This window comes from Haloferax sp. Atlit-12N, from assembly GCF_003383095.1.
In the GTDB taxonomy this organism is placed as follows: Archaea; Halobacteriota; Halobacteria; order Halobacteriales; family Haloferacaceae; genus Haloferax.
Genome location: NZ_PSYW01000001.1, coordinates 54,369 through 109,515, shown reverse-complemented (window position 1 = coordinate 109,515; position 55,147 = coordinate 54,369). Strand labels below are relative to the sequence as shown.

The following is a 55,147-nucleotide window of genomic DNA, read 5'->3' as shown; positions in this document are numbered from 1 at the left end:
GAGCGGGCATAACAGTTCAGGCAGTCAATATATGTCCGTCGGGCACTAGAGATACGCGTCGTTTCGGCCCGCACGGGGTCGCGACTGAAGCAATGTGAGCGGGGCCGACGCCGCGAAAACGGGGATCGAGCCGGGACGGCCGACTACTCGCCAGGGCCGACTTCCTCGAACGGCTGGACGATGACGAAGCCGCCCTCGCCCGCGAATTCGAGCTGGTAGGACTCGCCCGACGAGCGACCGAGCAGACCCTTGATGTTGATGTCACGGTTCGACGACGGCGAGACGTTCCCGCTCCACGCGACGGTCGCGTTGGGGTCGGTCTTGGCCGGCGTCTGGAGGACGATGGGTTCGCCGTGGGTCGTGATGGCGACGTGACCGGGACCTTCGAGGAAGACGTTGAACAGGCCGCCGGAGGACGCCCCGGCGATGCTCGTCAGCATCTTGATGTCCCAGTTCACGCTCGATTCGAACGCGAGCACGTCGTTGCCGTTGACGCTCAGTTCCTCGCCCGCGTCGAGTTCGAGAATCTGGACCTCCTTGGCCTGGTCTGCGAGATAGAGGTGGCCGGTGCCGGTCGCCTGCATCATGACGTCGCCCTCGCCCGTGGCCTTCTTCTTGAGCATCCCTTTCAGGCCGCCGGCGGACTTGCGCTCGAAGGAGATGTCACCGGTGTAGCCGACCATCGACCCGGCCTTGGCCATGACGCTCCCGTCGAGAGCCACGTCGAGCAGTTTCGAGTTTTCGAGTTCGAAGGCTTCGCCGCCTTCGGACGGTGCGTGCGTGCTGACGAATTCGTCTAAAGAAGACAGTGAGAGTTCCACGGGTCACCTGACCCGTGGGTGAATCGCGTACGCTTGCCTAATGTTCAGTTTCCTCGATGTACCGACGAACCACATCCTCGGACACCACACCAGTCGTCCCAACGTAGTATCCCTCCTTCCACAACCCACTCCCCCAGAAGTACCGCTGTTTGATTTCTGGGTGACGATTGAGAATTGTTCGCCCCGAGTATCCCTTGAATTGCTTGGCAATCTCGGCAGGACTCCATTTTGGGTCGGCCTCCACGAACAAGTGAACGTGGTCGGTAGCAATCTCCATCGACACAATCTCGTGACTGAACCGTTCGGCGGTTCCTCGGAACAATTCTGCAAGTTCGACTCGAACTAACTCCAACATCCCGTGTCGATACTTCGGACACCACACGAAATGACACTTACACAAACTAATTGAATGTCCATGACTTCTGTACTCTCCCATCCTAATCCCCAATTTTATTATCATTTGATTCGATAGTCAAGGTATGGGTATCGAAGAAGTCACGAAAACCGCACGCACTCGACTCTGCATAGAGTCTGGTGAGCGGTCGTGGCTCAAAGATGCCCGATTCACCGCACGAGACATCTCCAACGACACACTCCGTCTCAAACAAGACGGCTACAACAAAACCGAGATTCAACGCGAGGTTGACCGCGAGGACTTCCTCCGGAACAACAAGTGTGCGGTCGTCGCTAAGGCTCTGCAAGCGTGGAACTCTTACAAAGAACTCCTCAACTGGTGGTACGACCAAGATGACACTACCGTCGGGAAACCGTCGCCACCAGCCACGGACAAGAAAGGAGCCTACCCACTCGTTATGGCACACACCGAAGGTTACCGCCTCACCCACAACGACGAAGAAGGTAGGATTCGATTCCGTGTGAGTCCGAAGCCGTACAAGAAGGTGAAAGGACACCTTCGAGGGCGACCGGAAGACCTCAACCTCATCAAGTCAGCCTTGACTGAAGATGAGTGGTCGTTGGGACAGGCCGAACTTCTGTACCGAGATGGCGTGTATTACCTACACATCACGGTCAAAACAGAAGTCGAAGTGCCTGAACCCGAAGACGCTGACACACTCGTCGGCGTCGATATTAACGAGCGCAACATCGCTCTCACCGCTCTTAACCGTGAGACGATGGAAACGCTCGGAACACTCGTGCTTGACTACGGTTCGGTGAAAGCCGAACGCCAACGCTACCACACCATCACGAAACGCTGTCAAGAACACGGCCAACATTCTATCCACAACCAACTCGGAGACAAAGAAGAACGCTACACAGAGTGGGTTCTTCACAGAATGTCCCGAGTCGTGGTCGAGTTCGCCCAACAGTTCCCGAACCCCGTTATGGTGTTCGAGGACTTGAGTGGAATTCGAGACGCCATCAAGTACGGCACGTACATGAATCGGCGTCTGCACAAACTCCCGTTCCACAAGTTCGAGCAACAGGTTCGTTACAAAGCGACGTGGAACCAGATTCCGTGTGAGACGGTCGAGTCTCCGTACAACTCGAAGTCATGTTCGTGCTGTGGTCATCGGGGATACCGTCAAGGACGACGGTTCCGGTGTACAAATGATTCGTGTGCGGTTCATCAAGACCATGCTGACCGGAACGCGAGTGTGAATGTGGCGTGGCGAGTGTGGGCGAAACACGCTGGCGTAGATGTTGAATCGGTTAATTACCGGACTCGCAAAACCCACCCAAGTGTTCGGAAGGTGAGCCTGTCTGGGTCGGGGCGCTCTGTAAACCGCCCATCCTCATCCCGCGAAATCGCTTCGCGTGGAGTGCTTACAACGTAGGCTGAGGGAACAACAAAAGCCACGGGTCACCCGACCCGTGGTCGTTTACATCCATTGGAGTCACCGAGTCGCAGCGGAGACGACTCTACCGGAGAGGTGACTGTCAGGGATATAGTTCTATGTGCCGCGAGAACTCGAAACGCGGAGCGACGACCGAAAGGCGCCCAGCGCGCTCAGTCCCGTCGGCTTCGGTGGCCGGGGTTCCACTCGGCGTCGAGCGCCTCGTGGGTGAAGGGGACGGCGTCCTCGCCGGCGTAGGTGGCGACCAACTGGCCGTCGCCTTCGAGGTAGTACTTGTAGGTCGTCAGGCCTTCGAGGCCGACCGGGCCGCGGGCGTGAATCTTGCCCGTCGAGATGCCCACCTCGGCACCGAGGCCGTAGCGGTAGCCGTCGGCGAACCGGGTCGAGGCGTTGTGGAAGACGCTGGCGGCGTCGACGCCGGTCATGAACGTCTCGGCGCGCTCGGCGTCGTCGGTGACGATGGATTCGGTGTGCTTCGACCCGTGGGCGTTGATGTGGTCCACCGCGTCGTACAGGTCCGAGACGACCTTGACGGAGAGTTCGAGGTCGCCGTACTCGGTGTCCCAGTCGTCGTCGGTCGCGGGGTCGATATCGACGTGCTCGCGGGTCGCCTCATCGCCCCGGAGGACGACGCCCTCGTCGCGGTAGCGCTCGACGACCGCCGGCAGGAAGTCGGCCGCGACGGACTCGTCGACTAAGAGCGTCTCGACGGCGTTGCAGACCGCGGGGTACTGCACCTTCGCGTCGAGGGCGATGTCCGCGGCCATGTCGAGGTCGGCCGCCTCGTCGACGTAGACGTGGCAGATGCCTTCCGTGTGGCCGAGGACGGGAATCTGGGTGTTGTCCTGGATGTAGCTGACGAACTCCGAGGAGCCGCGGGGCATCACGAGGTCCACCATGTCGTCGAGTTCGAGCAGGCGGTCGACCTCCTCGTGAGCCTCGATGAGCGTCGCCCAGCCGTCGGGGAGCTCCTCGGTGGCGGACAGAATCGTCTCGTACAGCACGCGGTTCGACTCGCTCGCCTCGCTGCCGCCCTTGAGGATGACGGCGTTGCCGGACTTCAGCGCCAGCGCGGCGATTTGGACGAGCGCGTCGGGCCGCGACTCGAAGATGGTCGCGACGACGCCGATGGGGACAGAGAGCTTGTAGAGTTCGAGGTCCTCGTCCAGTTCTCTCGCCTCCAGCGTCTCGCCGAGCGGGTCGTCCTGTTCGGCGACGGACTCGACCATCCCGGCGATGTCGTCGAGTTTCGCCTCGTCGAGTTTGAGGCGGTCGACGAGCGCCTGCGTGTACTCGCCCGCCGCGAGCATCGCCTCGGCCTCCTCGACGTCCTCGCGGTTGGCCGCGAGAATCGCCTCGCTGTTGTCGCGGATGGCGTCCGCGATGGCTCCGAGCGCGGCGTCGCGGTCGGCCGCGTCGACGTTGGCGAGGCGGAGCGCCGCCGACTGTGCCTGTTCGACCTGCGCGGTCGTGTCTCGCTCAGTCATCGAGTTCACCATCGAGGGGGAGGAACATTGTTCCCACCGATTCGCGCTCGGCTATCTTCGCCAGCACGTCGGGTTCGGTGGACTGTGCGATGACGGCGGGGATGCCGTACTCGGCGGCGTCGCGCGCGCCGCGGACCTTCGTCTGGATGCCGCCGAAGCCGCCGGTCGAACTCGCGGTGACGATGTCCTCCACGTCGCTGTAGTTGTCGCCGACGACCTCGATTCGCTCGGCGTCGGGGTCCTCCTTCGGGTTCCCGGTGTAGACGCCGCCCACGTCGGTGAGCGTCACGAGCAGGTCGACGCCGATGCCGACCGCGATGTTGGACGAAATCATGTCGTTGTCGCCGATTTGGAGTTCCTCGGTGGCGACCGCGTCGTTCTCGTTGATGATGGGCACGACGCCCCACTCCAGAAGCGTCTCGACCGTGTTCCGGAAGTTGGTGAACCGTTCGGGGTTCTCCAGGTCGTGCTGGGTGATGAGAATCTGGGCGACCTTCCGGTCGTAGCGCTCGAAGCTCTCGGTGTAGCGGTGCATGAGCAGGCTCTGGCCGACTGTCGACAGCGCCTGCGACGCTTCGAGGGTGTCGCGGTCCGCCGTGGGGTGGTCGAGGCGGCCGATGCCGGCTCCGACCGCCCCCGAGGAGACGAGAAGCACTTCCTTGCCGCGCGAGAGGAGCGATTCGATGTCGTCGACGAGCTTGTCGAGTTTGTCGTCGTCGAGGTTGGAGTCGTCGTCGGTCAGCGAGTTGGTGCCGGCCTTGACGATGACGCGGTCCGCCTCGGCGGCGGCGTCGCGGGCGGCGGCGACCGCGTCGGCGTCGGGGGCGACAGCGTCGGCCGTCCCGGCCGTCCCGGTCGCCTCGCTCGTCTCGCTCGTCTCGCTCAGTTCACTCATCGGCGAACTCCTCCGCGAGCTCCTTCGACCGGCGCTCGGCCGCGACGACGGCCTCGGTGACGGCCTCGTCGGCGGTGCTGTCCCAGAGGACGTCCATCCCCTCGATGGTCGTCCCGTTCGGCGAGCAGACCGCGTCGATGAGCTCGTCGGCGGTGCGGTCGTCCTGCACGACGGTCTCGGCCGCCCCCTTGAACGTCTGGGCGGCGAGGATTTCGGCGTCTTCCTCGGAGAGTCCGCCCGCGACGCCGGCCTGCGTGACGGCCTCGATGAGATAGAAGACGAAGGCCGGGCCGCTGCCGTTGACCGCGGTGGCGATGTCCATCTGCGACTCCTCGACCTCGACGAACTCGCCCACGTCCGAGAGGAGTTCGCGGACCTCGTCGGTCAGGTCACCGGTCGCCGCCGCGGCCATGTCGCGGGTCTCGGCGGCGAGGTTCGGCATGATGCGGACGACGCGGGCGTCGGTGCGCGCCTCGACGAACGAGGTCGGGACGCCCGCGGCGATCGTGACGAGCGTCTGGTCGGGAGACAGGTCGAGTTCCGAGAGGACGGCCTCGACGATGTCGGGCTTGACCGCGACGAACACCACGTCGGCGTCGGCGGCGCGCGACACGTCGTCCGTCGTCTCTTCACAGTAGTCGGCGACCGCGGCGAGGGCGTCGGGGTCGAGGTCGCAGGCGACCACGGAGTGGCCGCCCGCCTTCCAGAGACCGGTGAGAAGGGCGCTCCCCATGTTTCCACAGCCGATAACACTCGTGCGTACCATTGGTGCTGACTCAAGGTACGACGCTCAGAAAGTAACTGCGTTCCGGTCAAGCCATGCCAAACCGGAAAACGAGTTGTCAGTTCCGGTAGCCGCGACGGGGGACTTACAGCGCGCCCTGCCGGTAGATGAGGTTGCGCTGAATCTCGTTCGCGCCCTCGTAGATGACCGGGATGCGCACGTCGCGGTAGACCCGCGAAATCTTGTACTCGTTGAGGACCGACCGGCCGCCGTGAAGTTGCATGCCGCGCTCGGCCACATCGACGGCCGTCTCGGTCGATTTCGTCTTGGCGGCGGCCGCCCAGAAGCCGGCGTCCTCGTTGTTTTCGACCTTTTCCGCGGCGCGCCAGTTGAGCGCGCGGGCCGCCTCGAACTCCATGCGCATGTCGGCGAGGATGTGCTGGACCGCCTGGAACTCCGAGACGTTGCGGCCGAACGCCTGTCGGTCGTGGACGAACTCCCACGCCTCCTCGATGGCGGCGGCCGCGAGGCCGAGGCTGTGGCCGCCGACGATGATGCGGCCGTGGTTGAAGAAGTCCGCGAGCATGTAGAAGCCGCCGCCCTCGGTGCCGATGAGGTTCTCCTCGGGCACCTCGCAGTCGTCGAAGACGATGTGGCCCTGCTTGGACGCGCGCATGCCCATCTTCTCGGGGATGTGCTCGGCCTCGTAGCCGGGCGTGTCCGTCGGCACGATGAACATCGAGTAGTTCGAGTAGCGGTCGTCGGTGTCGGCGGTCTTGGCGTACACCGTCAGCCAGTCGGCCTCGACGGCGTTGCCGACCCAGTACTTCTCGCCGTTGAGGACGTAGCCGTCGTCGGTCTTCTCCGCGGTCGTCTCCATGCCGGCCATGTCGGAGCCGGTCTGCGGTTCGGAGACCGCGAGTCCCGAAATCTGCTCGTTTTCGGCGACCGGTCGGAGCCACTTCTCCTTCTGTTCTTCGCTGCCGTAGTCCTCCATAATCTCGCAGCCGAACGAGGCGAGTTGGAGCGTCAGCGCGATGCCGGCGTCGGCGCGGTAGAACTCCTCGGAGATTGCCAGAATCTGCTGGAGGTCGAGTCCCTTCCCGCCGTACTCCTCGGAGATGTCCTGCGCGACGAGTCCCGCGTCCATCCCCGCCTGGAGAACCTCGTGGGGGTACTCGCCGGACTCGTAGTATTCCTCCGCGACCGGTTCGATGTGCTCCGCGGCGAACTCGCGGGCCTCCTGCTTGAGTTCACGGGCGTGTTCGGGCACGATGGAGTCGTCGAGAAGTTCCATGTCCCGACATAGGATTGTACAGTAAAAATAGTGTATGGAACCAGTCTAAACTTCAAACTGGTTCTTCGTTAGAACCCACGACCGTCCCGGCGCTCACTCGTCCGACGGGGCCTCCGCGTCGGGCGTCTTGCCCTCGATGAGCGAGGAGTCGTCGTACTGGTCTCTGAGTACCTTCTTGTCGAACTTGCCGGTCGCGGTCTTTGGCACCTCCTCGATGAAGACGACCTCGTCGGGGGCCCACCACTTCGGGAACTCGTCTTCGACGAGCGCGACGAGTTCGGTCTTGAGCGCGTCCTCGTCGACACCGCCTTTCGGAACGATGAACGCCACAGGGCGCTCCTGCCAGCGCTCGTGGGGCACGCCGATGACGGTCGCCTCGGCCACGTCGTCGTGGGCCATGATGCTGTTTTCCAGTTCGAGCGACGAAATCCACTCGCCGCCGGATTTGATGACGTCTTTCGCCCGGTCGACGATTTGGACGTAGCCGTCTCCGTCCACCGTGACCACGTCGCCGGTCTTCAGCCAGTTGCCCTCGTAGTCCTCCTCGTTCGCGTCGGGGCGCTCGAAGTACTCCGTCGTCACCCACGGCCCGCGTACCCACAGTTCGCCGAAGTCCTCGCCGTTCCACGGGACCTCGTTTCCGTCGTCGTCGACGACGCGCATCTCCAGTCCCGGCGCGAGCAGGCCCTGCTTAGCGCGCTTTTCGTACTGCTCTTCGGCGGGGAGGTCCTCCATCCCCGGCTTGAGATGGGCGACGGTACCGACCGGCGACATCTCCGTCATGCCCCACGCGTGGAGCACGTCCACGTCGTGTTCCTCGTCGAACCGGCGGATGACCGACTTGGGCGCGGCCGACCCGCCGATGATGATGCGTTCGAGCGAGGAGATGTCCGCGTCGTGTTCGTCGAGGTAGTCGAGCAGGCCGAGCCACACCGTCGGCACGCCCGCGGTCATCGTCACGCCCTCCTCCTCGATGAGCTTCGCGAGGTCCTCGGGCGTCGGCGACGGACCGGGATAGACGTGTTTCGCGCCCGCCGCGGTCGTCGAAAACGGCAGGCCCCACGCGTTGACGTGGAACATCGGCACGACCGGCATGATGACGTCCTCCGCGCCGATGTCGAGACCCGATTTGGGGAGCGTCGCCATCGTGTGCGCCCACAGCATCTGCTGGGAGTACTCGACGCCCTTCGGCTCGCCGGTCGTCCCCGAGGTGTAGCACATCCCCGCCGGCTGGTCCTCCGGGAGGTCCGGCCAGTCGTACTCGTCGGGGTAGTCGGCGACGAACGACTCGTAGTCCGTCACCGGGGACAGCCCCACGTCGTCCGGCACCTCGGAGGCCATCACGACGAACTGCTCGACGGAGGCGAAGGCATCCTCGTCGACCGCGCCGGCGAGTTTCGGCGCGAGCGACGGGTCCACGAAGATGATGCGGTCTTCCGCGTTCTCGACGATGTACTGGATGTGGTGGTCGGGAAGAAGCGGGTTGATGGTGTGCAACTGCGCGCCCATCGAGGGCACGCCGAAGTACGTCTCGAAGTGTCGGTTGTGGTTCCAGCAGAACGTCGCCACCCGGTCGCCGTCGCCGATGCCGGCGTCCGAAAGCGCCCCCGCGAGCTGTGCCACGCGCCCCTCGTACTCCGCGTACGTGTAGCGTTCCAGCCCTTCGGCGGTCCGAGAGACGATTTCGCGGTCCGGAAAGAGCTTGCCCGCGCGCCACAGGAACGGCCGAAGCGTCTGGTTGGTAGCACCTACCATACTGTCCTCTTGCAGTAAAACGTAATGATTGTTTGGACACAATCCGGCGAGACGCGGGCTGTGGGTTTGGCTTCACCCGCGGGCGCGTTCACTCCTCGTCGCGGTCGGGAACGAGCTCGCCGCCGCCATCGCCGTCGCCGTCGTCAGTTTCGCTCCCCAGACTCTCGACATCATCGTGCTCGCCGTCGTCGGCTATCGCCTCGGTGTCGTCGTCTCCGTCGCGTTCCGCGTCCGCGACGGTCGCGTCGCCCTCTGCGTCGTCGATGGCGGCCTCGTCGGTTCCGCTCTCGTCGCGCGCGGGCGTCGTCTCGTCGACTTCGGCCTCGGAGTCGTCGGACTCGTCGTCGTCGCTGTCGCCGTAATCGGCCGCGCGCTCCGGTTCGGCCTCCGCGACGGGCTTGGCCGCGACCAGTCGCTCGCAGACCGCCTCGCGGTCGATGGTCCCCGAGACGGTCCGCGGGAGTTCGTCCGCGGTCTCGACCAGTCGCGGGCATTTGAACCCGGCGAGCCGCTCGCGGCAGAAGGCGTCGAGGTCCTCGTCGTCCGGGGGGCTCTCCGGGTCGGCGGGGACAATGAGCGCGGCGACGCGCTCGCCCCACTCGGAGTCGGGGACGCCCAACACGACGACGTCGTCCACGTCGGGGTGGTCCCGCAGGACCGCCGCGACCTCGCCGGGGTCGACGTTCTCGCCGCCGGTGATGATGCGGTCATCCTTCCGATTCAGGACGTACAGGAGGCCGTCGCCGTCGCGGTAGCCGATGTCGCCGGTCCGGAGGCCGGCGTCGGTGAAGGCGTCCGCGGTCGCCTCGGGGTTCCGGTAGTAGCCGGGCGAGACGGTCGGTCCCGCGACGACGATTTCGCCCGGGGTGCCGGGTTCGACGGCGGTGCCGTCCTCGTCGACGACCCAGAGGTCGGTGAAAAAGAGCGGTCGCCCGACGGTCCCCACGTCGTCGAACGCCTCGTCGGGGGTCGCGGTGGCGACCTGCGAGGCCGTCTCGGTCATTCCGTACGTCGGGTAGACCGGCACCGAGTAGTTCCGACAGCGCTCGACGAGTTCGTCGGGGGCGGGCGCGCCGCCGAGGAGCACCACGCGGAGCGAATCGGAGAGCGTTCCCCTGCTGTCGAGCATCCGCTTGAGCATCGTCGGCACGAGTGAGACGCCCGTCACGTCGTACTTGCCGATGTCGTCGGCCGCGCCGCCGGCGTCGAACCCCTCGCGGAGGACGACGGTCGTCCCGTACAGCGGGCCGCGGAGAATCGGGCCGATGCCGCCCATGTGGTGCAGCGAGAGCGTGACGAGCCACCGGTCGTCGGGCGAGACACCGAGTCGGAACGCTCCGGCGACGGCGTTGGCGAGCAGGTTGCCCATGGTGAGTTTCACGGCCTTCGGCGTCCCGGTCGTCCCCGAGGTGAAAAGCAGGAGCATCGTCTCCGAGAGCGACCAGCCCGCGGGTTCGACCCGTTTCGGCGCGATAGACGAGAGGTTGATGACGCCCTCCCAGCGCGGGTCGTCCACGGAGACGACGGGCACGTCGGTCGTGGCCTCGACCGCCGTCGACTCGGTGGACTCGCCGCAGACGAGCGTCGTCACGTCCGCGAGTTCGACGTTGCGGCCGACCTCGTCGGGGGTGAGCCGGTCGCTGAGTGGGACGAGCACCGCACCGAGCCGCGTCGCGGCGTGGATGAGTCGGACGTAGTCGATACCGGGGTCCAAGACGACGCCGAGGTGGTCGCCGGCCTCGACACCGAGCGCGGCGAGTTGGCCGGCCGTCTCGTCCACGAGCGCGTCGAGTTCGCGGAAGGTCCACGAGTCGCCGGTCGCGGCGTGGATGAGCGCCTCTCGGTCGGGTGTCGCGGCGACCCGATGGGAGAGCCAGTCGCGCATCGGCCCGGCGAACCCGCGGCCTCCGGCGTCGGCGTCGTTCGTGGCGGCGTCGCCATCGTCGCCGGTCGAACCGTTACCTGCGGCTGTGTCGTCGGGAATCTCGTCCGCGAGCGCGTCGTCGTCGGCCGTGTCGTCGGGGGAGTCTCCCGTCATCGCTTAGTGCGAGACGAACTCGACGAGGACGCCGCCCGTGGATTTAGGATGGAGGAAGGCGACCTCGTGGCCCCACGCGCCGGGGCGCGGTTCCTCGTCGATGCGGTCGATACCGGCGGCCTCGGCGGTCCGGAGCGCGCCCTCGATGTCGTCGGCCTCGATGGCGACGTGGTGGATGCCGCCGCCGCGCTTGTCGAGGAACTTCGAGATGGCACCCTCCTCGTGGGGTTCGAGCAGTTCGAAGTAGCCTTTTTCGAGTTCGAGGAAGACGACCGACATGCCGTCGAACGTCTCCTCGTGAGCCACGGGCGCGTCGAACAGCTCCGCGAACAGCGCGGCCAGCCCGGCGGCGTCGGGGGTGGCGATTCCGACGTGGTCGAAGTGCATGCCTCCAGTTCGTCGGGCGCAACGGATAAACCCAGACGGTTCGATAGTCATGTCATGATAGTAACTACAACGGAGTCGGTCGTCGGCCGCGACATCGAGGAGACGCTGGGTGCCGTCCGCGGGAACACGATTCGCGCCCGAAACGTCGGCCGCGACATCACGCAGGGCCTCCGAAACATCGTCGGCGGCGAGCTCAAGTCCTACACCGGGCTGATGGCCGAGGCGAGAGACGAGGCGACAGAGCGGATGGTGGCCGAGGCGGAGGCGATGGGTGCCGACGCCGTCGTCGGCGTCCGGTACGTGACCGCCGAGGTGGCCCAGGGCGCGGCCGAGATTCTGGCCTACGGGACCGCCGTCACACTCGTCGGCGGCTCCGACACCGACGCGGAACCCGCGTCCGAGTCGAACGCCGACGTGGCGTGAGCCGACGGTGACGCCGACGTTCCGGCGCGTCGCCCGCGACCCGCGGCGGCTCGCACGCGGGTTCGTCCGACTCGCCACAACCCGAGCCACGGTCGCTGTCTTCGCCGGACTCGCGGCCGTGTGGGCAGTCGGCTTCTTCGGCGTGGTGCCGATAGAAATCTGGGTCGTCGATTACCCCGCGCTCGTGGCCGCTTTCTTCTTCGACACGCTCGCGGCCAACGAGTTCGGCGTCCGCGAGACGGCGATGTTCTACCCGGCGCTCGCCGTCTTCGGCTATCTCCAAGCGATGCTCGTCGTGGCGGTCGCTCGGGTGCTTCGGGGCCGGTTCGTCGGAGTCGGTGAGTGACGGGACAGCCGTGAAACGAGTCGGGAACGGGGAACGAAGATGAGCGCGGAAGCGCGCGTCAAGAGCGGGACGCGAGGGGCGAGCAAACCGTGAAAGACGTGCGGCGTGGGAGGCGCGCGGGAGTCGTGAGCGGGCGTGGGGATGGGTGCGGTGTGGGATTCACGGCGTCGGGTCGGGCCTCAGTCGCGGGCGGTCCGGGCGACCGTGACCTCGACGGGGACGCCGGGCACGTCGACCGTCAGCATCGAGCGGTCGGCCCGGGTGACGACGACGCGGGCGACGGCGACGATGGCGGCGACGGTGACGGCGACCGCGAGCGACGCCACGGGGTAGGTGACGACCGCGACGACCGCGGCCATCGAGGCAAGCAGGACGGCCTGCGTCGCCAGCGAGGGCGCGGGGCGGTGATGCGAGGGGCGATAGTCGGAGACGGTACGACTGTCTCTGGAGCGTCTTCGTGACATTCGTCTGGTGAGGTGGACAATCGGATGCGATACCGGGGGCTCTCGGGTCGAAGAGCCCCGCAACGCGACGGCCGCCGCTCGAACGTCGAGCGACTGGTGGCGCGAACCTCGCGCCGGCAGACGGCGACCGGGCGTGTGACGGGTTTAGAATGCGATAAGCGGCATCATAAGCCTCGATTGTCCCCACTCGGGGGGTGATAATAAAACCCGTTATCCGGGTGAAAGTATAGAATTAGTGACTCGTTGGCACGGGCCGAGACGGGGTGGGCAGTCGGACTGGAGGAGACGGAACGCGACCATCGGCACTGGTCGCCCCGACTCGCGGGGCCGGCTCAGGCCATACCGGGTTCGTACTCGCCGAACTCCTCGCGGAGGACGCCGCATATCTCGCCGACCGTCGCGTAGGCCTTGACCGCCGTGACGATGAGCGGGAGGAGGTTCTCGTCGCCGTTCGCGGCGGTGCGGATGTCTTCCAAGGCGGCCTCGACGGCCCCCTCGTCGCGGTCGTCTTTCCGGGCTTCGAGCGACTCGACCTGCTTGCTCTCGTCTTCCTCGGAGACCTCTTGGACCTCGACGGTCGGCTCTTCGTCCACCTGATACTCGTTGACGCCGACGATGACGCGCTCGCCCTCCTCTATCTCGCGTTGGCGCTCGTAGGCCACGTCCTGAATCTCCCGCTGGACCCACTGGTTTTTCACGGCGTCGAGCATGCCGCCGCGGTCGTCAACCTCGTCGAGCAGGTCGAACGCCTCGTCTTCGATGTCGTCGGTCAGCGCCTCGACGTAGTAACTGCCCGCCAGCGGGTCGATGGTGTCCGCCGCGCCCGACTCGTGGGCGAGAATCTGCTGGGTGCGAAGCGCCGTGCGGACCGACTTCTCGGTCGGCAGCGACAGCGCCTCGTCCTTCCCGTTGGTGTGGAGCGACTGCGTGCCGCCGAGGACGGCCGCCAGCGCCTGATAGGCGACCCGGACGACGTTGTTCTCGACCTGCTGGGCGGTGAGCGTCGACCCGCCGGTCTGGGTGTGGAACTTCAACTGCATCGACTTCGGGTTCTCCGCGCCGAAGCGCTCTTCCATGATTTTCGCCCACATCCGCCGGGCGGCGCGGAACTTCGCCACCTCTTCGAGGATGTTGTTGTGGGCGTTGAAGAAAAAGGACAACTGGGGGGCGAAGTCGTCCACGTCGAGGCCGGCGTCGACCGCGGCCTGCACGTACTGGATGCCGTTGCCAAGGGTGAACGCGACCTCTTGGGCGGCGGTCGAACCGGCCTCGCGGATGTGGTAGCCGGAGATGGAGATAGTGTTGAACTTCGGCGTCTCAGCCGCGCAGAACTCGAAGATGTCCGTGATGAGCCGCATCGACGGCTCCGGCGGGAAGATGTAGAGGTTCCGCGCGATGTACTCCTTCATGATGTCGTTCTGGATGGTGCCGCGAAGCTCCTCGCGGGGGACGCCCTGCTTGTCGCCGAGGGCGACGTACATCGCCAGCAGCACGGCCGCCGGGGCGTTGATGGTCATCGACGTGGAGACCTCGCCGAGGTCGATGCCGTCGAACACCGTCTCCATGTCGTGGAGGCTGTCGATGGCGACGCCCGACTTCCCGACCTCGCCGGCGGCCATCATCGCGTCGGAGTCGTAGCCCATCTGCGTCGGCAGGTCGAACGCGAGCGACAGCCCCGACGAGCCGTTGTCGATGAGGTAGCGGAACCGCTCGTTCGTCTCGGCGGCCGTCCCGAAGCCCGCGTACTGCCGCATCGTCCAGAGCCGCCCGCGGTGCATCGTCGGGTAGACACCGCGCGTGTAGGGCTTTTCGCCCGGGAATCCCACGTCCTCGTCGTAGTCCACGTCGGCGTCGTCGGGGGTGTAGAGCCGTTCAACGACGTTGCCACCCGTGTCGGTCGTGAACTCCTCTTTGCGCTCCCCGAAGCGGTCGAGCGTCGGCCCCAGCGTCTCCTCCTCCCACTCGGCTTTCGCCTCCCGAATCTCTTCGAGCTCGTCGGGATCAAACATGGTCGAAGATGTGGTTTGTCCCTACTTAAGCGTACGCGGGTCGGCGGATATCGGTCGCCGTCGCCGACTGTGAACGCGGCGACGACGAGCGCCCGCGGCAGCACCCGCGACAGTACCCGCGAACGCGGCCGCGGCGACCGATTTTATGTCGCTCGCGCGCCCTGCTTCGCCATGGACATCCTGACCGACGAGACGCGGCGGTTCCTCGCGGCGACCGCACCCGAACACGACGCGGTGCAGTCCGAGATGGCCGCCTACGCCGACGAGCACGGCTTTCCCATCATCGGTCCCGAGGCGGGCGGCGTGCTCCGCGTCCTCGCGCACCTCGCGGACGCGACGCGGCTGTTCGAGTTCGGCTCCGGCTTCGGCTACTCCGCGACGTGGTTCGCCGAGGGCATGGCCGACGACGCCGAACTCTACCTGACGGAACACGACGCCCACGAACTCGACATGGCGCGGGAGTTTCTCGACCGCGCCGGTTTCGCCGACCGGACGACCTTCCTCGAAGGCGACGCGCTCGACCTGTTCGAGGGCGTCGACGGCGAGTTCGACCTCGTCCTTCTGGACCACCAGAAACACCGCTACGCCGAGGCGTTCGACCTCGTCTCGGACCGCGTCACCGAAGGCGGGGTCGTCGTCGCCGACAACGTGATGCGCGGCCCGGTCGACTTCGGCGCGCTCACCGACTGGAGCGAAGGGCGGGCCGAAGCCCTCGACGGGGCCGACGCCGATACTCGCGGCATCGCGGCGTTCCTCGACGCGGTGCGGGCCGACCCGCGGTACGAGACCATCGTTCTCCCGGTCGGCAGCGGTCTCGCGGTCAGCACGCGGGTCGAATAGGCGCGCGAAGTCGGCTCGCGCGCCGGCCGCCGCGCACCGACGTTCGCCACGCTTTTGAGCGCCGACCCCGACCCTTCGGGTATGTTTGGAGGCGGCGGGATGAACCCGCGAAAGATGAAGCAGATGATGAAGCAGATGGGCATCGACGTGACGGAGCTCGAGGCCGAGGAAGTCGTCATCAAGACGGCCGACGAGGAACTCGTCTTCTCGGACGCCCAGGTCACGCGCATGGACGCGCAGGGCCAGGAGACCTACCAAATCGTCGGCGAGCCCGAGACGCGCGAACTCGGTGCCGGTGACGACGGCGGTGACGGCGACGAATCCGACGAGGCCGCCGACGCCATCCCGGCCGACGACGTGGCCATCGTGGCCCAGCGCGCCGGCGTCCCCGAGGACGAGGCCCGCGAAGCGCTGGAGGCCGAAGACGGCGACCTCGCCGCGGCCATCTCGCGACTGGAGTGATACTCCTCGTCCACGGCGACCGGGAGTACCTCCGGGCGCCCGGCGACGAGCTGCACACCGACCTCGGGATGCTCACCGTCCCCGAGGACGTGGAAGCCGGCCAGACGCTCGAAACCCACATCGGCGAGGAGTTCCTCGTCCGCGAGCCGCGTGGTCCGGACCTCTTCAACCACTTCGAGCGCACCGGCGCACCGATGATGCCGCGCGACATCGGCCTCATCGTCGGCCACACCGGCGTCGCGGCCGGCGAGCGCGTCCTCGACGCGGGCACCGGCACGGGCGTCCTCTCGGCGTACCTCGGTCGCCTCGGCGTCGACGTGACGACGTTCGAACGCGACGCCGAGTTCGCCGACGTCGCCCGCGAGAACATGCGACTCGCCGGCGTGGAAGACCGCGTCGACGTTCGCACCGGCGACATCACCGACGAGGTCGACGACCTTGCGGACTCGAAGTTCGACGTGCTCACCCTCGACACCGAGAACGCGCCCGAGGTCGTCCGCCACGCGCCCGATCTGCTCGTGACCGGCGGCTACGTCGCCGTCTACTCCCCGTTCGTTGAGGGCACGCGCGCGGCCGTCGAAGCCGCAAGAGAGGTTGGCCTCTCGGACGTGGAGACGTTCGAGACGATTCAGCGACACATGGACTTCAACGACCGCGGGTCGCGCCCCTCGACCGCTGGCGTCGGCCACACCGGCTACCTCGTCTTCGCCCGCAACGAGTGAGCGAGACCGACGCACTCGGGCCACGCTCTTCGGCCCGTTCGCGTCCCCTCACCCGACGCGGCGAATTACGCGAAATAGCTCTTCTCTGAACCGCTCCGGTTCGATTGCCTCGCGGAGCGCAGCAGCCGTCTCCGCGTCGCCGCCGCGGACCTCGCGGGGGTACGCGCCGCCGGTCAGGAGGAACTCGCCGTCGACCGGCGTCACCGCGAGGTAGGCGTCGGCCGCGAGTTCGACCCCGGCGAGTTCGACGGTCGCGGCGTAGCGAACCACGTCGGCCTCGGCTTCGGTCTCCGCGCCGGCGGAACCGGATTCGCCGTCGGTAGAAGCAGTCTCGTCGCTACCACCGACTCGCACCCGGAGCGTCCGCGACTCGACGCGCCGAACGTCCGAGAAGCCGCGGGCTTCGAGGCGCGATTCGAACCCGGCGCTCGCGCGTTTGCCGACGAGTTTCGTCAGCGCCTTCGACGGCGGCGTGTGCGGTCGGATTTCGAGGCGGCTGGCGAACAGAAAGCGCCACGGACCGTCGGCGGTCGCCGGCACGCGCTCGCGGATGTCGGCGTCCTCGTAGACGACGGTCCGGGCGACGACGCTGACGGGGCCGAGTTCGAACGGGCGGTCCGTCGCGTCGCTGACGCGGACCCACCCATCGAGCGGCGGGAGCGTCGGCGGGGCGAGCGCGTCGGACATACCCCGCGTTACGGACGGAGGGCTGAAAAAGGCGAGTCGCTCAGTGGTCGTCTTCGCGCCACTTGTGGTCGCACTCGACGCAGGTGAAGAAACGCGTCTCGGACTCGTCGGCGGAGCGAATCTGCTTCATCTCGTAGCGCGCCACGTCGTGGCCGCACTTCGGACAGATGGTCTTCGTCGTCGGGCCGATGTCGGCGTTGTCCACGTCCGACATGTCGACGACCTCGCTGGACTCCTGGCCCTCGGTCGTGACCATCGACTTCTCCTTTTCGCTGTCGCGCGCTTTCTCGTGGCCGTTCGGACAGACCCAGACGCCGTCTTGCGGCGTCATCAGGGACCCGCAGTCGTCGCAAAACTCCATGATAGTACGTCCTACCGCTTGAAGGACTTAAGCGTCAGGATTGCGACGCGCTCGCGGGGGTGAGCGCTGAAAAAAGCCGGTGCCGAACAGGCGACTCAGGCGTCGCCGTCGGACTGCCCCGGTTCGCCGAGCGCCTCGATGGGCATCGCGTTGTTCAGTTCGTAGTACAGGTCTTTTGCGTCGGCGAACTCGCTAGTGAGGCAGTTCCCGACTAACTCACCGAGGTCGACGTTCCCGTCGGCCATGAGCACCGTCACACCGTCGAGGGAGGCCGCGGCGTCTCGTCGGGAGACCGGGTACGACAGGTCTTCGAGGAGGGATTCGACGCGGCCGAGCGTGATGGAATCTTGCACAATTATTCATTATACATGCAGCGTCTTAGCAGTTGTAGGAGCCGTGCTAGCACGCCTATTCGGGAGAAACGGTGACGCGAATCAGCCGGATTCGCCGGAGAAGAGTGTTCTCTGTCGGTTCTATTCGAAGTCGGGGTCGCGCTTGTCGAGGAAGGCCTCCATCCCCTCGCGCTGGTCGTGGGTGCCGAACAGGCCGCTCCAGACGCGGGCCTCGAAATCGAGCGCGGCGTCTCGCGGCGCGTCGTGGGACATGTTGATGGCGGCCTTCGCGCCCGCGAGGGCGTGCCGCGGCTTCGACGCGAGTTCGGCGGCGAGTTCCTCGACGTGCGATTCGAGTTGGTCGTGGGCGACGACTTCGCCGACGATGCCGTACTCGTGAGCGTCGCTGGCGTCGATGCGCTCGCCGAAGAAGATGAGCCGCCGAGCGACTTCGTCGCCGACGAGCGCCGGCAGGCGGACGCTCCCACCCCAGCCGGGCATGATGCCGAGGTCGATTTCGGTCTGCCCGAGCAGCGCGCGCTCGGAGGCGACTCGGAGGTCGCACGCCAGCGCGAACTCCATGCCGCCGCCGAAGGCGTAGCCGTTGATAGCTGCGACGGTCGGCGCGGGGAACTCCTCTAAGCGCGTCGCGATGCGGTGGCCCTGTTCGGCGTACGCCTGCGCGGCGGGCGACCCGATGTCCTTCATGTAGCTGATGTCCGCGCCCGCGATGAACGCCTTCTCGCCCGCACCGGTGAGGACGACCACCCGCGCGCCGCCGTCTTCGGCCTCGTCGAGGGCGTCTTCGAGCGCATCGAGGGTGTCCGCGTTGAGCGCGTTCATCTGCTCGGGGCGGTCGATGGTGATGGTCGCCACGTCGCCGTCCCAGTCGAGTCGGAGGGTGTCCCAGCTCATAGTCGAGCCGACGCAAGGGACAGGGATAATAATTAACGTTCGGCGGTCGCGCTGAAGAATCCAGAACAACGTTATACCCCCTCCGTCGAATCCACCGATATGACGCTCTCCGACGAGGCGAAAGAACGCCTCGCCGACATCGTCCGGCTCCAGCCGACGAAGAACAAGGAGTTACAGAACCGCTGGGACCTCGAAAGCGGGAGCGAAGTCCACCGCTACCTCGAATCCGAGCTGAAAGACTACTACTACCGCGACGACAACAGCCTCATCCGCGCGACGGCCGAGGCGGCCGAACTCGTCGGCGTCGAACCCGGCGTCGAAGGCGACGACGAGGCCGAATCCGTCCCGAGCGTCATCCGCGTCCCCTCGCTCGAAGCCCGCGTCTTCGAAGTCGTCGCCGGCCCCGACGAGCGCTCCGAGAGCGTCGTCAGCGTCCTCAACAAACTCCGAGACGAGTTCGACATCGACCCCGACGTGGACGACGTGCGCCGGGCGCTCCAGAGCCTCCGCCGCAAGGGCGTCATCGAGGTCGTCTACCGGACCGTCCCCACGTTCCGCCTCGCCGTCGAGCGCGACGAGGTCGACGTGGAAGTCGTCTAATCCCCCGTCTCCGCGGCCGCTACGCTCGCCGCTCGAACACCAGCGCGTAGTGGTACGGCGGGATGTCGATTTCCGCCGTCACCGCGAGGTCGGTCGCCTCCTCGACGATTGACGCGGTCTCCTCGGGACCGAGGCGTAGGTCGGTCGGCGGGCCGCGGGGCTCGCCGGCGACTGTCGTCTCCGACCGGGAGAGCGGTCGCCAGTTGACGACGACGAACCGGCCGTCGTCGGCGAGGACCGACGCGACTTCCGTCAGGAACTCGTCGCGGTCGTCGACCCCGTGGAACGCGTTCGCGAAGAGCGCCACGTCGACGGGGTCCGAGAGGTGGGTCGATAGCTCGCGGGCGTCGCCGCGAACCGTCGCCACGTTGTCGATGCGCTGCTGGTCGGCGAGGTGTTCGAGTTCTGCGATCAGTCTGTCGTCAAGGTCAACCGCGTACACCGGGGCCGGCGCGACGATTCGCGCCGCTGGGAGCGCGAAGTAGCCGTTTCCACAGCCGATTTCGGCGACGGTGTCGCCCGATGACAGCCCGAGTTCCCGAAGCGTCTCGCCCGGCGTCGGCCAGAGCTTTCCCCACCAGTCCCAGTCCGGCAGGCTCGTGTTCTGGAATCGCTCCATACCGGTCGGTCAGAGAGGCTCGAATTTAGGCGTTCTCACTACCGTGTTCGGCGCGGTCTCTGGCGCGTTCGCGCCGCGCCTCCAGAATCCGGCGCACGCCCTTTCCGGGGCCGCCCTCGATAGGCCAGCCCATCATCCGCCACGACGGGGGTTCGGGCTCGAACGACGGACACGAGTGGGCGCACTCGCGCTGGCTCTGATAACAGTCTTTTGCGGCGCACCGCGGGACGAGCGCCCGGCCGCGCCGGTCGAGTTCGAAGTGCCGGCAGTCGGGCCGCATCGTGTCTACGTAGTTCCGCCAGCCGCGGTCGTAGGCGCGCTCGGCGAGGACGAGTCGCCGCCGGGCGTCCGCCGGGTCGGGCGAGAGCGAACTCGGGTGCCACAGCACCTCCGCCGAGTCGCCGTCGATGCCGAGGATGCCGACTTCCACCGGGAGGTCCTCAAGCAGGGCTGGTTCGACCCGTCGCCCTGTCACCTCGGTGGCGACCCAGACCTCGTCGGCGAGCGCCCGCGACACGTCGTGTTCGAGCTGGTCGGCGAGCGCGCGGGCGGCGCTGGCGTCGAGGTCAGGCTTGTTCTCGATGGCGACGACGCGCTCAACCCAGTCGGGGTACGGCGCGGTCCGGCGGTACTCGACGCGGTTCCGCGAGCCGCGGCGCTTCTCGACGAGCCCGAGTCCCGCGGCGCGGTGGACCGCCGGCACGACGTGTCGCCACGGGAAGTCGGGTTCGGGGATGGCGTCTCGGTACCACGCCCACTCGGCGGGCGCGTGGCGGACGACCCGGAGTAAGTCCGAGTCGAAGCCGTCAACCGAAAGGGCGCGCCGGGCGGCGAACGCCTCGGGGTCGACCTCGACGACGACGGTGTCCCAGCGGCGCTCTCGGGTGCCGAGCTGTCGGGCGACGAACGCGGGGCGCGGGCCGTCGGGGTGCCACGCGCGCTCGGCCCAGCGGCAGACCCGTAGCTCGAAGGCGAACTCGGGGTCGCGGTCGGCGGCGTCGCTCACGACCGGGAGTTGCGGCGGGGAGTCGAAGGCGTTTCGGTCGGGCGGCTTCGACGCTCGGCCCGACGACGACGCAGACGACGCCGCGGGTGTTGCCGTCCGCGATGCCTGCGCCCCCGCACCGACTCGCGGCGCTGTCGCTCGCGGGTGTCGCGTCTCGGGCGTCGGCCGAACCGACCGACGCTACTTCAGGTACTTGTGTTCGCCCTCGTTCCGCTCGGCGAGTTCGTCGAGGAACTCGTGGGCGCGCTCGAATATCTCGCGGGGGCCGTCCTGCGTGATGGTGTTGATGGCCTGCTCGTAGTCGCGCCACTGGAGGTCGCGGTGCTCCGTCGAGAGCTCCGCGGACGCCTCGAACGAGCGCGCGATAAAGAGGTGGACCGTCTTGTGAATCGTCGTACCGTTCGCCTCGAAGACGTAGCTGTAGTCCTCGCGGAAGCCGTCGATGAGGCGGAAATCTTGGATTCCCGCCTCCTCTTTGACCTCCCTGATTGCCGTTTGCTGAAGCTCCTCGTCCCCTTCGACCCCGCCTTTCGGGAACTCCCAGTCCCCGGGACGGCTCTTCAGGAGTAAGTACTCCCTCCGGCCGCGGGTGTCGCGGAAGAGAATGGCTCCAGCGCTAACCGCTTCGACTGCCATTACCCGAAATAAACGTGCCACCCTTTAAGAGGGTATCGGAGATTGTAGCGCGTTCGCACGGTCGTTCGTTCGGGATTCGGGTGGCGGAAGCCCGGAGTCCCCGGTTCGTGTAGATGCGCTTTTACCGTCGGAGCGTGCAACAAGGAGTAGTACCCAGCTATGGCCTTCGTCACAAAACTCACCTTTCAAAGCGGTGATAAGGCGGTCCTCGACCGAGTGGTCGACGACCTCAAGCAGTTCGTCGAGCGGAAGGGCGCGGAGTGCCGCGGCCCCCACTCCGACCAGCCGAAGCAGGTGAGCGTCCCGCAGTACCGGACGCTCCAGCCCGGCGACCAGTTCTCGTCGTGGTCCTACCCCGTGTACACCCGTCGGCTCGAAATCCACGGCGCGGACCAGATCGCCCGCGAGGTCGGTCTCAAGGAGTTCCCCGACAGCGTCCACCTCGAAATCGAAGTCGAACAGAAGAAACCGCTCGGTCACCGTCGCTGACGGCAGTCACGGAGCGCGAAAGAAGACGCGGGTCTGCGCTTTTTGTCGTTTTTTTCGACCGCTCAGGCGTCCGGTCCGAGGACTTCGACCACCTCGCCGGTACCGACGTGGTTGGTCGCGTCGAACGACGTGACCTCAAGCCGAATCTTGTCCTCGACGGCCGCGTCCTCGCCGTCTTCGACCCGGATGACCGAGTCGCCGATGCGGACGGTGAGCCCGTCGCCGTTGCGCTCGCTGACGTAGGCCGTGATGGCCTCGCCGGGTTCGAACGTCGGCGTCGCGGTACGGAACGTCCAGCCGGCCAAGAGCTTGCCGAGGCGGCTCATACGCGGCTCACCTCCTCACTCGTGCGGTCAGAGACGTACTCGCGGCCGTAGCCGGTCCACGCGGCGAACAGGAACACCGCCACGAGGAACCAGCCGTGGAACACGTAGGGGAAGACCGACGCGGGGTTCACGAGCATCTCGGCCGTGAACCACGGCGTCGCCTCGCCGCCGACGAGGCCCTGCATGGCCCCGTAGCCGGCGAGCAGGCCGCCGCCCCACGGGAAGATGTACCCGAGCGCCGAGGTGTTGGCGTCAAGGATGTTGGCACGGCGGTAGCCGTTGATGTTGAAGCGCTTGCCGAGCGTGGCGATGTAGGGCGCGATGGCGATTTCGGCCGCCGTGTTGATGGTGACCGTCGCGTTGACGAGCGCCGTCCCGACGACCATCGTGGTCTCCGCGCGGCGGACCGTCGTGGCGACGCGGTCGATAACGAGTTCCTGAATCGCGTCGAAGCCGCCGCCGGCGCGCATGATTTCCGCGCCAGCGACGAGCAAGAGCGTCAGGACGATAAGCGGGAAGAAGCCGGCCGCGCCGGAGTAGACGCTCCCGCCGACGCCGACCTGTCCCGCGGGGACGGTCTCGACGACGGCGCCGAGGAGCGGAAGCGCCTCGACCGCCTGCGTCAGGCCGTTCTGCGGCGCGCTGAACAGGAGCATGCTCCCGGCCGAAACGTCCACGAGGTTCGCCGCGCCGAGCGCGACGTTGAACGCCGCCGCGAGGAGCAGCCCCCACGAGACGGCTTCGATGATGTGTCGGCCGCGGACGGCGAGGACGATGACGAGGGCGATGTCGAGCAGGTGGACGAGCCCCCACGGCGACACCGACGCGGAGACCTCACCGGCCACGTCGATGTGCGGCATACCGCCCCAGACGCCGGGGATACCGAAGCCGGCGACGAGATACGCCGCGATTGCGAGCGCCGCCGCGACGACGGCGTACTTCACGCGGGACGCGACGACACCGCCGATGTCGGCGTCCTGCGTGACCGCGGAGACGATGGTGGTGTCGCTGACGGGCGCGAGGTTGTCCCCGAACACCGCGCCGGAGAGAATCGCGCCGAACAGCAACACGGGGTTCGCGCCGAGGAGCAGTCCCGCCGGGAAGACGAGACTCGTGAAGGCGATTGCGGTGCCGTAGCCGGTGCCGATACCGGTCGCCAACAGCGCCGCGAGCAGGAACGTCACGGCCGGAAACAGCCCCGGACCGACGTTCAGGACCGTGGCCGCCCAGACGAGGCCGTCCACGAAGCCACCGACCTGAATGGTCTCTGCGAACATGCCCGCCCAGAGCCACGCGACGACCGCCGTCGCGGCGACCCGACGGGTCATGCCGGCGAAGATGACGTCCGCGTAGTCCTTCCAGTCCCCCCGGACGAACAGAAGTCCCGCGATAAGTCCTGTCAGCATCCCCGCGACGAGGCCGGTCGTATCGCCGATACCGAGGATACCACTCTGGAAAATCGCCCACGCGATGAACAGGGCGATGGGCAGAGCGCTCACGAGGCGCCCGCCACGGAAACTGAGCTCGATGTCCGGTTCTTCTGGCATCGTTTGTCAGAGATTGACTGTGATATATAATAGGAACGAATTTCCTCCAACTATTTCTTCCAAACTTGAGTTTCTCGGCCACGAACCGTCGGGAGCGTTTATCATCGCCGGGAGAAAAGAGTCCGGACATGAGCCACCGAGCGACGATGGACGACCTCGTCTCGCTTCGCCGCGACCTGCACCGCCACCCCGAACCCGCGTGGCGCGAGTTCTACACCACCGCCCGCCTCGTCGACGAACTGGAGACGCGCGACCTCGACGCGCTCTACGTCGGCCCGGAGATACTCGACGCCGACGAGCGCATGGCCGTCCCCGACGACGCCGAACTCGACGCGTGGTTCGAGCGGGCCCGCGAGGCCGGTGCGCGCGAAGACGTCCTCGACCGCCTCGCCGGCGGCTACACCGGCGCGGTCGCGGTCGTCGAGCGCGGCGAGGGTCCGACCGTCGGGCTCCGCGTCGACATCGACGCGCTCCCCATCACCGAGTCCGAGGACGGCGACCACCTCCCGGCCGCCGAGGGCTTCCGCTCCGAGAACGAGGGCTTCATGCACGCCTGCGGCCACGACGCCCACGCGACAATCGGTATCGGCGTCCTCGACGCCGTCCTCGACTCCGACTTCGAGGGGACGTTCAAGGTGTTCTTCCAGCCGAGCGAAGAACAGGTCGCCGGCGGGAAGGCCGTCGCCGAGAGCGGCCACCTCGACGACGTTGACTACCTGCTCGCGCTTCACGTCGGTCTCGACCACCCGACCGGCGAGGTCGTCTGCGGCGTCGGCGGCTTCCTCGCGGTGTCGCACTTCCGCGCCGAGTTCACCGGCGCGCCGGCCCACGCGGGCGCGAAGCCCGAGGAGGGAAAGAACGCGAACCTCGCGGCCGCGGCGGCCACGCAGAGCCTCTACGGTATCTCCCGGCACTCCGACGGACCGACCCGCGTCAACGTCGGCCTGATGGGCGGCGGCACGGCCACGAACATCGTCGCCGAAGAGGCGTTCATCGAAGGCGAGGTGCGCGGCGCGACGACGGAACTCATGGAGTACATGGAAGACCGCGCCCACACCGTCATCGAGTCGGCCGCCGCGATGCACGACTGCGAGGTCGAAATCGGGGTCGAGGGGAAGGCCCCGAGCGCCCGGAGCGACGACGCGCTCGCGACCATCGTCGGCGGCGTGAGCGAAGGGGTCGAAGGCGTCACCTCGATTCTCGAAAGCGACGACCTCGGCGGCAGCGAGGACGCGACCTACCTCATGCAGTACGTCCAGGACCGCGGCGGCCTCGCGGCCTACGTCGGCGTCGGCACCGACCACCCCGGCGGCCACCACACCCGGATGTTCGACGTCGACGAGACGACCATCGGCATCGCCGTCGACGTACTCGCCGGCAGCGTCGAACGAATCGCGGCCGACCGACCCTGAGCCGACGAAGACGAACCTGAGACTCAGTGAGAGCGCAGTTTGGGCGGTTTGCAGCCGCCTCGACTCGTCTGAACCGACGCGCGCTCGACCGGGCCGTCCGCGACGAACCGCCAGCGGTTATTTGTCCCCCCCGTGCATAGCCGCCAGCGATGGGGCTCCTCGGAGGTGAATCGACCGAAGACACGGACCTACGTCCGGGTCTCGCAGTCGTCGGCATCGCCGTCGGCGTCGCGGTCGTTCAAGTCGCCGTCTTCCCCGACAGCCCCGAGATTCACTGGCTCCGGTTCGCCGTGGAACTCCTCTTGGTTCCGATTCCGCTCGCCGGTGCGTTCGTCGTCGGGAGCCTCCGCGACGTGCAGACGGTCTGGCGACCGCTGTACGTCGGAACCGCGCTGTTCACCGTCTACGCCGTCAGCGACGCGGTCGACGAGGTCGTCGTCCAGCCCGAAGCGTTCACGCTCGCCTTCGAGGACGGAGCGCTTCTCGTCGGGTCCGCCGCGCTCGCGGTCGGCGCGGTCCGGTGGTCGACTCTCCGCGACGCCCGCGAGACGGACCTCCGCCGCCGCAACGACCGGCTCGACCAGTTCGCGTCGGTCATCACGCACGACCTCAGAAACCCGCTGAACGTCGCCCAGATGCGGCTCGAACTCGCCCGTGACGGCCACGGGACCGAGCACCTCTCGACGGTCGCCGACGCCCACGACCGGATGGAGGCGCTCATCCAAGACGTGTTACAGCTCGCCCGAGCCGGCGAGTCGGTCGGCGAGGTCGAGCGCGTCAGCCTCGCCACCGTGGCAGCGGACGCGGTAACGAACACCAGTCTCGGCGCGTCGGGCCTGACCGTCGAGGCCGACGCGGAACTGCTCGCCGACAGAGGACGGCTCACCGCCGTCTTCGAGAACCTGTTTCGGAACGCTGTGGAACACGGTTCCACAGGCAACCAGACTACGTCTGGTGACGCCGTCGAGCATGGCTCGACGGGCAGTCGGATTTCATCCGACGACGCTGTGGAACACGGTTCCACAGGCAACCGGACTGTGTCCGGTGACGCCGTCGAGCATGGCTCGACGGGCAGTCGGATTTCATCCGACGACGCTGTAGAACGCAGTTCGAAAGGCAACCAGACCGCGTCTGACTCCGTCGAGCGCGGCACGGTCGGTGGTCGCCTGTCGCCCGACGAGGCACCGAACCCGGGAGTCAGACGACCGGTGCCGGACGCCACCGACGGGGGAACGCCCGGCGTCAACGTCCGGGTCGGCCCGCTGGATGACGGCTTCTTCGTCGAGGACGACGGCCCCGGTATCCCGCCGGAAGAACGCGAGCGCATCTTCGAGTCGGGCTACAGCACCGACTCGCGAGGGACCGGCCTCGGCCTCGCTATCGTCTCCGGCGTCGCCGACGCGCACGGCTGGGAGGTGTCGGCGACGGACGGCGAAAACGGTGGTGCCCGGTTCGAGTTCCGAAACGTCTCGTTCGCGGCGGAGACCGAGGTCAGTACTTCGGGTCCGCGCCCGTGAGTTCGTAGATGTCGTCCATGATGCGGTCCCGCTCGACTTTCCATCCTTCGAGGGCGCTCGGCCGACTCGGATAGCGGCCGTAGTGGGCCAGCAGTTCGTCGGCGAGGCGCTTGATTTTGAAGAACTCGTAAATCTGGCTCCAGTGGCCGTAGCTCGACGCCGCGGTCTGTGCGAGGAGGACGGGACCGAACGAGGTCGTCCCGGAGTAGAGCGCTTCTGCGAGCTTTTCGCCGGGGATGGAGGCGATGAGGCCCATCAGGTCGTCCACGTCGACGGCGGTCGAGAGGATGTTGTACACGTCGAGGCTGGCGTAGCGGCCGCCGAAGTGGTCCATGACGCGCTGGTTGTAGCGCCAGAGCATCTCCTCGCTCACGTCGCCGGCTTCGAGCGCGATTGCGGCCTGCTCGCCGGCGTACTTGCCGGCGTAGGCTGCGCCGGCGATGCCGCCGCCAGTCGTCGGGTTGACGTGGGCCGCGGCGTCGCCGACGGCCATGTACCCCGGCGCAGTCGCCGAGTCGTAGGGCCGGCGGGTCGGGAGGGCGGCACCGAGTTTGTCGATGACCTCCGCGCCCTCGAACTCGGGACGCTCCCGGAGGTCCTGCTTCAGGTCGTCGACGAGCTTCATCGGCTCCTCCGTCATCTGGAAGCCGAGGCCGGCGTTGATCTCGGTCTCGGTCCGCGGGAAGTACCAGACGTAGCCCGCGGCGACCTCGGCGGGCTTGAACACGAGCGCGTCAGACCACTCGACGGGTTCGGGAACCTCGACGACCTCGCGGTACGCCGACGAGAAGTGCTGGTAGGAGACGTTCGTGTCGAAGGTGGCGTCGGAGAAGTCCACCTTGTCCTGCAGGAGCGACAGCGAGCCAGCGCCGTCGATGACGATGTCGGCGTCGTACTCGACGACCTCGCCGTCGTGCTTGCCGACGATGCCGGTGACGGTACCGTCGTCGTCCTGTGTCACGTCTTGGACGACCGTGTCGTAGTGGAGTTCGACGCCGGTCTCCTCCGCGCCTTCGATGATGAGGCGGCCGTACTCCCAGCGGTCGATGACGGCGAGTTCGCCGGGGACCGGGATGTCGAGGACGGTGTCCTCCTGCGGAATCTCGAAGCGGCCGTGGTCGACCTCGGTGTTGGTGAACGCGGGCTCGATTTTCGACTTCGGAATCGCCTCGGGGAAGGCGTCAGCACCTTTCAGGGCGTCCCCGCAGGCGATGTGCCCCGCTTCCTCCGCGGACTTCCGCTCGACGATGGTCACGTCGTAGCCCGCGTTCGCGATGGTGGCGGCGGCGTAACAGCCGGAGGTTCCCGCGCCGACGACCACCACGTCCACGGACTGGGTCCGTGGGCTCGCCGAGGACTCCTCGGCGGTGTCGTTCTCGTCTGTGGACATGGTATCACCTCCATATCGCGGGCTGAAAACTCTTTACTCCCGCACCGACCGTGCGGGGTGGGTCCGACGGGTGCCGACCCGCCGAGACGCGGCACTCGAACGGGCGACAACGGAGAAACGGGAAAGAGAGAACGGAGAACCGAGAGTTCCGGGTCGCTCAGCGGTTGTCGTCGCCGGTGTCGTAGTGCTCGCCCGCCGCCTCCGGGATGCGGGTGCGGCCGACGAGCGCGAGGATGACGAGAACCGTCACGTACGGAATCGTCTGGATGAGCGAGTCGGGGATGGCGTAGCCGGGCACCTGCTGGAGGCGAATCTGGGCGGCCTCCAGCCCCGCAAAGAGGAACGACGCGCCGAACGCGCCGATGGGGTTGTAGTTCCCGAAGAGGTACGCCACGATGGCGATAAAGCCCTTCCCGTTGACCATCGTCTGGTTGTTCCCGACGAACTGGCCGAGACCGAGCGACAGCGCGGAGCCGCCGATACCGGCGAGGAAGCCCGAGAGGAGCACGCCCGCGTAGCGGACGCGGCTCACGTCGACGCCGACGGTGTCGAGCGCCTTGGGGTTCTCACCGGACGCGCGGACGTGGCGGCCGAACGCCGTGCGGTTCAGGACGTACCACGACGCCGGGACCGCGACGAGCATCATGTACACCGCGGGGTCGGCGTCGAAGAACGCGCCGAAAAACGGGATGTCCGAGAGGACGGGAATCGTCCACGTCCCGAGGGTCGTCCCGAGGTTGTCGGTGTTGACGCCGCCGTAGTAGACGGTCGCCGCGAACGGCGCGAGGCCGAGCGCGATGAGCCAGACGGCGAGGCCGGCGATGATCTGGTCGGCCTTGAAGCGGATGCAGACCACGGCGAACAGCGCCGAGAACAGTACCGACGAGAGGATGCCGGCGAAGAAGCCGATCCAGATGGCCGGGAGCCCGAGGACGGTCATCTCGGGGCCGACGACGGCGGTCGTGATGACCGCGGTGAACGCCGAGATGATGAGTAGGCCTTCCAGTCCGATGTTCACCACGCCGGCCTTCTCGGAGAAGATACCGCCGAGCGCGGCGAAGGTGATGGGCACCGAGAGTCGGAGCGCCGACGAGAGCGTGCTCCGACTCGTGAGGATGGTGAGGAAGTTGCCCCAGATGCTGCCCGGGAACGCGAGACCGAGGAGCGCGATGAGCAGGAAGACGCTCAGCGCCCCGCCGGCGAGGGTCGCTCTGTAAGACAGTTCGGTGTCGCGGAGTCGGTCGGTAGTGGTCGTACTCATTCGTCGTCACCTCCGAGGCGGCCGCCGTCCGTGGCCACGGTCTCGCGGTCCGGTTCGAGGTCGATGGTCGAGCCGAGCATGCGGAAGAACTCGGGCATCGCGACGAACAGGATGATGAGGCCGCGGAGGACGCCGACGAGTTGTTTCGGGACGCCGGTCCCGAACTGGACCGCGAGGGAGCCGGACTTGAGCGTCCCGAACAGGAGCGCCGCCGGGACGACTCCGAACGGGTTGTTCCCCGCGAGGATGGAGACGGTGATGCCGTCGAACCCGAGCGCGGGGACGCCGGCCTGCCACTTGCCCATGACCATGAGCACCCAGATAGCGCCGCCCATGCCGCCGAGCGCGCCGGAGAGGAACATGCTCGTGACGGTCGTGCGCTTGGCGTCGACGCCGCCGTACTCGGCGGCCTCGGGCTGTTCGCCGCTCGTCCGGAGGTCGTACCCGAACGAGGTCTGTTCGAGCAGGAACCAGACGGCGACGACGAGCGCGAGACCGAACGCGAGCGCGAGAATCGAGAAGTCGCCGCCCTGCGGGAACGCCACCGGGAGGAGCGTCGCCCAGTCGGGAATCGGCGTCGTCTCGACGACCTGCGAGTCGGGGTTGCCGAAGAACTCGCTGACGAGGACGAACGCGATCTGCGCCGCGATGAAGTTCAGCATGATGGTCGTGATGACCTCGTTGGCGTCGGCGTAGGCCTTGAGCGCGCCGGGAATCGCACCGTAGAGGCCGCCGACGAGCGCACCGACGACGATGGCGAGCGGAATCAGGATGAGGCCGCCGACGAGTCCCGACGGGAGCAGCGGCGCGACGAAGAACGAGAACAGCGCCGTCGCGAGGCCGCCGAGGACGAGCTGACCCTGCGTCCCGATGTTGAACAGGCCCGCGCGGAAGGAGACGGCGACCGAGAGGCCGGTGAAGATGAGGAGCGTCGTCTCCTTGAGCGTGAGCGCGAACCCGAAGTTCAGCGGGTTCCAGTTGGGGTTGAACAGCGCGGGGTCGTTCAGGAGGAACGGCTCGCCGAGCGCCCCGTTGAACAGCACGAGGTACACCTCGACGGGGTCGTAACAGAAGCCGGTACCGAACAGCGTCGTCGCCGCGGTCTGGCACGTCGTGATGCGGCCGGAGACGAGGATGATGACCGCGCCGACGAGTACGGCCATGACGAGCGCGGCGAAGCTGATGAGGATGCGCTCCGTCGCGGAGGCGGCCGTCAGCCGTCTGAGAACGGCCTTCGCGTTCTCGACCGCGCTCATTTGGCGTCACCCACGGGCGGTTCCGCGTCGGTCTCGACGGCGTTCGGGCGTTCGCCGGCCATGAGCAGGCCAATCTCTTCTTCGGTGGTGTTGCGTGGGTCTACGATGTCCATGAGTTCGCCGTCGTGCATGACGCCGAGGCGGTCCGAGAGTCCCTGAACCTCGTCGAGTTTCGAGGAGACGAGGAGGACCGCCTTCCCCTCCGCTCGGAGGGTCAACAGCCGCTCGTGAATGAACTCCATCGCGCCGATGTCCACGCCGCGGGTCGGGTGGGTGGCGACGACGAGGTCCGGTTCGCGTTCGAACTCGCGACCGACGATGAACTTCTGTTGGTTGCCGCCGGAGAAGGACTCCGCGTCGGCGTCGGCGTGCGGCGGTCGAACGTCGTATTCGTCGATGATTCGTTCCGCGTGGTCGCGCGCGTCGGACCAGTTTATCCGGCCGTCGGCGGCGAACGTCGGGCTGTGCTGGCTCCCGAGGATGCCGTTTTGGACGAGGTCGAAGTCCATCACGAGCCCGCGCTCGTGGCGGTCTTCGGGGATGTACGCCATCCCGTCGGCGATGCGGGAGCGGCGGGAGGCGTCGGTGATGTCTCCGCCCTTGTAGGAAATCGAGCCCTCGGTCGGCGACCGCAGGCCGGTAATGGCCTCGACCAACTGCGACTGGCCGTTGCCGTCGACGCCGGCGATGCCGAACACCTCGCCCTCGCGGATGTCGAACGACACGTCGGAGACCGCGGGGATGCCGCGGTTGTCCTTGGCCGAGAGGTGCTGCACTGAGAGCACCTCGTCGCCCGGTTCCTGCGGTTCGGCCTTCGGTTCGAGGAGGACCTCGCGGCCGACCATCAGCTCGGCGAGTTCCTCGTTGGAGGTCTCGTCGGCCTTCACGGTGCCGACGTTCTTCCCGTTTCGGAGGACGGTGATGTCGTCGGCGGCGTGCATGGCCTCCCCGAGCTTGTGGCTGATGAAGATAATCGTCTTGCCCTGTGCGGTCAGCTCCTCGAAGACGCGGAACAGCTCTTCGACCTCCTGCGGGGTGAGGACCGCGGTGGGCTCGTCCAGAATGAGGATGTCGGCTCCGCGGTAGAGTGCTTTCAGAATCTCGACGCGCTGTTGAACGCCGACGCTCACGTCCTCGATGGCGTCGTCGGGGTTCACGTCGAATCCGTATCGGTTCGAGAGGTCGATGACCTCTTGGCGCGCGCGCTCCCGGTCGATGGTCGTGCCGAACCACTTGCGCGGTTCGTTGCCGAGGACGATGTTCTCGGCGACCGTCATGGGGTCGACCAGCATGAAGTGCTGGTGAATCATACCGATTCCGGCGTCGATAGCGTCCGCGGGCGAGTCGAAGTCCCGCGGTTCCCCGTCCACGTGGACGGTCCCCTCAGTGGGTTCGTAGAGCCCGTAGAGGATGTTCATCAACGTCGTCTTTCCGGCCCCGTTTTCTCCCAGAAGTGCGTGCACCGTGCCGCGCTCGACGGTCAGGTCCACGTCGTCGTTCGCCACGACGCCGGGGAACCGTTTTGTGATTTCGTCGAGATGAACAGCGGTGCTCATCTTGACCCTTTTTTCGGGGGGGTTCGCTTAAACTCGTGGGATTCGAGTCGGCGCGGGAGTGGTCCACACGGAGCGTCGCGGCGATTCTCGGTGGTTTCGAACTGTTCAACCCACGGGCATGTTCGACGGTCCGCGGTGTGGAACCGGCAATATTGACTCCTTCGTCGGCGGCGGGTGCCGCCGCTCGGAACGCGGCGTCGAAAGAAATGCGAGTGTTCGAGTGCGGCGTTACTCGGTCGTCGTCGGGATCTCGATGTCGCCGGCGATGATGGCCTCGCGGGACTCCGAGAGCGAATCCTTCACGTCCTGCGGGATTTCGGAGCCGAGTTCCGCGCCGTAGACGGCGGCGACGCCGTCCTCTTCGAGGCCGAGCGTCGTGGTGGAACCACCGTTGAACTCGTCGTTGACGACGTTCTCGACGGAGGTGTACACCGCCGACTCGACGCGCTTGACCATCGACGCGAGGATGACGTCGGAGTAGTTCGGTTCGGTCTGCGACTGGTCGGAGTCGACGCCGATGGCGAACTTACCCTGCTCTTTCGCCGCCTGGAAGACGCCGAGGCCCGTGCCGCCCGCCGCGTGGTAGACGATGTCCGCGCCGTTGTCGTACATCGACGTGGCGATTTCCTTCCCCTTCGCGGAGTCGGAGAACGACCCGGCGTAGGCCGCGTCGACCGTGATTTCCTCGTCCGCGTGCGCCACACCGGCTTCGAAGCCGGCCTGGAACTTCCGGATGAGCGGGGCGTCGACGCCGCCGACGAAGCCGACGTTCTTCGAGTCGGGCGTCGTCGAACCGGAGCCGGCCGAGAACTCCTGCGTGGTGAGGAGACCGGCGAGGTAGCCGACCTGGAACGAGCCCTGCTCCTCGCGGAACAGGTAGCTCGCAACGTTGTCCTCGTCGACCGTGTCGTCGACGATCATGAAGTTCTGGTCCGGGAAGTTCGGTGCCGTCTCGGCGAGCGCGGACTTCTGCGCGTAGCCGATACACGACACGAGGTCGTAGTCCGGGTTCGACGACTGCGCGAACCGGCGCTGGAACTGCGGGAACTCCTCGGCCGCCGAGGGCTGAGCCTCGTCGTACTCGACGCCGAACTCCGAGGTCGCCTCCTCGATGCCGCGCTTCGCGGCGTCGTTGAACGACTTGTCACCGAGACCGCCGAGCGCGTAGACCATGCCGACGTAGGCCGAGGGACCGGACTCCTCAGTCGTCTGCTCGGCCGTGGTGGTCTCCTCGCCGCCGGACGACTCGGTCGTCGTCGCCGTCGTCTCTTGGCTCCCCTCGGACGGTCCGCCCGTACAACCTGCGAGGCCCGCGATGCCCGCGACCCCTGCCGCTTTGACAAAAGAACGTCTGTCCATATGTATGAACTCCTACTGGGATAGGGGCGGCGAAATTTGCATAAAGGTGTCGTTTTCGGGTTTCAGGGGCGTCGTATCGCCCCGTTTGAAAAACCGCAGGAAACGGGACTGAAGTTCATCACTACTGGCGACGCGTTCACGTCACACGCGATACCGACTCGGTTCGGCGCTCAGACAGTTTCGCTTCTCGCCCCCTCAGGCGTCCTCGATTTCGGCTTCGACGACGGCCGTCACCTCGTCGACGAGCGCGTCCACGTCGTCGGCCTCCGCGTACACGCGGATGTAGGGTTCCGTGCCCGACGGGCGAACCAGCGTCCACGACGCGTCGGCGAACTCCAGTCGGACGCCGTACTCGGTATCAACTGATTCGGGGGCCATCGCGTCGGGAAGCGAGGTTTTGAGCGCCGCCATCGCCGCCCGCTTCTTCTCGTCGGGACACGGGACGCTCACTTTGCGGTACGGGCGCTCCGTGACCGGTTCGCGCAGACCGGCCATGCCGGACTCGGCGGCGAGGCGGGCGATGAGCGCCGCCGAGGCGACGCCGTCTATCCAACCGCCGAGCGACGGGTGGATGTGCTTCCACGGTTCGGCCGCGAACACCACGTCGCCGCCGCCGGCGCGGGCGCTGGCGATGCCCTCGTGGAGCGCGCCGAGTCGGACGCGCTCGACGCGACCGCCGGCTTCGCGGACTCGTTCGTCGATGCGGCCCGAGGCGTTCGGCGTCGTGACGACGACCGGGTCCTCGGCGTCGGAGACGCGGACGTAGTGTTCGGCGACGATGGCGATGACGGTGTCCTCGTGGACGACCTCGCCGTTTCCGTCGATGATGACGATACGGTCGGCGTCGCCGTCGTGGCCGATGCCGAAGTCGAAGTCGCCGTCGGCGACGAACGCGATGAGGTCCGCGAGCGTCTCGGGCGTCGGCTTCGACTCGCGGCCGGGGAAGTGGCCGTCTACCTGCCCGTTGAGCGTGACGACGCGCGCGCCGAGGTCGCGGAGGACCTGCGGCGTGCCGAGCGCGGACATCCCGTTTCCGCAGTCGACGGCGACGTTGAGGCCGTCGAGGTCTGCCCCGTGCCGGCTGGCGAACTCGACGATAGCGCTTCGGTAGGCGTCGAGGACGCCGCTCGTCCCCGTCGCGCCCCAGTCGTCCCAGTCGGCCGGGGACGCGTTCGCCTCGACCCGCGTCTCGATGTCGCGTTCGAGGTCGCGGTCGTACTCCTGCCCGTCGACGAACATCTTGATGCCGTTGTCCGTCGGGGGGTTGTGCGAGGCGGTGAGCATGACGCCGCGGCGACCCCGCGAGGCGAACGCGAGCGCCGGGGTCGGGACGACGCCCACGCGGGTCACGTCCGCGCCGGCGGAGAGCAGTCCGGCCTCGACGGCGGCGGCGAGGCCCTGCCCGGTCGTTCGTCCGTCGCGGCCGACGACGAACTCGGCGGGCGTGTCCGATTCGAGCGCGGCGAGGCCGGCGGCGCGGCCGACGCTGAGGGCGAGTTCCGGCGTGACTCGCTCCGTCGCGCTCCCGCGGATACCGGCGGTGCCGAAGAGTTCCATAGTCCAGCGTTGTGGGGGTCGTACTTAGATGCTGACGGTTCGCTGGATGCGTGCGAGGCGGAAGCATGGGTCGGTCACGGCGGTCGCGGCGGGGCATAGAGCGACGGCGACCGGGTCGCCGGCGGAGACGCCGAACCGGCCGCCCGAGGCAGCACGCCTTTGGCGACGGGCGACGAATCGGGGGCCATGAGCGAGCACGGCCGAACCCGCGCGCACATCTACGTCTCGGGACACGTACAGGGCGTCTACTACCGGGCGACGACCCGCGACACCGCCCGCGACCGCGGCGTCGACGGCTGGGTGAAGAACCTCTCGGACGGCCGCGTCGAGGCCGTCTTCGAGGGCCCCCGCGACGACGTGGAGGCGATGGTCGAGTGGTGCCACGAAGGGAGTCCGATGGCGACCGTCGAGGACGTGGAAGTCACCTACGAGGAGCCGGACGGCGAGACTGGCTTCCGGGTCGAGCGCTGACGGGAACCCGACAGCCGGCCGATAACATCAACGAGACGGCCAAATCGTTCAAGCGGGGTTCGGGGAACCTGTCCCCATGCGCTTCCGGAACGACACGCGGGGAATCGGCGTCGCAAAACTGTTTTTCACGCTCGTCACGAGCGTCGGACTCGGCCTCTCGATGGGCACCTCGTTTCTCATCGTCCGCGGGCCGTTCCTCGGGGGGCCGTCGCTCGACCCGTTTCCGATGATGGCCGCGCTCGCGGTGTTCATCGTCGGCATCGTCGTCCTCTCGTGGGGGTCGACGCGGCTGTTCGGCGTGGGAACCGGGATGTGAGCAGGAACGGGAATACGAGCAGGAGCGGGAATACGAGCGGGGCGTAAGCGTGGACGCGACTCTCAGTCGGCGGTCGCCGCTGCGCCGGAGTCGCGTTCGACGCCGCCGAGGGGAACGAGCGGGTCGTTGCCGTTGAACCGGTCCCAGAGGACCAGCGCCGAGGGCAACACCAGCATCGACGCAAGGAACGAGTAGACGATGCTCGCGGCGGTGAGCAGGCCGAACTGGCCGAGAACCGAGAGCACCGCGAGGACGAGCACGCCGAGGCCGAAGACGGTCGTGAGCATGCTGCCCGCGAGCGCGCCGCCGGTGCCGCGGACCGTCCGGTCGAGCGCGGTTTCGAGGTCGTGGTCGGCGCGCTCGTCCACGAAGCGGTGGACGACGTGGACCGAGTAGTCCACGCCGAGGCCGATAGTCAGCGCGAGCACCGTCGCGGTGAAGGCGTTGAAGGAGATACCGGCGAGGCGCATCGTCCCGGCGACGAACGTGACCGCGACGAGGATGGGCACGAGGTTGGCGAGCGCGAGCGACGGACGGCGTTCGAGCCACCAATAGACGAACACGAGGAACGCGCCGGTGCCGGCCATCGAGATGGCGAGGCTCTGCACCGCGGAGTCGAGGATGAGGTCCGAGATGGCCGAGAAGACGACGACCGCGCCGGTGGCGGTGCTCGGACCGCGGAAGCGCGCAGCGACCTCGTTGGCGTCGGCGACGACCGCGTCGTCGTCCGCGTCGGCCCGCACGCGGTAGTCCACGCGCGAACTCCGGTAGTCGTTGGCGAGGTACTCGCCCGCACGGGCGGCCGAGTCGGTGGCGAACAGCGCGTCGTACACCTCGGCGAGGTTCCGGTCGGGAATGCCGTCGCCGTCCCGGTCGTGGCGGGCGACGACCGCGGCGAACTCGGGGTTCTCTCTGGCCTCGTCGTCGATGACGGTGAGGACGCTCGTCGAGTCGGCGCGGCGGTCCTCGACGATGAAGGTGTCCGGCGGGTCCTGTGCGACCCGGTCGAGCGTTTCGAGGTAGGCGTCGTCCGTGGGTCGGCCCTCAAGGTACACCGTCACGACCCCGCTCTGGGAGGACGAAAATCGTTCTTCGAGGAACTCGATGTCGGCGACGACGCTGTAGTCGCCCGGCGCGAAGGGCTCGGGGAGGGATTTCAGGTACGCCGGGGCCTCCGCGGGCGGCAGGAAGTCCTCCTGTCCGAACTCGGTGTCGACGCCGGTGGCGTACCACATCGCCGACCCCGAGAGAACGAGCGCGACGACGAGGACGACAGCGGGGGCGCGGAGGGCGGGCGCGACGCCGAGTCGAAGGACCCTCCCGAGCGAACTCCCCTCGCGGCCGAGCGGAGACTGGCTGAACGTCGGAATCGGGTAGCGCTCGCGGAGCCTGTCGACCTCGACTTTCGTCGCCGGGAGGAACACGCCGAACACGAGGAAGGTGAAGACGATGCCGATGGCCGCGACGACGCCGAAGTCCCGAATCGGCGTGAGGTTGCTCACGAGGTTCGAGAGGAAGCCGATGACCGTGGTCGCGGTGACGATGAAGAACGCCACGAGGAGCTGGTCCGTCGCCTGTCGCATCGCCTCGCCGACGGCCAACCCGTCGGCGCGGTCCTCGCGGTAGCGGTTGACCGCGTGGATGCCGAAGTCGATGCCGACCGCGAGGAGCAGCGGCGGCACGGCTATCATAACCTGGTTGAACGGGATGCCCGCGAGGCCGAGGAAGCCGAACGTCCAGACAAGGGCCATCCCGAGCGCGGCGGTCCCCAACAGCAGGTCCACGAGGTCGCGGTAGGCGACGACGAGGAAGACGAGGATGAAGACGACGGCCGCGGGCACGACGAGGACGAGCGAGTCGGCGATGACCGTCCCGAACTCGTCGGCGATGACGCCCGAGCCGAAGACGGAGATGTCGCCGCCGACGGTGGCGACGACGCGACCGGCGGTCCGCTGAATCGGGGTGAGCGGGCTCTCGCCGCCCTGTCCCGCACCTGCCTCGTCGGCCAGCGGAACCGAGTGCGTGACGACCGCAATCGTCGCCGAGGCGCTCGCTGCGGTCGGGTTGAAGTCGTCGGCGAGGAGGCCGGTGAAGCGTTCGTTGTCGGCGTTCTCGCGGACCGCGGCGGCGACCTCGCGGTCAGTCGCGCGTTCGAGCGCCGAAATTTGTGCGTCGAGGTCGTCGGCGTCCGGGTCGAGCGTCTCCACGACCACGGTGGCGGCGCTGGCGGTGCCGATAACCCGGAGGTCGTCACGGTCCGAGAGGCGCTTTTGGGCTTCGAGCATCCGCAGGAGTTCGCGCTTCGTCAGGACGTTCGGGGCGCGCTGGATGAGTTGCGTGCTTCCGGTCCCCGCCTCGAACCGCGGCGAGAACTCCTCGGAGACGCGCGCGAACGCCTCCTCGGCGGGCACTTCCTCGGCGAACTGCTCGGTCCCGGCCTCGGTCGAGACGGCGCTCAGCCCCGCCCCGAACACCAGCGTGAGGACGAGGAAGACGAGGATGACGCGCCGCGAGCGGTTGACGATGCGGTGGTCGACCCAGTCGACGAACCGCTGGAACTCCAGTCGGGCCACGGCTCAGCGCCGCCCCCGCCGGCGGACGACGAGGAAGCCCGCGCCGCCGACCGCCGCGAGGAGGACCGCCGCGCCGACGAGCGGGGCCGAGAGACCGAACGGGAGGCCACCGCCGTTTTCGGGGGCCTCGACCCGGACGGGCACGCGGTAGGCGTCGGAGATGGTCGTCTCGCCCGCCCCGTCGTCGTAGCGGAAGTCGAGTTCGACCGGGTAGTCCTTCTCCAGCGCGCCGCGGGCGGCCGACACGTCGAACACGAGCGTCGCCGACTCGCCGGGTGCGAGTTCGTCCACGAACGCCTCGGAGTCGGCAGACGAGAGGGGGTCTTCGAGGTATATCTTCGCGGAGATGTCGGTGAGCGTCTCGTCGCGGTCGTTGACGACCGTCACGCGGAGTTGCCCGTTCCGGCCCGGCGCGACGGTGCCCTCGTCGACGGTCACGCCGAACTCGGGGGTTGCGGCGGCGACGGCGACTCGGAGGTCGATGTCGTCGCCGGTGCGCCGGTCGCCCTCGGCGTCGCGGTAGGCGACGGTCGCGGTGAACTGCCGGGGGCCGGCGTCCGCGTCGTCCGAGATTCCCACGTCGAACGAGAACGGGACGCGCTCGCCGGGTTCGAGGTCGCCGAGGGCGTACTCGGTCTCGGTCGCCGTCGCGCTCCCCTCGGGGAGCGAGAGCGTCACGACCGCGTTGCGTGCGAGGGTCGTTCCGTCGTTGACGACGACGCCCTCGATTCGGCCCTCGTCGCCGACGCGGAGCGTGCTCGTCACGTCCGCGACCGAAAATGACTGCTTGGGCGAGGGGATGAACCCGGCGGCGAGGTCGGGGTACTGTCGGCGCGCGCCGTCGGGGTCCTCGTAGGCGATGGCGACGCCGAGGACGTAGCCGCGGACGGACGCCTCGGAATCGAGCGTGGTGTCGTAGACGAAGGTTCGGTTCTCGCCGGCGGGCCAGTCGGCGGCGAAACTGCTCGCGGTCTGCGCCCCGTCGAAGCTCACGTCGGCCGACTGGGCGGTCACCCCGACGACGGCGTTCCGCGCGTCGAGTTCCCCCGTGTTCCGCAGGGTCAGCGCGACAGCGCCGCTGCCGCCGACGGGGACCGACGAGTCCGCGCCGACGACGGCGAACCGCACGCGCTCTTCGATTCGGACGGGCACGTCGAGGCGGTAGACGCGGCGGTGGGCGTTGTCGAACTCGTAGAACACGTCGAGGCGGAGGTTGTACTCGCCCGCGGCGACGTTCTCGGGGGCCTCGACCCGGAAGGCGACCTCGCGGGTGTCGCTGTCGTTCATCGTGCCGACGAACAGGTCGCCGGTCCTGACGGTGAAGGGCGTGTTTCGCGGGGAGAGCCTGACGCGGACGTTCTCCGCGGGCTTCGCTACGTCTTCGGTGTCCACCGGGTCGTTGGCGAACACCACTCGCACCGTCGTCTCGACGCCGGGTTCGACCACCGGGTCGACCACGTAGGCGCGGAACACGGGGACGTGGTTCGGCTCGGCTTGCTGGCCGGCGACCGAAACCGGGAGCGCGGCGAGGACGAGCAGTACGGCGACCAAGATAGCGGTGTAACTCTTCATCGTGAGGTCCCGGCGAGCGGCACCGACGGCGTCCGGGTCCGCGGATATCGGCGCGGGGGCGGCGACGGACCGACCCAACTGGTCGCTGATACGTTCTCTGCGGGGAAATACGATATTCGCCCCGTTCGAGACAGTCAGCCGGGCGAGAAGGTTTGTGTCGTCGGTTCCGGCGGCCTCAGCGGAGGCGACTCACGCGGTCCGGTCGACGCCGAGTTCGGCCATCGCGCGGACCACGACGTGGGCCTCCACGAGGTCGCGTTCCTCGACCATCGGGTCGTCGGCGTCGTCGATGACGGCGCGGGCCTCGGCGAGCATGCGGTCTTCCTGTTCGGTCTGGTCTGGTTCGTCGCGGGTGCTGTTCAGGAGCGCCTCGAAGTCCTCGCGGATGCTGAAGTCCGCGCGGGCGACGTTACACCGAGAGAGGGGATGCATGCCGAGGTCCAAGACCAACTCGGTGACGAGTTCCCAGTCGCTCTCGCAGAACTGGAGCGTCACGTCGCCGACGATGTCGCGCCACGCGATGGGGGCGGCGTTCTCCATGAGCGTCACGGCTCGCGGCGGGACCGCGATTCGGGCGACCGTCTTCGGGTCGTCGCAGAGACAGCAGGGCTGGTCCGTCCTGCCGGTGTACATACGCGGGGTTAGGATGGGTCGTAGATGTAGCTTCGGGCCGGAGACCCGGGGCTCGAAATCAGGCGAGAACAGGGCGACGCACCGACCGTGGCGGGCGCTCAGGGCGTTGAAACGGTCGGGTTCGGGCCCGGGGCGGGGCCGTCGAACCCGAGTAGAGGCAGCGGGAGGCGCGACCGACTGCGTGCTGGCACTGAATCACGCATTGGGCTGGGCTGGGTATTCTGTGGTGGCGACAGTGGTCGCGCCATCTATCCGATTGAACACCGTGCATAAATATCTTCTCCTCGGAGGATACACAACACTATTGTTGGCTATATATTGCTCTCCTTCAAGATTTTGCAGATATTCCTGCGAGGTTGTCAAAGTTCAGTATCCATCCCAAGAGCGCCCGTCGGGACGCGAATCGCCATCTCCAGTCCGGCAGCGTCCCGCGGCGGGTCACTCGGGAGCGTCGCGAGGGGCCGCCGGGCTGCGGCCGCGAGGACGAGCGCGTCGAGCACGTCGTCGCGGGCCACGTCCCGGCGGAGCGTCCGGTCCAGCGTCTCGCGGTAGACGCGCTCGGCGTCGACCTTCGGCGCGTCCGTCGCGTCGGCGTTCGAACCGTGGTCGCCGACGCCGTTCTTCTCCTCGCTTCCGGCGAACGCCGTCCGAAGCACGTCGAGGCGGCGGTCGCGCCCCTCGGGCGTCGACTTCGGTTCCGAGAGCGGTTCGCCGGCGAAGGCGGCAAAGGCGAGTTCGGGATGGGATTCGAACATTCGGTCTCGGGCGTGCGGCGTCTCCCGGAGGACGGCGTCGACCTCGCGAACTTTGGGCACGAGGTGCCACGCCTGAATCGAGAGTCCCGCTCCGGTCCGCTCGCGGTTCGCCGCGCTGGCCGCCTCGTGGGAGTCGGCGTCGAGGACGGCGCGGACGGGCGCGAAAAAGACGGTGGCGGCGCGAGAGCCGAGCAGTTCCCGAGCCTCGCGGTCGCACGCCCGGCGGTCGGAGTCGGGCAGTCCGATAGGGATATCGACGAGCACCCGCGCGGCGTCTCGCTCGCGGGCGAGTTCCCAGACGGCGTCGAAGTCGGGAACGGCCCGCACTGAGAGGCCGTCCGCGGCGACGGCGCACACCCACCCGGACCGACAACCGTCGACACCGATAACGGGGAAAGAGCGACGCTGTGGCACGAGCCGAGCTAGGTCGTGGAGCGAGAGAAAAGCTCTGGGTTCAGGAATCGAGTGCCACGGCCGTCATCTGCCGACAGGAGTCGCGGAGCTCGCTGAGCGTCACGTCGATGGCCGCGTCGAGCGAGACGAGTAGTTTCACGCCGCCGTCGAGGGGCACCCTGACGATGAGTGCGTCGTCGATGGCGAACGCGACGAGTTCCGGACCTCCGATTGGCAGGTCTTCGAGGGGTTGGTCGATGGCCTCCTCGTTCGTGAGCGTCGCGACGAGCGTCTTGACGGTGTCTTCGTCGTAGCGGTCGAGAAGCGACTGCTCGAAGAAGCGAATCTGTGTCTGAACCGGCTCACACCACGCGATTGCACGGAGTGCGTCCCCGTAGGCGTCCTGCAACTCTGACGATAGTTCGGGGGCGGGGAAATCACCGTCGTCGACGACGGTAACCTCCGCCTCCTGGTCGAGTGCGACCCGTTCGTAGGCGAGTTCGCCGAGGTCCGTCAGCCCGTAGAGTCGCCCCTTCTGCTGTGACTCCGGTACCAACAGTTCGACAATGCCCCGCTCCCGCAGTTCGGAGAGCGCCCGAGACACGTGCGGCTGTGCGAGGTCGGTCTCCGCGGCGATTCGAGAAGGGAGTCCTGAACCGTGTTCCGAGAGGTACCGACACACGGCCAGCCGGTACCGGGAACTCGCGATATACCCCGCGGAATCCCACGTCTCGGTCATAAATGAGACTCTCCGCTGGTTGTTTTCATCATGATTGACACGTCCCATGCTGATATGCAATGGCAAGCGGGGTATATCTTTCGAGGGTCGAACAATACTACCATATACGTACCATATATCGTTCGAGAACGAAACGCTCGGCCACTCAGAGGGCGGAAAATGATTATAGTCCGGCACTAACCACCGAGCCTCGAACATTCTGTAGAAACTCCGGTGACGCCGGTGTAACCCGATACCCGCACGGTTACCCGGTGACATGTGTGTCAGCAAACGTATATATCGGTTCGGCCTCGTACCAGGTAACGCAATGATAGTAGTACCCCTGACGACGGACCGCCACACGACCACCGACACGACGGAGGTGTCGAGATGAGCGTCGCGCTCCAGTTCGCCGCTCCCGGCGCGGACATCGCGTTCCTCCTCGCGCGCGTCCTCTTCGGCGCGGTGCTCGCGTTCATGGGACTCAACCACTTCCTGAACCTCGGCCACATGACCGGCTACGCGGAGATGAAGGGCCTGCCGGCCCCCCGCCTCGGCGTCGTCGTCTCCGGCGGGATGCTCGTGTTCGGCGGCCTCGGTATCGCCCTCGGCGTCTTCCCCGCGCTCGCCGCCGGGGCCGTCGCCGTCTTCCTCGTCGTCGGGACGCCGGTGTTCCACAACTTCTGGGCGGTCCCCGAGGACCAACAGGAGTCGGAGATGACCGGCTTCCTGAAGAACGTCGTCATGCTCGGCGGCGCGCTCGTCTTCCTCGCGCTCAGCGGGACGACGTGGTCCTACGCCATCGGCCTGACGCTGTTCTGACCGCCGACGCAACTCACGACACGAACCCTGACGCATGTTCCGACGCGACCCCAGACAGAGTTCCGAGGCGTCACCGCCCCACAGATTCATCGGCGTCCGAACCCACCACACACCCATTCGTGACCGACGCAATCCCGGATTCGACACGTCCTCGTCACCTGCCGAGTAGCCGACCCCGACCCCGACCGCCCGCAGCGGGGGGTCGCTGATGGACGGCGCGCCCGACGATTTCGGCTCGCCGTACCGCCTGCTCTCGGGAGCCGTCGTCCCGCGCCCCATCGCGTGGGTGAGCACCCGCGGCGACGACGCCGACAACCTCGCGCCGTACAGTTTCTCCACCGTCGCCAGCGTCGACCCGCCGGTGCTCGTCTTCGCGCCGGTCGGTCGCGGCCCGTCGCTGAAGGACACGCCACGAAACGCCATCTCGCGCGGCGAGTTCGTCGTCAACGTCGTCACCCGCGACCTCGTGGAAGCGATGAACGAGACCGCCGCGACGGTCCCGCCCGGCGTCGACGAGTTCGAACACGCCGGCATCGAGAAGGCCGAGTCCGTCCGGGTCGACGCCCCCCGCGTCGCCGACGCCAAAGTCGCCTTCGAGTGCACCCTCTACGACAGCATGGAAGTCGGCTCCTCGACGCTCGTCCTCGGCGAGGTCGTCCACGCGCACGTCGCCGACGAGGTGCTGACCGACGGCAAACTCGACACGAGGAAACTCGACGCAGTCGGTCGGCTCGCCGGCAACGAGTACGCGACGACCGACGACCGGTTCGAACTCGTCCGTCCGGACTAGCCCGTTCCGACGAAACCGCTCCGACGATCCGCCCGTTATCGAGAATTGATAATGGGGCGCGAAGGTTTATCGCGGGATACAGAGTCGTTCGAACCAATGAGCGACGTGTCGTTGTCGAGCGTGCTTTCGTTTCTCGATACTGATGACGCGGCAACCGTCGTCGAGCGGGTCCGCGCGACCCGTGGGGAGCGAACGAAACGGAGCGTCCGCGACGGGCGGACGTTTCTCTTTGCGGCTCCCGAAGGCGAGTCACAACCGACCGAGGTCGTCTGGATAGACGTGGAAGCCGCGTTCGACGCCCGGAGCGTCGAAGCGTTCGCCGAGCGCTGCGACGACCGCGGCATCGTTGGGACACTCCTGACAACTGGCGACGAAGCGCAGGCCTCGGAGACGCTCGCCCTCGCGTTCGCGACCGACGAGCAGCTCGACGAGCCCGACGAGGACGGCGACCGCGACCTCCTCGTCGACCCGGACGAAGTCGAGCGCCCCATCGACCTCGTGGCGCTTCCCGACCTCGTGGCGGCGCTCGAAGACGCCGACCTCGACGAGGCTATCATCGACGAGTACCACGAGCCGCACGAACCGGAGTTCGAGGACATCGTCAACGAGATAGACGCCGAAGAGGCCCGCACCGCGGCCGAGGCGGACGCCGCGTCGGGCGCGGGTTCCGGTCGCGCGCTCGCGCTCCTCGTCGCGGCCGTCGTCGTCGTGGCGGTCGTCGCCGCGCTCGTCCTGTTCGGCCCGTTCTGAGTCGTCGCTCGGAGCCAGTCACTCGCTCGTTCTGTCTCACCCGCAGCACGTCTCAACCGCGAGCACGACGCTTCGCGAGCCGTTCGATTCTGCGCAGCGCGAGCGCACAGACCGCGGCGTACGGCCCTGCGAGAATCGGCACTTCGAACGCCGCCTCGCAGCGGTCGGTCCCGACCGACTCCACGCGGTGTCCCGTCGCCGGAATCCCGACTACACGCCACGTCCACCGGCGGGACTCGTCGTCGCACGTCTCGATGCTGAACGGGACCCAGACGCCGGCGACGCGGACCTCGCCGCGACTGCCTGCCTCGATGCGCCCGTCGATGCCGCGGACGGCCGACACGCTCGGCCCCCAGTCGGGCCAGTCGGCGACCGACACCAACACGTCCCACGCTGCCGCCGCGGGAGCCGAAATCCGCCGGGAGACGACCAGTCGCCGTCCCTCAGGCGTGCGCTCCACCCGCGTTCGGGTCCGGCTCGACTCGCCCCTCATATCTCCTAGTATGCTAATAAGTCGTAATATAACATCGCCGAAATCTTTATCCACGAAACGTGGTAGCAACTACCAAGGCAACACATGAGCAACACAAGTGACCGCCCGAATGCGACGATGCGAGACGTCAGCCACACACCACCCACAGGCGAGAGCGTCACGAACGTCTGGGAGCGAGGACACGAATCCGAGTCCACAGAATAGCCGGAGAGAACCAATCGAACGACGACGAACAGCAACGAACCACACGCATCGACCTCGAACGACCAGCCAACCAATCGAACCGTAACGGACCGACCGAACAGCAACGAACCGACCGCACCGTAACGAACCACTCGCACCGAACTCGACCAACCCAACCAACCAATCGAACGAACCCAGCGACTCAACCACGAGACAGCCAACACGATACGACGACCCACGTAACCGACCGAGCGACCGACTGCATCGAACTTGACCGCCTCCCGCTGGAGAGGGAGAACGTGCGTCCTTCCTGCGCACCGTTGCGACCGACCCGCGCCAGCCGTCCTGCCGGCGCGCACTCGATTTCCGACCGACTGTACCCGTCCGACCTGCTGGACTCGTTACCCGCCGGAGCCGACACCTATCGGGACGTTTAACCCCGAGTCCGACGGGCGTTCGAACATGAAGGCCACCGCCAAGGCCCACCCGATTCAGGGCCTCGTGAAGTATCACGGGATGCGAGACACGGAGCGCCGAATGCCGTACCACGACAGCATCAGCGTCTGCACGGCACCGAGCCACACGAAGACGACCGTCGAGTTCCTCCCCGGCGCCGACGAAGACGTCTACGTCATCGGCGGCGAGGAAGTCGAAGGCCGCGGCGCGGAGCGCATCCAAGCCGTCGTCGACCGGGTCCGCGAACTGGCCGACTTCGACCACCGCGTCCGCCTCGAAAGCGAGAACTCCTTCCCCTCGAACATCGGGTTCGGGTCGTCGGCGTCCGGGTTCGCCGCGGCTGCGATGGCGCTCGGCGAGGCGGCCGGCCTCGACATGACGCGCCCCGAAGTTTCGACCATCGCCCGCCGCGGGTCGGCGTCCGCCGCCCGCGCCGTCACGGGCGCGGTGTCGCACCTCTACTCGGGGATGAACGACACCGACTGTCGCTCCGAGCGCATCGAGACCGACCTCGAAGACGACCTGCGCATCGTCGCCGCGCACGTCCCCGCCTACAAGGAGACCGAACAGGCCCACGCCGAGGCCGCCGACAGCCACATGTTCCAGGCGCGGATGGCGCACATCCACGCCCAGATAGACGACATGCGCGACGCTCTGTACGACGCCGACTTCGACGCCGCCTTCGAACTCGCCGAGCACGACTCGCTGTCGCTCGCGGCGACGACGATGACCGGCCCCGCCGGCTGGGTCTACTGGCAACCGCGCACCATCGCCGTGTTCAACGCCGTCCGCAGGCTCCGGAACGAAGAGGACGTGCCGGTCTACTTCTCGACCGACACCGGCGCGAGCGTCTACGTCAACACCACCGAGGAGTACGTCGACCGCGTCGAGGAAGCCGTCGCCGACTGCGGCGTCGAGACCGACGTGTGGGGCGTCGGCGGCCCCGCCGAAGTGCTCGACGAGTCCGAAGCGCTGTTCTGAGCGGTCGCGGACGCACCGGCTGCACCCGCCGTCACCCTCTTTTCTCTCGCGCCCTACCCGTCAGTCATGCGTGTCCTGGTTCTCGGTGCCGGGTACGCGGGCCTCACGCTCGCCCGTGACCTCGAACGCCGACTCCCCGCCGACGCCGACCTGACCGTGGTGAACGACTCCGCGCACCACCTCGTCCAACACGAGGTCCACCGCGCGATTCGGCGGCCGGCGGTCGCAGACGCGATTCAGGTCCCCCTCGACGAGGCGCTCGACCGCGCCGAGGTCGTCGTCGACCGCGTGACGGCGGTGGACCGTGACGCGCGGACCGTCGAACTGGCCGAGGGCGACGCCCTCGACTACGACTACTGTGCGGTCTGTCTGGGCGCTGAGACCGCCTACTACGGCATCCCCGGGCTCGAAGCCCACTCGGTCCCGCTGAAGCGCGTCGCCGACGCGGAGACCATCCGCAAGCGCTTTTTCGACGACTGCGACGAGGGCGGCACCGTCGTCGTCGGCGGCGCGGGGCTGTCGGGCGTGCAGGTCGCGGGCGAACTCGCCGCGCTCCGCGACGAGGAGGACGCGCACGCCGACATCGTCCTCGTCGAGCAACTGGACGCCGTCGCGCCGTCGTTCGCCGAGTCGTTCCAGCGGGCGGTCCGCGACGAACTCCTCGACAGAGGCGTCGAGATTCGGACCGAGACGGCCGTCGAGTCGGTGACGGACGCGACCGTCGCGACCGACACCGGCGACATCGACTACGACCTGCTCGTCTGGACGGGCGGCATCGCCGGCGACGACGCGATGGGCGGCGAGCGACCCTCCGTCAGGGCGGACCTCCGACTCGACCGCCGGACGTTCGTCGTCGGCGACGCGGCCCGCGCCGTCGACGCCGACGGCGAACCCGTGCCGGCGAGCGCCTCCGCGGCCCTCCGCGAGGCGAAGACCGTCGCCGGCAACGTCGCGGCGCAGGTCAAGTTCGAACTCGACGGCGACGGGAACGACTTCGCGCCGCGGCCCGACCCCTACCGATTCGAAGTCCCCGGCTGGATCGTCTCCGTCGGCGACGGCGCGGTCGCGCAGGTCGGCCCGAGCATCTTCCGCGGGAAGGCCGCGAAGGCGATGAAAGCCACCGTCGGAGCGGGCCATCTCACCTCAGTCGGCGCGATTTCCCGGGCGGTCGACCTCGTCGACGAGGAACTGCACGCCTGACCCGCTCCCGGCAGAAGCGCTCCCGTAGTCGGGAGGTTTCCCTGAGAAGTTCTTTATCCGATGACGGAGTATCGCCGCCCATAGTCAACGATGCCGGGCACCATCTCCGAGACGACGCCTCCGAGGGCACCGCTCGAGCCGTGACTGACGAGCGAGGTGTTCGATGAACTGGCAGCACACCGCCTACGCCTACCCGATGGTCTTCGCGGCGGTGGTCGCCGGCGTCCTCTCCGCCTACGCGGTCCAGTTCGTCCGCCGCCGCGGGCGGAACCCGACCGTCGTCTCGTTCGCCGTGCTGACGGCCGCCGTCACCCTCTGGACCGCGACGACGGCGGTCAAGCTGTTCCTCGTCGACCCCGGCGCGAAACTGCTCGCGTACAAGTTCCTCCACGTCGGGGCGATGGCCGCCGCGCCGACGTTCTTCGTCTTCGCTCTCGCGTACACCGACCGCCGGGAACTGCTCGACAGGCACGTCGTCGCGTCGCTGTACGTCGTCCCGGCGATGTTCCTCGTCGTCCTCTTCACCAACCCGCTGGAGTTGGGCTACACCGGCTGGAAGCTGTCGACCGTCGACGGCGTGACGGTGCTCTCCGTCGCCGACGGCCCGGTGAGCGTGTTCGGCCTCGTCTACGGCTTCGTTCTGCTGTTTCTCGGACTCGGCATCATCGGTCAGTATGCCCTCGAACTCGACCGCCCCTACCGGACACAGGCGACGCTCCTCATCGTCGGGATGCTCGTGCCGTCGGTCGTCGCCGCGCTCGAACTCACTGGCACCCCGCCGCTCGCGGGCGGTGTCAATCTCATCCCCGCCTCGCTCGCGGTCCCCTCGGTGACGTTCGGCATCGCCGTCTACCGCTACAAGCTCCTCGACATCCTCCCGCTGGCGTACGCGACCGCCGGCGCGCACTCGGCCGACGGCCTCGTCGTCCTCGACGCCGACGAGGTCGTCGTCCACGTCAACGACCACGTCCGTCCGCTGTTGGGCACCGGCGACCCGCTCCTCGGCCGCCCGGCGAGCGAGGCCATCCCGAACTACGGCGACCTCGACGGCGAGCACTCGTCGTGCGACGTGCTCGTCGAGGACGAGCGCTACGTCGAGTTGACGCGCATCCCGCTCGACCAAGCCGGCGACCCGCTCGGCTGGGTGATTTCGGTCCGAGACGTGACGCCGCGGAAGCACTACGAACTCGCCTTGGAGTCGAGGAACGACGAACTGGAAGTGCTCAACCGCATCGTCCGCCACGACATCCGAAACGACATGCAGCTCGTGACGGCGTACATCGACATCGTCCTCAACCACGAACCGCTGTCCGACGAGGCGCGGTCGCAGTTGGAGACGGCGCTCCGGCGGGCGCTCAACACCGTGGACCTCACCGACGTGCTCGGACAGCTGATGCGCGCGACGAACGACGACGAGCGCCGCCGCGCCCTCGATGTCGGCGACGTGCTCCGGGAGGCCGTCGAAGACGTGCGCGAGGGCCACCCGAACGCGGCGTTCACGGTCGGTGACCTCCCGTCGGCGACGGTGTTCGCCAACGACCTGCTCGACTCGGTGTTCGTGAACGTCCTGAAGAACGCGGTCGTCCACAGCGACCGCGACCGCCCGGCCATCGTCGTCTCGGGCACCGCGGACGACGAGGGCGTCACCGTCCGCATCGCCGACGACGGACCCGGCATCTCCGACGAACAGAAGTCGGTCGTCTTCGGGAAGGGCGCGAAGGGGCTCGAAAGCCCCGGCACCGGAACGGGCCTCTACCTCGTCGAGACCATCGTCTCGAACTTCGGCGGCACCGTGCATATCGAGGACAACGAGCCGCGGGGGAGCGTCTTCGTCATCGACCTCCCGCTCGCGACCGTCGAAGCCGCGGACTGAGCCGACCCGGTTGGCTGACTGACCCACCCCGTTCGACCGCCTGACGCCCCGACAGCCGAATCAACTCGCCGCACGTTTCTCGCTGTGTGACAACTGTTATCGGCCATGTATGTTATTAACAATCATGGACTATTCGCTCTCGGACGAACAGCGGGCCATCCGCGAGGAGGTTCGACGGTTCGCCGAAAACGAGGTCGCACCGGTCGCGGGGGAGTACGACGAGGCCGAGAAGTACCCCGCTGAGGTCGTCCGCAAGGCGTCGGAGATGGGGCTGACTGGGGCGCACTTCCCCGTCGAGTACGGCGGCGTCGGCTACTCGTCGCTGGAGAACGCGCTCGTCACCGAGGAGCTGTTCGCGGTCGACCCCGGAATCGGGCTCTGCATCACGAGCGCCGGGTTCGGCGCGGAGGCCATCATCAGTTTCGGCACCGACGACCAGAAGGAGCGCTTCCTGCCGCCGATTACGGAGGGCGAGTCCGTCATGGGCGCAGCCATCAGCGAGCCGCAGGCGGGCTCCGACGTAACCTCGGTGCGCACCCGCGCCGAGAAAGACGGCGACGAGTGGGTGATAAACGGCACCAAGATGTGGATAACGAACGGGAGTGTCGGCGACTACTTCGTCGTCATGTGCCGGACAGACCCCGACGCGGACGACCGCTACGCGGGTTTCTCGCAGATTATCGTCGAGGCCGACCGCGACGGGTTCTCCGCGGACAAGATAACCGGAAAGATGGGCATCCGCGCCAGCGACACGGCCGAACTCGTCTTCGACGACGTGCGCGTGCCCGAGGAGAACCTCGTCGGCACCGAGGGGATGGGCTTCCTCCAGCTCATGCAGTTTTTCGACGAGACCCGGACCGCGGTGGCCGCGCAGGCGGTCGGCATCGCCAAGGGTGCCTGCGAGCGGGCGCTCGACTACGCCAAAGAGCGCGAGCAGTTCGGCCGCTCCATCGGCGACTTCCAGGCGATTCAGCACAAGCTCGCGGAGATGCACACCGCGACCGAGGCCGCCCGGCAGTTGACCTACAAGTCTGCGTGGAGCGTCGACAACGACGAGGACCAACTGACCGCGCTCGCGTCGATGGCCAAGGAGTTCGCCTCGAACGTCGCCACCGACGTGGCCGACGAGGCCGTTCAGATTCACGGCGGGGCCGGCTTCGTCAACGACCACGACGTCGAGCGGCTCTACCGTGACGCGAAAATCACGCAGATTTACGAGGGAACCACGGAGATTCAGAAGAACATCATCGCCCGCGAACTGCTCGGCAAGGGCTTCTGAGGTAGGTCTGTGACTGCCCGTGGCTCGCGGCGTCTGGCCGCCGCCGCGGACGGCATCACCCGTGGACGAGGTTTTACCGCCGCCGCTCCAAGAGAGACTGTGGCACCGTTCGACGCGATTCTCTTCGACCTCGACAACACGCTCTGTACGAACGACCAGAGCGGCGAGACCGTCTACGCCGGCGCGTTCGACGCCGCCGGTCTCGACCGCTTCGGCGAGCCGTCGGACCTCTGGACCGCGCTCGACGGCCCGCCGGACCACGACGACCACGAGGGCTACCTCGCGGACGGCTTCGAGCGCGTCGCGGCCAAACACGACCGTGAGGTCGACGTTCGGGCACTGGCCCGCGGGTTCGTCGAGACGGTCGACCACTCGGCGGTCTCGTTCCGCCCCGGTGCCGAGGCTGCACTCGCCGCCGCCCGCGACCACGCGTCCGTTGGCCTCGTCACCAACGGCCCCGAGCGCCGGCAGTCTATCAAACTCGACGCGCTCGGCATCGCCGACGCGTTCGATGCGGTCGTCTTCGCGGGTGATATGCCGCGGCGAAAACCCCATCCCGACCCGTTCGACCGGGCGCTCGCCGACCTCGACGCCGAGGCGAACGCGAGCCTCCACGTCGGTGACTCGCTGGAATTCGACGTTGACGGAGCCCACCGCGCCGGTCTCGACGCCGCGTGGTGCCCGGTCGAAACGGGTACTGAGGGCGACCTGGACCCGACCTCTCACGCCCCGGCGTACGTCCTCCGGTCGCTCACCGAGTTTTCTGCGATTCTAGACGGCGGTCCGTGACGGTCCCCCGCGGTCGGCCATGCGGGAACCGTCCGCTGGACCTTTGTTGGCGTCGCCCTTAGAGTGGTTCCATGGACCCCGTCGGAACCGTACTCGCCCGCGAGTTTCCCGAGCGACGCGTCACGGCGACGGCCCGCGTTCCGAACGGGAACCACAAGCGGACCGCGGTGGCGACGTTCGCCGACGGCGGGGAAGTCGTCGTCCAGACGGCAACCGACGCCGCGGCGCTAGCCCTCGAATCCGACCTCTCGCGGGCGGTCCGCGAGCGCACGACGATTCCGGTTCCCCGCGTCCTCGCGTCGGGCGCGGTCGACGGGTTCGGGTACGTCGTCGTAGCGCGCGCCGCCGGCGACGAGCTCCACGAGCGGTTCGTCTCGCTCGATTCGGCGACCCAACGTCGCGTGGCTCGGTCGTTCGGCGTCGGCCTCGGCCAGCTTCACGAAGCGTTCTCTTTCGGGGGGTACGGTCGGCTCGGACGGTCGGCTCCCGGGAGACCGCGGGCCGACGGCGGCGATGCTTCCGACTCGCTGACCGACCGCGGGTTCGACGCCGCGAGCGCCGACGACAGCGACTGGGAGACGTGGTTCTCCGCCTACGCCCGCGAGGGAATCACCGCGCTTCCGGCCGCGTTCGACGGGATTCGAGAGCAATTGGCGGACGCCGTCGCGGCCGCCTCGCTCCCCGCGAACCCGCCGGCGAGCCTCTATCCGTGGGATTTCAGACCCGGGAACGCGCTCGTCGCCGACGGCCGCGTGACCGCCGTGCTCGACTGGGGACAGCCGATGGCCGCCGCGCCGGGGCTCGCCGTCGCCAAGGTCGAACACCTCGTCGCCGACTGGTACGTCGAAGACGGTGCGCCGCTCCGCCGGGCGTTCCGCGCGGGCTACGAGTCGGTCCGGCCGCTCCCGTCGGTACCACGCGCCTATCGGGTCGCCGCCGTCGTCCACTCGGCGGTCGATTCGGCGGGAGAAGTCACCCGTCCCGGCTATCCCGAGCGGACCGGGGCGGCCGCGCTCGACTTCCATCTGAACCGCCTCGACGCGCTGTTGTAACCCCGCGCGGAGTCGGTGCCGTCGGCTCCATTCGAAGGTGCGCCGCGCCCCGCGGCGACACGAACTACTAATTCGGAGTGCGTGGTAGGGACAAGCATGGTACGAGAAGACGGCAAGCGAAACTTCGTCCTCGTCGAAGACGGCGAGGAGACGAGCGTGTTCAGCGGAACGTATCCCCGGCAGGCAGCCCTGAAGGCCGCTCGACGACTTCACCCCGCCCCGGGCCCCGACGACATCGACGGGAAAGCGACGCTCAGGCTCCGCGAGCGCGGGACCGACCGCGTCCACATCTACGAGGGGTGGGCGTGGACCGAGGAGAAAGACGATGACGCCCCCGAGTGGATGGACGACTACGTCACTCGGGCGAACGTCTCGAAGCAGGGTATCGAACACCTCGAGGCGTAAGCCGAGGATTCGGCGGTTCCGGGGGACCCGACTTCGTTTTTTGCGGGTCGTGCGTCGAGTTACCGGCTTAGTCGCCGGCCTGTGCCGCCTCGCCGCGACCGCCGTGGCTGTCGTCGCCGACCGACTCCGAGCGGTGGAGCCAGTAGAGGACGCCGAACAGGACGGTGGCGAACACGTTCAACGCGAGTTTGTAGTCCGCCTCGATGCTCACCTCGGCGATTTGGACGCTCTCGGGCGCCGGAATGAGCCCCGCGCCGAGGAAGACGAAGTGGATGATGACGCCGGTCAGGACCGCCGCGACGAATATCATCCCCGAGAGGACGGCCGCGAACGTCGTCCCGTAGTACTCTCGGTAGGCGTCCATGATGGGCGGGACGATGAGGTCCGCATAGATGTAGCTCAGGACGCTCCCGAAGGGCAGGCCGTTCGAGAACAGGACCGCTCCGAACGGGACGTTCCCCACCGAGCAGACGAAGGTGGCGACGCCGATGACGGCCCCGAGGACCGCGGTCCAAAACACGTACACGGGAACGCCGAACGTCGGCCCCGAGAACACCGAGGTCCACACCGACTCGGGGATGAACCCGGCGATGAGGCCGGCGAAGATGAACCCGATGGCGATTTCGTCCCAGAGCATGCCCCACTCCTTCCACTGCTTGTCTGCGAGTGCCTTCCACCCCGACAGCGACGTGGCCCGCTCGCGGACCGTCGTGTTGGCCTCCTTGGGGTCGAAGCTCTCCTTGCACGACTCCGAGCAGAAGTAGAACGTCCGCCCGTCGTGTTCGACGGAGTACTCGGTCTCGTCGGGGTCCACCTCCATCCCGCAGACGGGGTCGCGGACGGTCTCCGAACTCTCGTCTTGGACGTTCTGTCGGGCCTGTTCGACCACCTCGTCGGGCACGAGGTAGACGAAGCCGAACGCCATCAGCCCGATGAGGATGAACCCGCCGAGGATGTCGGCCACGAGGAACTGCCAGCCGAGCAGAATCCAGATGACCGCGCCGATTTCGATGACGAGGTTGGTCGAGGCGAACATGAACGCCCCGAGGGTCGCCGCCGCCGACCCGCCCTTCTTGAACAGGTTCTTCGCCGTGGCGATGGCGCTGTAGGAACACGACGAGGAGACGAAGCCGAACAGCGAGCCGTAGCCGATTTCCCGCGGGCCGTGGCCCTCCAGTAGCTCCGAGACCTCCTCGCTCGAAGTCCACGCCTCCACGCCGCCGGCGATTGCGAAGCCGACGACGAGCGCCCACCACGTCACCCACGCCATGGCCGCGGTGGTCGAAAGCGCCTCTCGGGCGCTCTCGACGAGGAACGTCCCCAGCGGCTC

General features: G+C 67.3%; 55 protein-coding genes (1 of these 55 running past the window's edge). 22 read left to right on the top strand and 33 right to left on the bottom strand.

The window, feature by feature from the left end; genetic code table 11:
• Positions 1-143: 143 nt before the first annotated feature.
• Positions 144-821 (bottom strand): AIM24 family protein, encoded by a 678-nt coding sequence (locus tag C5B90_RS00560; protein ID WP_233511860.1) that lies wholly within the window; start codon positions 819-821, stop codon positions 144-146.
• A gap of 37 nt (positions 822-858) precedes the next feature.
• Positions 859-1,257 carry an IS200/IS605 family transposase gene (gene tnpA, locus C5B90_RS00555; protein ID WP_115880505.1) on the bottom strand — a complete coding sequence of 133 codons (399 nt, stop codon included), beginning with the start codon at positions 1,255-1,257 and terminating at the stop codon, positions 859-861.
• 43 nt (positions 1,258-1,300) lie between these two features.
• On the opposite strand from tnpA, the gene C5B90_RS00550 reads away from it, so the two are divergent.
• Positions 1,301-2,617 (top strand): RNA-guided endonuclease TnpB family protein, encoded by a 1,317-nt coding sequence (locus C5B90_RS00550; protein WP_115878238.1) that lies wholly within the window; start codon positions 1,301-1,303, stop codon positions 2,615-2,617.
• A 173-nt stretch (positions 2,618-2,790) separates the two neighbouring features.
• On the opposite strand, the gene C5B90_RS00545 is transcribed toward C5B90_RS00550, so the two are convergent.
• The 7 genes from C5B90_RS00545 to mce all read right to left on the bottom strand — a co-directional run bounded on the left by C5B90_RS00545 (position 2,791) and on the right by mce (position 11,221).
• Entirely contained in the window at positions 2,791-4,125 is a 1,335-nt protein-coding gene (locus C5B90_RS00545) for a glutamate-5-semialdehyde dehydrogenase (RefSeq protein WP_115880503.1), read from the bottom strand.
• Positions 4,118-5,020 (bottom strand): glutamate 5-kinase, encoded by a 903-nt coding sequence (gene proB / locus C5B90_RS00540; protein WP_115878236.1) that lies wholly within the window; start codon positions 5,018-5,020, stop codon positions 4,118-4,120. Before proB ends, C5B90_RS00545 begins: the two co-directional genes overlap by 8 nt.
• Positions 5,013-5,786, bottom strand: a complete 774-nt coding sequence (proC, locus tag C5B90_RS00535; protein ID WP_115878234.1) for a pyrroline-5-carboxylate reductase — start codon at positions 5,784-5,786, stop codon at positions 5,013-5,015. Before proC ends, proB begins: the two co-directional genes overlap by 8 nt.
• Positions 5,787-5,889: 103 nt before the next feature.
• Positions 5,890-7,041, bottom strand: coding sequence for an acyl-CoA dehydrogenase family protein (locus tag C5B90_RS00530; protein ID WP_115878232.1), 1,152 nt, complete (start codon positions 7,039-7,041; stop codon positions 5,890-5,892).
• Between the two features lie 93 nt (positions 7,042-7,134).
• The gene (locus C5B90_RS00525) at positions 7,135-8,796 is read right to left on the bottom strand and encodes a long-chain fatty acid--CoA ligase (RefSeq protein WP_115878230.1); all 1,662 of its coding nucleotides are present in this window, start codon (positions 8,794-8,796) and stop codon (positions 7,135-7,137) included.
• A gap of 88 nt (positions 8,797-8,884) precedes the next feature.
• The gene (gene menE / locus C5B90_RS00520; protein ID WP_115878228.1) at positions 8,885-10,834 is read right to left on the bottom strand and encodes an o-succinylbenzoate--CoA ligase; all 1,950 of its coding nucleotides are present in this window, start codon (positions 10,832-10,834) and stop codon (positions 8,885-8,887) included.
• Positions 10,835-10,837: 3 nt separating this feature from the next.
• The gene (mce, locus tag C5B90_RS00515; protein WP_115878226.1) at positions 10,838-11,221 is read right to left on the bottom strand and encodes a methylmalonyl-CoA epimerase; all 384 of its coding nucleotides are present in this window, start codon (positions 11,219-11,221) and stop codon (positions 10,838-10,840) included.
• A gap of 54 nt (positions 11,222-11,275) precedes the next feature.
• Here mce and C5B90_RS00510 point away from each other — a divergent pair, with 54 nt between their 5' ends.
• Positions 11,276-11,644, top strand: coding sequence for a YbjQ family protein (locus C5B90_RS00510; RefSeq protein ID WP_058567432.1), 369 nt, complete (start codon positions 11,276-11,278; stop codon positions 11,642-11,644).
• A 7-nt stretch (positions 11,645-11,651) separates the two neighbouring features.
• Positions 11,652-11,990: a hypothetical protein gene (locus C5B90_RS00505; RefSeq protein WP_115878224.1), complete on the top strand. Its 339-nt coding sequence runs from the start codon at positions 11,652-11,654 to the stop codon at positions 11,988-11,990.
• 179 nt (positions 11,991-12,169) lie between these two features.
• Here C5B90_RS00505 and C5B90_RS21005 read toward each other — a convergent pair whose 3' ends face one another.
• Together C5B90_RS21005 and C5B90_RS00495 are read right to left on the bottom strand one after the other, a co-directional pair.
• The gene (locus tag C5B90_RS21005) at positions 12,170-12,454 is read right to left on the bottom strand and encodes a hypothetical protein (protein WP_233511858.1); all 285 of its coding nucleotides are present in this window, start codon (positions 12,452-12,454) and stop codon (positions 12,170-12,172) included.
• Between the two features lie 332 nt (positions 12,455-12,786).
• Positions 12,787-14,463 (bottom strand): methylmalonyl-CoA mutase, encoded by a 1,677-nt coding sequence (locus C5B90_RS00495; RefSeq protein WP_115878220.1) that lies wholly within the window; start codon positions 14,461-14,463, stop codon positions 12,787-12,789.
• A gap of 171 nt (positions 14,464-14,634) precedes the next feature.
• On the opposite strand from C5B90_RS00495, the gene C5B90_RS00490 reads away from it, so the two are divergent.
• The 3 genes from C5B90_RS00490 (at position 14,635) to C5B90_RS00480 (ending at position 16,487) form a co-directional block, all read left to right on the top strand.
• Positions 14,635-15,303: an O-methyltransferase gene (locus C5B90_RS00490; protein WP_115878218.1), complete on the top strand. Its 669-nt coding sequence runs from the start codon at positions 14,635-14,637 to the stop codon at positions 15,301-15,303.
• Positions 15,304-15,384: 81 nt separating this feature from the next.
• A complete protein-coding gene (locus C5B90_RS00485) occupies positions 15,385-15,765 on the top strand; it encodes a nascent polypeptide-associated complex protein (RefSeq protein ID WP_115878216.1) in 381 nt (126 codons plus the stop codon).
• Positions 15,762-16,487, top strand: coding sequence for a tRNA (adenine-N1)-methyltransferase (locus tag C5B90_RS00480; protein ID WP_058827017.1), 726 nt, complete (start codon positions 15,762-15,764; stop codon positions 16,485-16,487). The genes C5B90_RS00485 and C5B90_RS00480 overlap by 4 nt, the downstream gene beginning before the upstream one ends.
• Before the next feature lie 48 nt (positions 16,488-16,535).
• Here C5B90_RS00480 and C5B90_RS00475 read toward each other — a convergent pair whose 3' ends face one another.
• From C5B90_RS00475 to C5B90_RS00460, 4 genes are all read right to left on the bottom strand, one after another.
• A complete protein-coding gene (locus C5B90_RS00475) occupies positions 16,536-17,174 on the bottom strand; it encodes a DUF6517 family protein (RefSeq protein ID WP_115878214.1) in 639 nt (212 codons plus the stop codon).
• A 40-nt stretch (positions 17,175-17,214) separates the two neighbouring features.
• Complete coding sequence (locus C5B90_RS00470; RefSeq protein ID WP_049905217.1) at positions 17,215-17,535, bottom strand: transcription factor S; 321 nt, start codon at positions 17,533-17,535, stop codon at positions 17,215-17,217.
• A 95-nt stretch (positions 17,536-17,630) separates the two neighbouring features.
• Positions 17,631-17,888 (bottom strand): hypothetical protein, encoded by a 258-nt coding sequence (locus C5B90_RS00465; RefSeq protein WP_115878212.1) that lies wholly within the window; start codon positions 17,886-17,888, stop codon positions 17,631-17,633.
• Between the two features lie 120 nt (positions 17,889-18,008).
• A complete protein-coding gene (locus C5B90_RS00460) occupies positions 18,009-18,782 on the bottom strand; it encodes an enoyl-CoA hydratase/isomerase family protein (protein ID WP_058567441.1) in 774 nt (257 codons plus the stop codon).
• Between the two features lie 99 nt (positions 18,783-18,881).
• Between C5B90_RS00460 and C5B90_RS00455 the strand changes: the two genes are divergently transcribed.
• Complete coding sequence (locus C5B90_RS00455) at positions 18,882-19,382, top strand: DUF5797 family protein (RefSeq protein WP_058567442.1); 501 nt, start codon at positions 18,882-18,884, stop codon at positions 19,380-19,382.
• 19 nt (positions 19,383-19,401) lie between these two features.
• Here the strand turns inward: C5B90_RS00455 and C5B90_RS00450 are convergent, their stop codons facing one another.
• The 3 genes from C5B90_RS00450 to C5B90_RS00440 form a co-directional block, all read right to left on the bottom strand.
• On the bottom strand, positions 19,402-20,001 hold the full coding sequence (locus tag C5B90_RS00450; RefSeq protein WP_115878210.1) for a class I SAM-dependent methyltransferase: 600 nt from the start codon (positions 19,999-20,001) through the stop codon (positions 19,402-19,404).
• Positions 20,002-20,026: 25 nt separating this feature from the next.
• Positions 20,027-21,007 (bottom strand): DUF5787 family protein, encoded by a 981-nt coding sequence (locus tag C5B90_RS00445; protein ID WP_115878208.1) that lies wholly within the window; start codon positions 21,005-21,007, stop codon positions 20,027-20,029.
• 180 nt (positions 21,008-21,187) lie between these two features.
• Positions 21,188-21,643, bottom strand: coding sequence for a bis(5'-nucleosyl)-tetraphosphatase (locus tag C5B90_RS00440; RefSeq protein WP_004977131.1), 456 nt, complete (start codon positions 21,641-21,643; stop codon positions 21,188-21,190).
• Positions 21,644-21,802: 159 nt separating this feature from the next.
• On the opposite strand from C5B90_RS00440, the gene C5B90_RS00435 reads away from it, so the two are divergent.
• Positions 21,803-22,132 carry an uS10/mL48 family ribosomal protein gene (locus C5B90_RS00435; protein ID WP_004977130.1) on the top strand — a complete coding sequence of 110 codons (330 nt, stop codon included), beginning with the start codon at positions 21,803-21,805 and terminating at the stop codon, positions 22,130-22,132.
• A gap of 62 nt (positions 22,133-22,194) precedes the next feature.
• Here C5B90_RS00435 and C5B90_RS00430 read toward each other — a convergent pair whose 3' ends face one another.
• Both C5B90_RS00430 and C5B90_RS00425 read right to left on the bottom strand, forming a co-directional pair.
• On the bottom strand, positions 22,195-22,458 hold the full coding sequence (locus C5B90_RS00430) for a hypothetical protein (protein ID WP_115878206.1): 264 nt from the start codon (positions 22,456-22,458) through the stop codon (positions 22,195-22,197).
• A complete protein-coding gene (locus C5B90_RS00425) occupies positions 22,455-24,005 on the bottom strand; it encodes a Na+/H+ antiporter NhaC family protein (protein ID WP_115878204.1) in 1,551 nt (516 codons plus the stop codon). The genes C5B90_RS00430 and C5B90_RS00425 overlap by 4 nt, the downstream gene beginning before the upstream one ends.
• Positions 24,006-24,133: 128 nt before the next feature.
• On the opposite strand from C5B90_RS00425, the gene C5B90_RS00420 reads away from it, so the two are divergent.
• Together C5B90_RS00420 and C5B90_RS00415 are read left to right on the top strand one after the other, a co-directional pair.
• Positions 24,134-25,417, top strand: coding sequence for an amidohydrolase (locus tag C5B90_RS00420; RefSeq protein WP_115878202.1), 1,284 nt, complete (start codon positions 24,134-24,136; stop codon positions 25,415-25,417).
• A 149-nt stretch (positions 25,418-25,566) separates the two neighbouring features.
• A complete protein-coding gene (locus C5B90_RS00415; RefSeq protein ID WP_115878200.1) occupies positions 25,567-26,934 on the top strand; it encodes a HAMP domain-containing sensor histidine kinase in 1,368 nt (455 codons plus the stop codon).
• Here the strand turns inward: C5B90_RS00415 and C5B90_RS00410 are convergent.
• From C5B90_RS00410 to C5B90_RS00385, 6 genes are all read right to left on the bottom strand, one after another.
• The gene (locus C5B90_RS00410) at positions 26,909-28,324 is read right to left on the bottom strand and encodes a geranylgeranyl reductase family protein (protein ID WP_115878198.1); all 1,416 of its coding nucleotides are present in this window, start codon (positions 28,322-28,324) and stop codon (positions 26,909-26,911) included. The two genes, C5B90_RS00415 and C5B90_RS00410, sit on opposite strands and share 26 nt — an antisense overlap.
• Before the next feature lie 157 nt (positions 28,325-28,481).
• Entirely contained in the window at positions 28,482-29,585 is a 1,104-nt protein-coding gene (locus tag C5B90_RS00405; RefSeq protein ID WP_115878196.1) for an ABC transporter permease, read from the bottom strand.
• Positions 29,582-30,841: an ABC transporter permease gene (locus tag C5B90_RS00400; RefSeq protein WP_115878194.1), complete on the bottom strand. Its 1,260-nt coding sequence runs from the start codon at positions 30,839-30,841 to the stop codon at positions 29,582-29,584. The genes C5B90_RS00405 and C5B90_RS00400 overlap by 4 nt, the downstream gene beginning before the upstream one ends.
• Positions 30,838-32,397 (bottom strand): ABC transporter ATP-binding protein, encoded by a 1,560-nt coding sequence (locus tag C5B90_RS00395; protein WP_115878192.1) that lies wholly within the window; start codon positions 32,395-32,397, stop codon positions 30,838-30,840. The genes C5B90_RS00400 and C5B90_RS00395 overlap by 4 nt, the downstream gene beginning before the upstream one ends.
• Before the next feature lie 228 nt (positions 32,398-32,625).
• Entirely contained in the window at positions 32,626-33,756 is a 1,131-nt protein-coding gene (locus C5B90_RS00390) for a BMP family protein (protein ID WP_115878190.1), read from the bottom strand.
• A gap of 195 nt (positions 33,757-33,951) precedes the next feature.
• Positions 33,952-35,313, bottom strand: coding sequence for a phosphopentomutase/phosphoglucosamine mutase (locus tag C5B90_RS00385; RefSeq protein WP_115878188.1), 1,362 nt, complete (start codon positions 35,311-35,313; stop codon positions 33,952-33,954).
• Positions 35,314-35,499: 186 nt separating this feature from the next.
• Here C5B90_RS00385 and C5B90_RS00380 point away from each other — a divergent pair, with 186 nt between their 5' ends.
• Positions 35,500-35,784, top strand: a complete 285-nt coding sequence (locus C5B90_RS00380) for an acylphosphatase (RefSeq protein ID WP_115878186.1) — start codon at positions 35,500-35,502, stop codon at positions 35,782-35,784.
• A gap of 76 nt (positions 35,785-35,860) precedes the next feature.
• Positions 35,861-36,100, top strand: coding sequence for a hypothetical protein (locus tag C5B90_RS00375; protein ID WP_058567456.1), 240 nt, complete (start codon positions 35,861-35,863; stop codon positions 36,098-36,100).
• Positions 36,101-36,162: 62 nt separating this feature from the next.
• On the opposite strand, the gene C5B90_RS00370 is transcribed toward C5B90_RS00375, so the two are convergent.
• The 5 genes from C5B90_RS00370 to C5B90_RS00350 form a co-directional block, all read right to left on the bottom strand.
• Positions 36,163-38,673 carry an RND family transporter gene (locus C5B90_RS00370; protein ID WP_115878184.1) on the bottom strand — a complete coding sequence of 837 codons (2,511 nt, stop codon included), beginning with the start codon at positions 38,671-38,673 and terminating at the stop codon, positions 36,163-36,165.
• Positions 38,674-38,676: 3 nt separating this feature from the next.
• The gene (locus C5B90_RS00365) at positions 38,677-40,323 is read right to left on the bottom strand and encodes a COG1361 S-layer family protein (RefSeq protein WP_233511856.1); all 1,647 of its coding nucleotides are present in this window, start codon (positions 40,321-40,323) and stop codon (positions 38,677-38,679) included.
• A 111-nt stretch (positions 40,324-40,434) separates the two neighbouring features.
• Entirely contained in the window at positions 40,435-40,878 is a 444-nt protein-coding gene (locus C5B90_RS00360) for a hypothetical protein (protein ID WP_058567458.1), read from the bottom strand.
• 359 nt (positions 40,879-41,237) lie between these two features.
• Complete coding sequence (locus C5B90_RS00355) at positions 41,238-42,047, bottom strand: DUF429 domain-containing protein (protein WP_115878182.1); 810 nt, start codon at positions 42,045-42,047, stop codon at positions 41,238-41,240.
• Between the two features lie 40 nt (positions 42,048-42,087).
• On the bottom strand, positions 42,088-42,765 hold the full coding sequence (locus C5B90_RS00350) for a winged helix-turn-helix domain-containing protein (RefSeq protein ID WP_115878180.1): 678 nt from the start codon (positions 42,763-42,765) through the stop codon (positions 42,088-42,090).
• Between the two features lie 369 nt (positions 42,766-43,134).
• On the opposite strand from C5B90_RS00350, the gene C5B90_RS00345 reads away from it, so the two are divergent.
• From C5B90_RS00345 to C5B90_RS00335, 3 genes are all read left to right on the top strand, one after another.
• Positions 43,135-43,566, top strand: a complete 432-nt coding sequence (locus C5B90_RS00345) for a DoxX family protein (RefSeq protein ID WP_115878178.1) — start codon at positions 43,135-43,137, stop codon at positions 43,564-43,566.
• Between the two features lie 208 nt (positions 43,567-43,774).
• Positions 43,775-44,356 (top strand): flavin reductase family protein, encoded by a 582-nt coding sequence (locus C5B90_RS00340; protein WP_115878176.1) that lies wholly within the window; start codon positions 43,775-43,777, stop codon positions 44,354-44,356.
• A gap of 96 nt (positions 44,357-44,452) precedes the next feature.
• Positions 44,453-45,106 carry a hypothetical protein gene (locus C5B90_RS00335; protein ID WP_115878174.1) on the top strand — a complete coding sequence of 218 codons (654 nt, stop codon included), beginning with the start codon at positions 44,453-44,455 and terminating at the stop codon, positions 45,104-45,106.
• Positions 45,107-45,158: 52 nt separating this feature from the next.
• Here C5B90_RS00335 and C5B90_RS00330 read toward each other — a convergent pair whose 3' ends face one another.
• The gene (locus C5B90_RS00330) at positions 45,159-45,599 is read right to left on the bottom strand and encodes an SRPBCC family protein (protein WP_233511854.1); all 441 of its coding nucleotides are present in this window, start codon (positions 45,597-45,599) and stop codon (positions 45,159-45,161) included.
• Positions 45,600-46,244: 645 nt separating this feature from the next.
• Here C5B90_RS00330 and mvaD point away from each other — a divergent pair.
• From mvaD to C5B90_RS00295, 7 genes are all read left to right on the top strand, one after another.
• Positions 46,245-47,219: a phosphomevalonate decarboxylase MvaD gene (gene mvaD / locus C5B90_RS00325; RefSeq protein ID WP_115878172.1), complete on the top strand. Its 975-nt coding sequence runs from the start codon at positions 46,245-46,247 to the stop codon at positions 47,217-47,219.
• Positions 47,220-47,285: 66 nt separating this feature from the next.
• On the top strand, positions 47,286-48,419 hold the full coding sequence (locus tag C5B90_RS00320; RefSeq protein ID WP_115878170.1) for an NAD(P)/FAD-dependent oxidoreductase: 1,134 nt from the start codon (positions 47,286-47,288) through the stop codon (positions 48,417-48,419).
• A 163-nt stretch (positions 48,420-48,582) separates the two neighbouring features.
• On the top strand, positions 48,583-50,292 hold the full coding sequence (locus C5B90_RS00315; RefSeq protein WP_115878168.1) for a histidine kinase N-terminal 7TM domain-containing protein: 1,710 nt from the start codon (positions 48,583-48,585) through the stop codon (positions 50,290-50,292).
• A 124-nt stretch (positions 50,293-50,416) separates the two neighbouring features.
• On the top strand, positions 50,417-51,571 hold the full coding sequence (locus tag C5B90_RS00310; protein ID WP_115878166.1) for an acyl-CoA dehydrogenase family protein: 1,155 nt from the start codon (positions 50,417-50,419) through the stop codon (positions 51,569-51,571).
• A gap of 99 nt (positions 51,572-51,670) precedes the next feature.
• On the top strand, positions 51,671-52,360 hold the full coding sequence (locus C5B90_RS00305) for an HAD family hydrolase (RefSeq protein WP_115878164.1): 690 nt from the start codon (positions 51,671-51,673) through the stop codon (positions 52,358-52,360).
• 71 nt (positions 52,361-52,431) lie between these two features.
• A complete protein-coding gene (locus C5B90_RS00300) occupies positions 52,432-53,412 on the top strand; it encodes a phosphotransferase family protein (protein WP_115878162.1) in 981 nt (326 codons plus the stop codon).
• Positions 53,413-53,508: 96 nt separating this feature from the next.
• Complete coding sequence (locus tag C5B90_RS00295; protein ID WP_115878160.1) at positions 53,509-53,817, top strand: non-histone chromosomal MC1 family protein; 309 nt, start codon at positions 53,509-53,511, stop codon at positions 53,815-53,817.
• Between the two features lie 67 nt (positions 53,818-53,884).
• Here C5B90_RS00295 and C5B90_RS00290 read toward each other — a convergent pair whose 3' ends face one another.
• On the bottom strand, positions 53,885-55,147 hold the 3' portion of the coding sequence (locus C5B90_RS00290) for a permease (protein ID WP_115878158.1). It continues 75 nt past the right edge of the window; 1,263 of the gene's 1,338 nt are visible here — the last part of the coding sequence; the start codon falls outside the window, past its right edge — the gene reads right to left on this strand; the stop codon is at positions 53,885-53,887.

What these genes read in the sequence shown, in the direction of transcription:
- C5B90_RS00360 (WP_058567458.1), bottom strand. Translation starts at nt 40,878, where the DNA reads ATGTACACCGGCAGGACGGACCAGCCCTGCTGTCTCTGCGACGACCCG.
- C5B90_RS00420 (WP_115878202.1), top strand. Translation starts at nt 24,134, where the DNA reads ATGAGCCACCGAGCGACGATGGACGACCTCGTCTCGCTTCGCCGCGAC.
- C5B90_RS00330 (WP_233511854.1), bottom strand. Translation starts at nt 45,599, where the DNA reads ATGAGGGGCGAGTCGAGCCGGACCCGAACGCGGGTGGAGCGCACGCCT.
- C5B90_RS00460 (WP_058567441.1), bottom strand. Translation starts at nt 18,782, where the DNA reads ATGAGCTGGGACACCCTCCGACTCGACTGGGACGGCGACGTGGCGACC.
- C5B90_RS00410 (WP_115878198.1), bottom strand. Translation starts at nt 28,324, where the DNA reads ATGTCCACAGACGAGAACGACACCGCCGAGGAGTCCTCGGCGAGCCCA.
- C5B90_RS00430 (WP_115878206.1), bottom strand. Translation starts at nt 22,458, where the DNA reads ATGAGCCGCCTCGGCAAGCTCTTGGCCGGCTGGACGTTCCGTACCGCG.
- C5B90_RS00345 (WP_115878178.1), top strand. Translation starts at nt 43,135, where the DNA reads ATGAGCGTCGCGCTCCAGTTCGCCGCTCCCGGCGCGGACATCGCGTTC.
- C5B90_RS00510 (WP_058567432.1), top strand. Translation starts at nt 11,276, where the DNA reads ATGATAGTAACTACAACGGAGTCGGTCGTCGGCCGCGACATCGAGGAG.
- C5B90_RS00525 (WP_115878230.1), bottom strand. Translation starts at nt 8,796, where the DNA reads ATGGTAGGTGCTACCAACCAGACGCTTCGGCCGTTCCTGTGGCGCGCG.
- C5B90_RS00415 (WP_115878200.1), top strand. Translation starts at nt 25,567, where the DNA reads ATGGGGCTCCTCGGAGGTGAATCGACCGAAGACACGGACCTACGTCCG.
- C5B90_RS00405 (WP_115878196.1), bottom strand. Translation starts at nt 29,585, where the DNA reads ATGAGTACGACCACTACCGACCGACTCCGCGACACCGAACTGTCTTAC.
- C5B90_RS00425 (WP_115878204.1), bottom strand. Translation starts at nt 24,005, where the DNA reads ATGCCAGAAGAACCGGACATCGAGCTCAGTTTCCGTGGCGGGCGCCTC.
- C5B90_RS00440 (WP_004977131.1), bottom strand. Translation starts at nt 21,643, where the DNA reads ATGGCAGTCGAAGCGGTTAGCGCTGGAGCCATTCTCTTCCGCGACACC.
- mce (WP_115878226.1), bottom strand. Translation starts at nt 11,221, where the DNA reads ATGCACTTCGACCACGTCGGAATCGCCACCCCCGACGCCGCCGGGCTG.
- proB (WP_115878236.1), bottom strand. Translation starts at nt 5,020, where the DNA reads ATGAGTGAACTGAGCGAGACGAGCGAGACGAGCGAGGCGACCGGGACG.
- C5B90_RS00395 (WP_115878192.1), bottom strand. Translation starts at nt 32,397, where the DNA reads ATGAGCACCGCTGTTCATCTCGACGAAATCACAAAACGGTTCCCCGGC.
- C5B90_RS00495 (WP_115878220.1), bottom strand. Translation starts at nt 14,463, where the DNA reads ATGTTTGATCCCGACGAGCTCGAAGAGATTCGGGAGGCGAAAGCCGAG.
- C5B90_RS00335 (WP_115878174.1), top strand. Translation starts at nt 44,453, where the DNA reads ATGAGCGACGTGTCGTTGTCGAGCGTGCTTTCGTTTCTCGATACTGAT.
- C5B90_RS00380 (WP_115878186.1), top strand. Translation starts at nt 35,500, where the DNA reads ATGAGCGAGCACGGCCGAACCCGCGCGCACATCTACGTCTCGGGACAC.
- C5B90_RS00490 (WP_115878218.1), top strand. Translation starts at nt 14,635, where the DNA reads ATGGACATCCTGACCGACGAGACGCGGCGGTTCCTCGCGGCGACCGCA.
- C5B90_RS00475 (WP_115878214.1), bottom strand. Translation starts at nt 17,174, where the DNA reads ATGTCCGACGCGCTCGCCCCGCCGACGCTCCCGCCGCTCGATGGGTGG.
- C5B90_RS00300 (WP_115878162.1), top strand. Translation starts at nt 52,432, where the DNA reads ATGGACCCCGTCGGAACCGTACTCGCCCGCGAGTTTCCCGAGCGACGC.
- C5B90_RS00310 (WP_115878166.1), top strand. Translation starts at nt 50,417, where the DNA reads ATGGACTATTCGCTCTCGGACGAACAGCGGGCCATCCGCGAGGAGGTT.
- mvaD (WP_115878172.1), top strand. Translation starts at nt 46,245, where the DNA reads ATGAAGGCCACCGCCAAGGCCCACCCGATTCAGGGCCTCGTGAAGTAT.
- proC (WP_115878234.1), bottom strand. Translation starts at nt 5,786, where the DNA reads ATGGTACGCACGAGTGTTATCGGCTGTGGAAACATGGGGAGCGCCCTT.
- C5B90_RS00295 (WP_115878160.1), top strand. Translation starts at nt 53,509, where the DNA reads ATGGTACGAGAAGACGGCAAGCGAAACTTCGTCCTCGTCGAAGACGGC.
- C5B90_RS00375 (WP_058567456.1), top strand. Translation starts at nt 35,861, where the DNA reads ATGCGCTTCCGGAACGACACGCGGGGAATCGGCGTCGCAAAACTGTTT.
- C5B90_RS00450 (WP_115878210.1), bottom strand. Translation starts at nt 20,001, where the DNA reads ATGGAGCGATTCCAGAACACGAGCCTGCCGGACTGGGACTGGTGGGGA.
- C5B90_RS00455 (WP_058567442.1), top strand. Translation starts at nt 18,882, where the DNA reads ATGACGCTCTCCGACGAGGCGAAAGAACGCCTCGCCGACATCGTCCGG.
- C5B90_RS00530 (WP_115878232.1), bottom strand. Translation starts at nt 7,041, where the DNA reads ATGGAACTTCTCGACGACTCCATCGTGCCCGAACACGCCCGTGAACTC.
- C5B90_RS00350 (WP_115878180.1), bottom strand. Translation starts at nt 42,765, where the DNA reads ATGACCGAGACGTGGGATTCCGCGGGGTATATCGCGAGTTCCCGGTAC.
- C5B90_RS00385 (WP_115878188.1), bottom strand. Translation starts at nt 35,313, where the DNA reads ATGGAACTCTTCGGCACCGCCGGTATCCGCGGGAGCGCGACGGAGCGA.
- C5B90_RS00485 (WP_115878216.1), top strand. Translation starts at nt 15,385, where the DNA reads ATGTTTGGAGGCGGCGGGATGAACCCGCGAAAGATGAAGCAGATGATG.
- C5B90_RS00435 (WP_004977130.1), top strand. Translation starts at nt 21,803, where the DNA reads ATGGCCTTCGTCACAAAACTCACCTTTCAAAGCGGTGATAAGGCGGTC.
- C5B90_RS00315 (WP_115878168.1), top strand. Translation starts at nt 48,583, where the DNA reads ATGAACTGGCAGCACACCGCCTACGCCTACCCGATGGTCTTCGCGGCG.
- C5B90_RS00340 (WP_115878176.1), top strand. Translation starts at nt 43,775, where the DNA reads ATGGACGGCGCGCCCGACGATTTCGGCTCGCCGTACCGCCTGCTCTCG.
- C5B90_RS00320 (WP_115878170.1), top strand. Translation starts at nt 47,286, where the DNA reads ATGCGTGTCCTGGTTCTCGGTGCCGGGTACGCGGGCCTCACGCTCGCC.
- C5B90_RS00545 (WP_115880503.1), bottom strand. Translation starts at nt 4,125, where the DNA reads ATGACTGAGCGAGACACGACCGCGCAGGTCGAACAGGCACAGTCGGCG.
- menE (WP_115878228.1), bottom strand. Translation starts at nt 10,834, where the DNA reads ATGACGGGAGACTCCCCCGACGACACGGCCGACGACGACGCGCTCGCG.
- C5B90_RS21005 (WP_233511858.1), bottom strand. Translation starts at nt 12,454, where the DNA reads ATGTCACGAAGACGCTCCAGAGACAGTCGTACCGTCTCCGACTATCGC.
- tnpA (WP_115880505.1), bottom strand. Translation starts at nt 1,257, where the DNA reads ATGGGAGAGTACAGAAGTCATGGACATTCAATTAGTTTGTGTAAGTGT.
- C5B90_RS00400 (WP_115878194.1), bottom strand. Translation starts at nt 30,841, where the DNA reads ATGAGCGCGGTCGAGAACGCGAAGGCCGTTCTCAGACGGCTGACGGCC.
- C5B90_RS00550 (WP_115878238.1), top strand. Translation starts at nt 1,301, where the DNA reads ATGGGTATCGAAGAAGTCACGAAAACCGCACGCACTCGACTCTGCATA.
- C5B90_RS00470 (WP_049905217.1), bottom strand. Translation starts at nt 17,535, where the DNA reads ATGGAGTTTTGCGACGACTGCGGGTCCCTGATGACGCCGCAAGACGGC.
- C5B90_RS00390 (WP_115878190.1), bottom strand. Translation starts at nt 33,756, where the DNA reads ATGGACAGACGTTCTTTTGTCAAAGCGGCAGGGGTCGCGGGCATCGCG.